Raw genomic sequence first — 57671 nt, 5'->3', positions numbered from 1 at the left:
CTCATCTGGTCTCTCCCGGTGGATCGCTGCTGTGTGTGGTGCGTTGTGTCGAGGGGTAGACCGGGGGACTGCGAGGAACTCATCGGCGCGGGGGAATATTTTTTCGTGCCGGTGCGGGGGTGCGGGAGGCTTCAGCGCATCAGCGGCAGGGCCGCCAGCTCGGCCACGATCAGGGTGAGCGGGGCGAAGAGCGCCAGCAGGGCGCCGGTGCGCAGGGCGGCGGCGCTGCGCAGCGTCCTGGCCGGGGCGCCGAGGCGCAGGAGGGCGGCCGTGGTGTCGGCGCGGGACTGCCTGGCCTCCACGGCAGCGGTCAGCAGCGTGGCGACGGCGCAGCCGGCGACGACCAGGGCGCCGAGGACGGTGAGCGGGCCGAAGGAGGGGTCGGCCGGGTCGTACAGCCGAACCATCGTGAAGGCGCCGGAGGCCACCGCGCAGACCACGCCCAGCGGACGGCCGACGCGGGAGGCCTCCTGCATGAGACCGCGGCCCGCCAGGAGACGCAGGGCGCCGGGGCGGACCGCCTGCAGCAGGCGGCCGCACAGGTGGGTGAGGCCGGGACCCGCGAGCGCCAGGCCCACGGCGGTGAGCGTCCAGCCCAGCAGGGCGGCCGCGGGGCCGGTCGGCAGGCCGCCGGGGAGGGGGAGACCGCCGACGTCGGGGCCGCGGTCGGCGTACGCCTCCACGGCCAGACCGGCGGCCAGCAGGGCCGTGCCCCAGGGGAGGGCGGTGGGCTCGGGGGCCGGGACGTCCCGCGCCTGCGGGACGTCCAGGTGCGCGGAACCGTTCACGGAACCCGGGACGGTCTCCCCGGGAGCGCCGTCCGCCGGGGCGGGGAGCGCGCCCTCCGGGCGCGGGGGTGCGCTCCCCGGGGCGGCGGCGGCCGGGGCGGTCCCGGCGAGGGGGCGGACGGCCCGGCTGCCGAATCTGCCGTACGCGCCGAACGTCTCTCCCGGTCCGGTCGTCGCGTACGCCCCGAACCGGCCGGATCTGCGCGGCGCCGTCCGGGCCGCCACCCGCGCGTCCCGCGGGCGCAGCATCTGCATCACCGCGATCGACGAGGACACCGGGACGAAGGCCAGCAGGGTCAGCGCGGCGGGCAGCGGCAGCGGGCGGCCGGCCGCCAGGAAGTCGCGGGCCGCTCCGTCGAAGGGCATGCCCGTGAGGTCGCCGCGCAGATGGAGGAAGACGAGCAGGGCCAGCATGGAGCCGAGCAGCGTGGACAGGGCCGTCGTCATCGCCGAGACGGCCATCAGGCGGGCCGGTCCCAGGCCGGCCGCGGCAAGCCCGGGGCGGGGCCGGGTGCCGGGGTCGGTGCGGGCCACCGCCAGCGCGAGGTGGACGGTCGCGGCCAGCGGGACCAGGCACCAGGCCAGCCGGAGCGCGGAGGCCGCCGAGTCCTCGGGGTGGGCCAGGGCGTGGCCGAGGGTGCTCAGCAGGAGGAAGCCGGTGCCCGCCGACGCCGTCGCCACGAGGAGGCGGCGCAGCTGGACGGCGGGACGAGCGCTGCGGGTCAGACGGAGAGCGAGCACGCCGCCCCCCGGCCTTGCGACTCCGCGACCGGGGGCAGGTGGACCGTCTTGACCCGCCGCCCGTCCAGCAGCGGCACCGTGCGGTCGGCGAGGGCGGCGGTCTCCGCGTCGTGGGTGGCCAGGATCACCGTGATGCCGTGCGCGCGGGCGGCCGTCGTCAGGGTGCGCAGGACGTGGGCCCGGTCCGCCCGGTGCAGCGGGGCCGTCGGCTCGTCCGCGAACAGGACCGAGGGGGCCGGGGCCAGGGCGCGGGTGATGCAGACCCGCTGGCGCTCGGCGTGGGTGAGCTCGTGCGGGCGGCAGCGCGACCGGTCGCCGACGTCCAGGCGCTCCAGCCACTCCAGCGCGGCGGCCTTGGCCCGCCGGCGGCCGGTGCCGCGCAGCATCAGGGGGAGGGCCGCGTTCTCCCAGACGTTGAGCTCGGGGACGAGGAGCGGCGCGGGGTCGATCCAGCCGAAGCGGTCGCGGCGCAGCCGTTCGCGGGCCGTCGGACCCATCGTGTGGACGGGCACGCTGTTGAACCAGACTTCGCCGCTCCGGGCGCGCGCGAGGCCCGACAGGCAGCGCAGCAGGGTCGTCTTGCCGCTGCCGCGCGGTCCGCTGACGGCCAGGATCTCGCCCTCCCGCACACCCAGCGAGACCCCGCTCAGCCCGGGGGAGCCGTCGGGGTGCGAGAAGTGCAGGGAGCGTGCCCAGAGCACGTCGTTGTCCGGCCGGGCCTCCATGGGCGTACACCTCGGTTCAGATCTGTGGTTCCCGTGCCCTGTCCCCCGTGCGGGGGAACGAAGGCAGGGCCGATCGGTCACTGGCACGCTAAGGAGGCGGGAGCGGGCATCCGGACAGCACACGGCCCCGGGCCGCCGTTTCTCACTCGAACGGTCGACGCCGGGGCCGGTGTTGATCAGCTGATCAGGCTGATGTCACAGCTTGGTCCACGCCTCCGTCAGCGTGGCGCGCAGGATCTGCTCGATCTCGTCGAACGTCCCCTGGTCGGAGATCAGCGGCGGGGCGAGCTGGACGACCGGGTCGCCACGGTCGTCGGCACGGCAGTAGAGGCCGTTGTCGTACAGCGCCTTGGACAGGAAGCCGTACAGGACGCGCTCGGTCTCCTCGTCGTTGAACGACTCCTTCGTGGCCTTGTCCTTGACCAGTTCGATGCCGTAGAAGAAGCCGTTGCCGCGGACGTCGCCGACGATGGGCAGGTCGTGCAGCTTCTCCAGCGTGGAGCGGAACGCGCCCTCGTTGTCCAGCACGTGCTGGTTGAGGTTCTCGCGCTCGAAGAGGTCGAGGTTGGCGAGGCCCACGGCCGCGGACACCGGGTGGCCGCCGAAGGTGTAGCCGTGCAGGAAGGTGTTGTCGCCCTTGTAGAACGGCTCGGCGAGCTTGTCGGAGATGATGCACGCGCCGATCGGGGAGTAGCCCGAGGTCATGCCCTTGGCGCAGGTGATCATGTCCGGGACGTAGCCGAACTTGTCGCAGGCGAACGTCGTGCCGAGGCGGCCGAAGGCGCAGATGACCTCGTCGGAGACGAGCAGCACGTCGTACTGGTCGCAGATCTCGCGCACCCGCTGGAAGTAGCCGGGCGGCGGCGGGAAGCAGCCGCCGGCGTTCTGGACCGGCTCGAGGAAGACCGCGGCGACCGTCTCCGGGCCCTCGAACAGGATCTGCTGCTCGATCTGGTCGGCGGCCCAGCGGCCGAAGGCCTCCGGGTCGTCGCCGAAGAGGGGGGCGCGGTAGATGTTGGTGTTCGGCACCTTGTGCGCGCCCGGGACGAGTGGCTCGAACGGGGCCTTCAGGGCCGGGAGACCGGTGATCGACAGGGCGCCCTGCGGGGTGCCGTGGTAGGCGACCGCGCGGGAGATGACCTTGTACTTGTTGGGCTTGCCCGTCAGCTTGAAGTACTGCTTGGCGAGCTTCCAGGCGGTCTCGACGGCCTCGCCGCCGCCGGTGGTGAAGAAGACCTTGTTCAGGTCCCCGGGCGCCTGGTCGGCCAGGCGCTCCGCCAGTTCCACGGCCTTGGGGTGGGCGTAGGACCACACCGGGAAGAACGCGAGCTCCTGCGCCTGCTTGAAGGCCGCCTCGGCGAGCTCGACACGCCCGTGGCCCGCCTGGACCACGAACAGGCCCGCGAGACCGTCGAGGTAGCGCTTGCCCTTGTCGTCGTATATGTACGTGCCCTCGCCCCGGACGATGGTCGGGACCGGCGAGTTCTCGTACGAGGACATGCGGGTGAAGTGCATCCACAGGTGGTCGTACGCGGTGCGGCTGAGGTCCTTGGTGCTCACGGTTATCGGGTCCTCACGGTTATCGGGTTCCCCACATGTAGGTCTGCTTCTTCAGCTTCAGGTAGACGAAGCTCTCGGTGGAGCGCACGCCGGGCACGGCGCGCATGCGTTTGTTGATGACGTCGAGCAGGTGGTCGTCGTCCTCGCAGACGATCTCGGCGAGGACGTCGAACGAGCCCGCCGTCATCACCACGTACTCGACCTCCGGCATGGCGCTCAGCGCGTCGGCGACGGACTCGACGTCCCCCTCGACGTTGATCCCGACCATCGCCTGCCGGCGGAAGCCCACGGTGAGCGGGTCCGTGACGGCGACGATCTGCATCACGCCCTGGTCGAGCAGCTTCTGGACGCGCTGGCGCACGGCCGCCTCGGACAGGCCCACGGCCTTGCCGATCGCGGCGTACGGCCGGCGGCCGTCCTCCTGCAGCTGCTCGATGATGGCGAGACTCACGGCATCCAGGTGAGGGGTGCTGCCGTTCCTGGACTCGCGGGAGTCCCTGTGCTCTGCGCTTCGACTGGCCACGGGGTCACTGTGCACGACGTCTCGACAGTTCCGCAAGGTCGAGGCGATGAAATTCGTTGTCTGGGTGTGTGAGATCTGCGGAATCCGCAGACTTCACGCGTTCGGGGGTGTTGAAAACGCGGGTCCGCGGATTAGGGTGATGTCTCAGTCCATGGGCACCCCTCAGCAGTGAGAACCGATCAGGAGGCGGGCAGTGAGCACCGAGCTGCGTCCGATGCGCAAACTACGGAATTACATCGCCGGTGAGTTCCGGGACGCCGCCGACGGGCGGACCACGGAGGTGGTCAACCCCGCGACCGGCGAGGCGTACGCGACCGCGCCGCTGTCCGGCCAGGCGGACGTCGACGCCGCCATGGCGGCCGCCGCCGAGGCCTTCCCGGGCTGGCGGGACGCCACTCCGGCCGAGCGCCAGAGGGCCCTCCTCAAGATCGCGGACGCGTTCGAGGAGCGCGCCGAGGACCTCATCGCGGCGGAGGTGGAGAACACGGGCAAGCCGATCGGGCTGACCCGCTCCGAGGAGATCCCGCCGATGGTGGACCAGATCCGCTTCTTCGCGGGCGCGGCCCGGATGCTCGAGGGCCGCTCGGCCGGCGAGTACATGGACGGGATGACCTCGATCGTCCGGCGTGAGCCGGTCGGCGTCTGCGCGCAGGTCGCGCCGTGGAACTACCCGATGATGATGGCCGTGTGGAAGTTCGCCCCGGCCATCGCGGCCGGCAACACGGTGGTGCTCAAGCCGTCGGACACCACCCCGGCGTCCACCGTCCTGATGGCCGAGATCATCGGTTCGATCCTGCCCAAGGGCGTCTTCAACGTCGTCACCGGCGACCGGGACACCGGCCGGCTGATGGTCGAGCACCCCACCCCGGCGATGGCGTCCATCACCGGCTCGGTGCGCGCCGGCATGTCCGTGGCCGAGTCCGCGGCCCGTGACCTCAAGCGCGTCCACCTGGAGCTGGGCGGCAAGGCGCCGGTCGTCGTGTTCGACGACCTCGACAGCGCGGCCATCGCCAAGGCCGTCGAGGACATCGCGGTGGCGGGCTACTTCAACGCCGGGCAGGACTGTACGGCCGCCACCCGCGTCCTCGTCCAGGAGTCCGTCCACGACGAGTTCGTGGCCGCGCTCGCGAAGGCCGCGTCGGAGACGAAGACCGGGCAGCCGGACGACGAGGACGTGCTGTACGGACCGCTGAACAACCCCAACCAGCTCAAGCAGGTGGCCGGCTTCATCGAGCGGCTGCCCGCCCACGCCAAGGTCGAGGCCGGCGGTGAGCGGGTCGGCGACAAGGGCTACTTCTACGCCGCGACCGTCGTCTCCGGGCTGAAGCAGGACGACGAGATCATCCAGAACGAGGTCTTCGGGCCGGTCATCACCGTCCAGTCCTTCCGGGACGAGGACCAGGCCGTGGAGTGGGCCAACGGCGTCGACTACGCCCTCGCCTCCTCGGTGTGGACCAAGGACCACGGCCGCGCCATGCGGATGTCCAAGAAGCTCGACTTCGGCTGCGTGTGGATCAACACCCACATCCCGCTGGTGGCCGAGATGCCCCACGGCGGCTTCAAGAAGTCCGGTTACGGCAAGGACCTCTCGGGCTACGGCTTCGACGACTACACCCGCATCAAGCACGTGATGACGTCCCTCGACGCTTAGGGCTCGGCGGGTACGTCCGCGGACGGGCACGGCGGTCCTTCGCCGTGCCCGTCGCGCTTCGCCCGGCGCCGGCGGCGGTGTCGCGCGTCGGCGTCGGCGTCGATCAGGGCTTCACCGTGTGCGTCGGCGGCTCCGGCGCGGTCGCCTGCGAGCGGCTGCGGGGGCGCGTCCCGCGGCGATCGGGCGCGGCCTTCGCGACTTTGCCATCTCTTTACAACCTGTTCCCGGGCTGCCTCGTCTCTTCGCTCGATCCGTCAACGGACCGATGAAAGAGAGCGATTCATGCGACTCATGCCCCGAACGGGCCTTGCCGCCCTGGCAGTTGCGAGCACGGCCCTGCTGATCGGCGCTGCGCCCGCGCTCGCCGACGGGCGGACGCCGACCCCCGTTCCCAGCACCCGCGGTGAGAGCCCCGCCACGGACGGGTCCGACCGCGGCGCGACCAAGGCGTCCGAGGGGACCATGGCTCCGGCCACCGACCGCGGCCAGGTCGGCGTCGTGCCGAGGGGAGCGGCCGACACCGGCGTCGCCGAGTCGCCCTCCGAAGGCAACGGCACGCTGATCGGCGGCGGCGCGGCGGCGGCGTTCGCCGCGGCCGGCTCCGTCTTCTACGTCGTGCGGCGCCGGAGGGCGACCGGCGCATGAGCCCGCTCTCCAGGCGCGCCCCGGCACTCGCGGCCCTGGCGGTGCTGCTGTTCACAGGCTGCGCCGCCCAGGGGGCCGAGCCGGCCGCGGAGCCCGGCACGACCGGTACGACCGCCGCGGGCGGACACTCCTCGGCCGATTCCGCTCCGGCCGCCCGAGCCGCGCGGCCTCTCGCGCGCTCGGTGCCGGTCACGCTGCGGATCCCGGCCATCGGGGTCGACACCCCGGTCATGCGGCTGGGACTGGCCGCCGATCGCACGGTGCAGGTGCCTCCGGTCGAGCGGCACGACCGCGCGGGGTGGTACGAGCACTCGCCGACGCCGGGGCAGACCGGACCGTCGGTGATCCTCGCCCACGTCACGGTCGGCCAGTACGGCGACGGCGTGTTCCGGCACCTCGACCGGCTGCACCAGGGCGACCGGATCACGGTGCGCCTGGAGAACGGCACGACGGCCGGATTCGTCGTCACCCGGGTGCGGACCGTCGAGAAGGCGCGGTTCCCCACCCAGGAGGTCTACGGGAACGTGGGCCGGCCCGAACTGCGTCTCATCACGTGCGGCGGCCCGCGCACCGGCGACGGGTACCGCGACAACGTGATCGTCTTCGCCGTGCTCAGCACCGGGACGTCATCGGGATCCGGATCCGGGCCCGGATCCGGATCCGGTGACGCGTCGAGTACTGCGGGAGAACGTTGAAACGCTCACGCTCACGCTCACGCTCGCGCGAGAGGGCGGCGTCCGAACTGTTCGCCGCCCTCTACCCCCGCCTCGCCGGCTGGTGCCGCCGTCTCGTCGACGACGACGAGACGGCGCACGAGATCGCCTCGGAGGCGTTCACCCGGCTCTGGGCGCGCTGGACGACGGTGAGCGAGCCCCAGGGCTTCCTCTTCGTCACCGCCGCCAACCTGGTCCGCGACCACTGGCGCAAGCTGGAACGGGAGCGCCGGGCCGTGCGCCGGGTCACCGTCGAGGTCGCCGTCGCCCCGCCGGCCGAACAGGCCGACCCCTCGGTGCGGATGCTCGTGCAGTCCCTGCCCGACCGGCTGAGGGTGCCGATTCTGCTGCACTACTACGCTGACATGCCGATCCGGGAGGTGTCCGTGCTGACCGGACGCAAGGAAGGAACCGTCAAGGCCGATCTGCACGCGGCCCGCGAACTGCTCCGCGTCCACCTGAGGAGAAGCCTTGATCACACCGGCTGACGACTTCGACGACGGCCCGGACCTCGACCCCGACGACCCCCTGACCGTCATCCTGCGACCCCCCGCCGGCCACCTCGGTCCGCCGCCCGGCCGTTACGAGGAGATCCGTCGCGGTGCGGTGCGCCGCCGGACGCTGCGCACCGCGGCCGGGGTCGGAGCGGCGTGCGCGGTCACGGTCTTCGCCGTCCTGCTGCCGCTGCGTCTGACGGCGTCCGACGCGCCCGTGCGCCCGTCGGTGCCGCTCGCCCCGCCCGCGGTGACCGGCGGGCCGTCGACCGGACCCCTGCCCGGGCCGGCCACGACCCCGTCGGACAGCGCCCAGCGCCCTACCCGGGGGGCGGCCGACACACGCGCCCCCGACACCCCGGCTGCGCGCGTCGGCACCGATGTCCCGGGCACGGACCGCACCCTCGGCACGGGTCCGACGCCGAGCGCGCGGGACACGCGGTCGACCCTGCCCGGCACGCGGTCCAGTACGCCGTCGCCGTCGAAAGCGCGCCGTTGAGGCCGATTCACGCACCGTAGCCGTCCGGGGCCGACTGCTCCTACCATGGAGTCCGCCGTCGGGGGAGGGTGGTCGTGTCGCGCAGTGCACCGCAGCCGTCGGGACGTCGTCTCGAGGAGTCGATCGCCTGGGCGGTCCGCAACGCGGACGGCCTCGTGGCGATCGCCGTGGCCCTCACCGTGGGGCTGCTGGACATCACGGACAAGGACTTCGACGACGACATCGTCACCGGCTCCATCCTCCTGGTGCTGGCCGCGCTGGTCTACGGCTCGCTGACCGAGCGCCGGCGCCGGATGGCCGACATCCGGGCCGCCACCGCCGGGACCGGCCGGGCGATCGAGGACCTGGCCATGGTCCGCACGCTGACCGGTCCGGAGGTGGGGCAGGCGCACGAGCGGGCCCGGCGCAGCACCAGCCGCTGGGTGTTCAAGGGCGGCACCGGGACCTATCTGCGCGCGGTCACCCTGCCCGAGTGCGTGCTGGAGGCGCAGCGGCAGCGCCGCTCGCTCAGCATGAAGATCGACATCGTCGACCCGGCCGACGACAAGGTGTGCGAGGCCTACGCGCGCTTCCGGCGCACCTTCGGACACGGGGACGGCGACGGCTGGACGCCGGAACGCACCCGCAAGGAGTCCTACGCAACCGTCGTGGCCGCCAGTTGGCACCGGCAACGGCTGGACACCCTGGAGATCGACGTCCATCTCAGTTCCGTGGCTCCGGCGTTGCGCTTCGACCTGTCCGACACCTGCCTGATCATCACCCAGGACGACCCGCGCCGCGTCAGCCTGTTCGTGGAGCGGGGACGGCCGCTGTACGACTACTACGTCACCGAGTTGCACCAGAGCCGCGAGCAGGCGGTCAAGCTCGATCTGCGGGAGGCGACCCCGCTGAGCGAGGAGCCGACCGTCGACGAGGTCAGACGTCTGCTCGACCGGCTCGGACTGGCGTTGCCGGCCGGTTTCACCGACCGCGACGTCGCCGACGTCATCGACAAGGCGCTGCGTGCGGAGGACCCCTACCGCCGGTGAGCGCGTCCTCCGCCGGATCCTGACGAGAGGCCTTCGGGAGAGTGATGGACTACCCGGCCCTGGAACGGGCCGCGCGGCGGGGTGCGACCGTCGAGCTGGTGCGGCACGCCGCAGCGCAACTCGAGGGCGTCGTCTCCGGCGGCCGGGCGCTGCGCGCGGTGCGTCATCCGCTGGGGTTCGTCTGCCTGCCCGTCCTGCGCGACGGGGCGCAGGGCGTGTGCGTGCATGTCTTCGGACCGGCCGACCCCATCCTGACCGGCCACCAAGTGCACTCGCACAGCTGGGAGTTGACGAGCACGGTGCTGTACGGGGAGCTGAACAACCGGCGGATGGAGGTGACCGAGGAGGCGGCGCGGCCCACCCACCGTGTGTTCGAGGTGCACAGCGCACCGTCCGGGGTGGACGAACTGCGGCCCACCCGACGGCTGGTGCGCTGTCTGCCGGGCGCCGAACAGTCGAGCTCACGGGGGCAGACCTACGCCCTTCCGGCGGGCGAGTTCCACACCACCGTGGTGCCGGACGGCCGTCCGACCGCCACCCTGGTGCTGGGGCGGACGCTGCCCGGCCGGGCGGACCTCTCCCTGGGCCCGATACGGGCTCCGGGCCACCGGGTGGTCCGCAGGATGTGCGACGCGGCCCAGACCGTCCGGATCGCCCAGGCCGCGCTCAGGAGGATCCATGAGGCACACCCCCCGTCCGTCTGACTTCACCGCCGAGTGCCGGACGGCGGTGGCGGCCGCCGAGGCGGCCGGGGCGCTGCTGCGGTCGCGGTTCCCCGACGGGTTCGCGGCCCGTCCCAAGGGCGCCCTCGGGGACGTCGTCACCGACCTCGACCTGCTGGCCGAGAGCATGGTCGTCGACCGGATCCGCGCCGACTTCCCGCACGACCGCGTCCTCGCCGAGGAGGCCGGCGACCTGGGCGGTGGCGACGGCGGGGGCGGCGGCCGCACCTGGCTGGTGGACCCGCTCGACGGCAGCAACAACGTGGTGATCGGCCTGCCCGTCTACGTGGTCGGCGTCGCCCTGTGCGTGGAGGGGGCGCCGGTGGTCGGCGTGGTGCACGACCCGGTGACCGGACGGACCTGGACGGCCCGGCACGGGGCGGGCGCGCACGGCCCGGCCGGCCCGCTCGCCCCGGCGCGTCGGCCGCAGTCCCCCGCGGGGCCGCTGCTGGCCTGGACCCAGGGACACGCGGTCCGCCGTGACGATCCGGCCGTCCGCGTCCTGCGGCACGGCCTGGAGCTGCGCGCCCGCCGGCTGCTCCAGCTCTGGGCGCCGCTGGTCGCCTGGGCCATGCTGGCCAGGGGCGACATCGACGGCTTCGTCGGCTACCGCGCCGAGGCCATCGACCTGCCGGCCGGCGCCCTGCTGGCCCGGGAGGCCGGGGTGGTCCTGCGCCGGCTGGACGGCGGCGAGTTCACGGCCGGCTTCACCGGCCCCGACACGGACCGCTCCTTCGTCGCCGGCCGTCCCGAGATCCTGCCGTCCCTGCTGGACATGGTGGCGGCCGTGACCCCCCTCCTCGGCAGCGCGCCGCAGGGGCGGGCCGGGACGACGGCCGCCGGGTGAGGACGCGACGGCCGTCGTGCGACGGCGCCTCGGCTGCCGGGTGAGGACGCCGCGGACACCGGGCGGGCGCGCCGTGACCACGGGGTGGCGGCACCACGGCTACCGGGTGAGGGCCAGGGCCGCCACCGACGCCGTCACCGCCGTGACGGCCAGTACCGCCCCCGTGCCGACCAGCCGGGCCAGCGGCACCCGCACGCCGTGCGCGACGCAGCGCTCGTACCACAGAAGGGTCGCCAGGGAGGCCCACGGAGTGACCACCGGGCCGGCGTTGGTGCCGATCAGGAGCGCGAGGAGCTGCTCGTGGTTGCCGACCGGCACCGCCCCCTCGCCGGCCAGATAGACGGGCAGATTGTTCAGGACGTTCGAGAGCCCCGCGCCGACGGCCGCCGCGCGGAACCGGCCCAGGACGCCGTCGTCGTCGCCGACCGCGGCGGCCAGCAGGCCGTGCAGGCCGTGCGCGGTGACGGTCTCCACCACGAGGAACATCCCCGGCACCATCACCAGCAGCCGCCACGGCACCAGGGACCACCGCAGCGCCGTGCGCTCCCGCAGCGCGAACGCCGTGACGGCCACCGCCGCCGCCGTCGCGGACGCCGTCCACAACGGCACGTCGGCGACCAGGATGGCCAGCAGGAAGCCGCCGCAGGCGAGAGCGCAGGCGCGGAAGAGCACCGGGTCGGCCGGGCGGTGCGCCGCGGGCGGCACATACCGCCCGGCTTTCGCCGGCCCTTCCTCCTGCCCGACGCGGACCGCGCCCGGCCCGCCCCGCTCCCGCCGCCGTGCCTCCGCGTCCGTGCGGCGCGCGGGGCGCCAGAAGAAGACCCACAGCCAGGCCGTGGTCACGGCGATCGCCGCCAGCTGCGGAGCCCACATCCGGCCCGCCAGCCCCAGCGAGGACAGCGCCACCCGGTCCGCGGCCAGCAGGTTGGTCAGGTTCGAGACGGGGAGCAGCAGGCTCGCGGTGTTGGCGAGCCAGACCGTCGTCATCGCCAGCGGGAGGGCCGCGATCCCGACCCGGGAGGCCAGCGCCAGCATCACGGGCGTCAGGAGCACAGCCGTGGTGTCCAGGTTCAGGGAGATCGTCGTGACCGACGCGAAGGCCACGCACAGCAGGAACAGCAGCGGGCGGCTGCCCCGGCCCGCCCGCGCGATCCGCGCCGCCACCACGTCGAACACCTCGGCCCTGCTGGTGAGTTCGGCGAGCACGATCACCGTGCCCAGGAACGCCAGCAGCGGCGCGATCCGGGTCATCGCACCGGACGCGGAACCGGTGGGCAGCAACCCCGTGGCCACGCAGGCCAGCCCGGTCGCCAGGAGGGCGATCGCCACCCGGTCCAGGACATGCAGACGCCGTAAGACACGCACGAGGGGAAGGGTCGCACAGTTGTGCGTCCGTGTGACCAGGGGCTGCTTCGGGACAGATTCGCCGCGGGGGCCCACCGGCCGCCCCCGCGGCTGCGAAAACAGTTCATGCCGACGCTCGTTCACTGCATCATGAAGACATGGGGGAACGTCAGATGAGCGGTGACACGGAGCCGTTGGACTTCTTCGTCAGCTACTCGCCGGCGGACGAGCGCTGGGCGTCCTGGATCGCCTGGACACTGGAGGAGGCCGGATACCGGACCGTCGTGCAGGCCTGGGACTTCGTGCCGGGCACCAACTTCGTCGACTTCATGGACCGCGGGGTGAGCGAGTCCGCGGCCGTCATCGCCGTCCTCTCGCGCAACTACGAGCGCTCCCGGTACGGCCGCATGGAGTGGCAGGCCGCCCTGCGCGCCGACCCGGACGTGCCCGAGCGCCGGCTGATCACCGTCCGGGTCGAGGACATCCCGGTGGAGGGGCTCCTGGCGACCCTCACCTATGTGGACCTGGTGCCGGTGACCGACCCGTCCGCCGCCCGCGACCTGCTGCTCACCCGGGTGCGCCAGGCCCTCGACGGCCGGGCCCGGCCCAGCCTGCGGCCCGGCTACCCCGGCGACGGACAGCCCGGGCCGCCCGCCGCGCCGGCCCCGGTCGCGCCGCGGACCGGCCGGCCGCTCGGGCGGACCGGCTGGGCCGGACGGCGCAGGCCCGCCGCGCCGCCCGGCTACCCGCGCGTCGCCGGAGCCCCGGCGACCCGTGACGCGGTCACCGTGCTGCAGCTGGCCGGGCCCGCCTTCGGACGCGGTCAGGACCCGGCCGAACTGCAGGCGGCGATCTGGGGCGACCTCGTCGAGCTCACCGACGCGGGCGCGCCCGGCCCCGATCTGCTCGTCGTCACCGGCGACCTCACCGCCTCCGGCAGCCCCCGCGAGTTCGACCAGGCGCTCTCCTTCCTCACCGGACTGCGGGCGCTGCTCGGCCTCGAGCCGCACCGGGTGGCCCTCGTCCCCGGGGGCCACGACGTCAACCAGGCCGCGTGCCGGGCCTACTTCAGCACCTGCGAGGCGGACGAGATGCCGCCCCGGCCGCCGTACTGGCCCAAGTGGCGGCACTTCGCCCGGCTCTTCCAGGAGCTCTACCAGGGGCTCGACGCCGTCTTCGACAGCGATCAGCCGTGGACCCTCTTCCCCGTGCCCGAACTGCACACCGTCGTCGCCGGGCTCAACTCCTCGATGGCGTACAGCCACCGGCTCGACGACCAGTACGGCTTCGTGGGCCCCGAGCAGGCCGCCTGGTTCGCGCAGGCGCTGCGGCCCTACGAGGAGGAGGGCTGGCTGCGGATCGGCGCGCTGCGGCACGCCCCCGGCACCGCCCGCGCCGGCGTGCTGCGCGGCGCAGGCGCCCCGGACGGCTCGGGGCCGCTGCGCGACACCGACGTGCTGGCCCGGCTCACCGCCCCCCGGCTGCATCTGCTGCTGCACGGCCCGACCGGCCCCGGCGCGCACTCCGTGCTGCCCACCGCCGTCGGCGAGCTGCCGCTGCTGGCCGCCGCCGGCCCCGCCCGGCACCAGCTGCTGCGCATCGGCCGCGACCAACTGGCCGTCTGGCCGGGCCCCGGCGAGCCGCGCCGCACCCGGGCCGACTGGCGACGGGCCCACCGCGCCCTCGCCCCCGACGAGGCAGCCGGCGCCCCCGGCGACGCTCCCGGCGGCACACCGGACGCGGGCGCCGACCCCGACCCTGAGCCGCGCGCCGTGCCGTCCCCCGCCGAGATACTGCTGGCCCGGGTCGCGGAGGTGTGCCGGACCCGGCACGAGGGCGCGCAGATCCGACCGGTGGCCGGACCGGTGCCCCAACTCCTCGTCACCTGGACCCAGTCGGGCTTCGTGCGGCAGCAGCGCGTCGCCGTCCACACCGGCACCCCCACCGACCAGGACGTCGAGCGCGTGGTCGCCCTCGTCCACGCGGCGGACTCCGAGACCGAGGCCGAACTCGTCCACGACGGCCCGCCGCCCGCCCGGGAACTGCGCGACCAGGCCCGCCGCCGAGGCGTCCGGGTGCGCAGCTTCACCGAGTTCCAGGGCCTGCTCGACCTGCGGGCGTACGTCGGAGCCCAGAGCGAGCGGCTGCGCACCGATCCGCGTTACCCGCCGGGCATGTACCTGCCCCAGCGCTACCGCGAGATCGAGCGCCTCGACGCCGAGGACCGCGACGGCCTGGTCGACGACATGCTGCGCCTGCTCGACTCCGACCAGGGCCGCTTCCTGCTCCTGCTGGGCGACTTCGGCCACGGCAAGACGTTCGCCCTGCGCGAGCTGGCCCGCCGCATCCCCGTCGAACTCCCGCACCTGGTACCGCTGCTGGTGGAGCTGAACGCACTGGACCGGGCCTACTCCTTCGAGGGCCTGGTCGCCGCCCACCTCGCCGCCCACGGGGTCGACAACATCGACCTGCGCGCCTTCCGGTACATGCTCCAGCAGGGCCGGATCGTGCTCCTCTTCGACGGCTTCGACGAACTCGTCACCCGGGTGACGTACGACCGCGCCGCCGAACGCCTCCAGGTGCTGCTCGACTCCGCCGTCGACAGCGCCAAGATCGTCGTCAGCAGCCGCACCCAGCACTTCCGCTCCCAGGGACAGGTGCTGACCGCGCTCGGCGAACGCGTCGGCCTGCTCCCGCACCGCCGGGTGCTGTCCGTCCAGGAGTTCACCCCGCAGCAGATCCGCGCCTACCTGGTCAACCGCTACGACGGCGACGACCGCGCCGCCGACCGCCGGGTCCATCTGCTCGACGCCATCCCCGACCTGCTCGCCCTGTGCCGCAACCCCCGTCTCCTCGGCTTCGTCGCCGACCTCGACGACGACCAGCTGCGCGCCGTCGCAGGGGCGGGCCGCGCCCTCAGCCCCGCCGGCCTCTACCAGGAGGTGCTCACCGCCTGGCTGCGCTTCGAGCAGCAACGGGCCGGCGGCGGCGCCGGACGGGCCCCCGGACTCAGCCTGGACCAGCTGTGGCGGGCGGTCACCGCGCTCGCCCTGCGACTGTGGCAGAGCGGCCAGGACTCACTGCGTCTCGACGAGCTGACGGACGTGGCCGAGACCCTCACCGGACTCGCCGACAGCCGTCTGTCCGTCCCGCAGGCCGCGCACGCGGTCGGCTCCGGCAGCCTGCTGGTGCGCGGCGACGACGGCGTGTTCCGGTTCATCCACGGGTCGGTGGTGGAGTGGCTCATCGCCCGCGAGTGCGCGCTGCGTCTGGCCGCGGGGGACAGCACGCTGCTGGGCCGGCGCGGGCTCAGCCGGCTCGCCGTGGAGTTCCTGTGCGACCTGGCCGACCACCGGGCCTGCCAGGAGTGGGCGGAAGGCGTGCTGGACGAGCAGGACTCCGGCGGTGCGGAGGTGTCGCGCGCCAACGCCGTGAAGATCCTCTCCCGGCTGAGGGTGCCCGCCCACACCGATCTGCGGGGCGCCGCCCTCGGCGGTGAGGACCTCTCCTACCGCGACTTCTCCGGCGTCGACCTCACCCGCGCCGATCTCACAGACGCCCGCCTGGTCGGTGCGAACCTCTCCGGCGCCGTCCTGCGCGACGCCCGGCTGACCGGCGCGCGGCTCGACGGGGCCGACCTCAGCGGCGCCGACCTGCGCGGCGCCGACCTGCGGCGGGCCCGGCTGATCCGCACCGACCTCACCGGCGCACGCGTCGAGGGCGGCAACTGGCGGCGCGCCGCGCTCATCGGCGCGACCACCGGGGCCGGGCTGCCGGACACCCCCGAACTGGCCGCCGCCGCGTTCGCCCCCGGCATGAGCGTCGACTCCGGGTTCCGGCCCTGCGCGGTCGGCGTGCCCTACGGCTTCGACATGCGCACCAGCCGGCTGCCCGAACCGATCTCGTACAGCCCGGACGGCGAACTGCTCGCCGTGGGCAGCGAGGACGGCGGGGTCCTGGTCTGCGACGCCGTCACCGGCACCGCGCTGCGCACCCTGCAGGGCCACACCGACCGCGTCTACGCCGTCAAGTTCCGCGCACGGGTCCTGGCCACGGGCGGCGCCGACGGCACCGTGCGACTGTGGGACCCGGTGTCCGGCGCGTGCCGGCACGTCCTGCGCATCCATGACGCCGGCGTCTGGCCGGTCGTCCTCGACGCCGCCGGCGCCCTGCTGGCCACCGGCGACGCCGACGGTGTGGTCACCCTGTGGGACACGGCCACGGGCCGGCCCCTGCACCGGCTCCCGGGTCACTCCGCGCCCGTCTACACCGTCGCCTTCGCGGCGGACGGCCGCACCCTGGTCACCGGGGACGCCTCGGCCGCCGTACGGCTGTGGGATCTCGCCGACGGCCGCCTGCTGGGCGCGCTGCCCGGCCACCGGGGCGCGGTGTTCCGGGCCCGGTTCAGTCCCGACGGGACGCTCCTGGCCACCGGCGACATGGGCGACGGGCGGGCCGGGACCGTGCGGGTGTGGGACGTGGCCGGGCGGCGCGTGCTGCACACCTTCGACGGACACGCGGGCCGCGTCTACACGCTGGACTTCCACCCCGGGGGCCGGTTCCTGGTGAGCGGGGACACCGAGGGGGAGGTGCGGCTGTGGGACCTGGCCGCCGGGGCCGGCGCCGGGGTCCTCGGCGGCTGCCGCGGAGCCGTGTACCAGGTGCTGTTCGACCCCGAGGGAACCCTGCTCGCCGCCGGGGACAGCCAGGGCGTCGTGCGGCTGTGGCGCGTCGACCCGCAGGGCGACCCGGTCGCCGTGCCGCTCACCCGCAGGCCGCCCGAGCACCGCGGCTCGGTGTGGGTGTGCAAGTTCCGTCCCGCCGGGGAGGGGACCGCGGGGCCCGCCGGGGCCGGGCTCGCCCCGGACAGCGGCTCGCTGCTGGTCACCGGCGGCAACGACGGTGTCGTCCGGCTCTGGGACCCGGCCACCGGCCAGGGGCGGCGGATCCTGCGCGGACACGGGCGGCGCATCGCCACCCTGTCCTTCAGCGCCGACGGCTCGATGCTGGCGGCCGGCGGCAACGACGGCGTAGTCCGGCTGTGGCACACCTCCTCCGGGCGGCGGCTGCGGGAGCTGGCCGGACACAGCGACCGGCTGGTCTCGGCCGTGTTCAGCCCCGGCGGCCCCCTGCTGGCCACCGCGAGCAGCGACGGCGACATGTACCTGTGGAACGCGGAGACGGGCGAGTACCAGCGCGAGATGGACGTGGAGACCGACCACGTCTGGGCGGAGGCGTTCAGCCCGGACGGCGAACTGCTGGCCACCGCCAACGACGACGACACGGTGTGCCTGTGGTACCGGGCGACCGGCGCGCACGTCGTCACCATCGGCGAGCACTTCGGACGGGTCCGCTCCATCGGCTTCCGGCCCGACGGCGCGGTCCTGGCGACCGGCTGCGACGACCGCAAGGTGCGCCTCTGGGACGTCGCCGAACGCCGGGTCACCGCCGTGCTCGACGGACACGCCGACCGGGTGTACGCCGTCACGTTCGCGGCCGACGGCTCCTGGCTGGCCAGCGCCTCCTGGGACGGCCGGGCGGTGATCTGGCGCGACGGCGCCGCCGTGCACCGGCTGACCGGCCACACCGGCAAACTGTGGACGGCCGCGGCCCATCCGCGCCGCCCGCTGCTCGCGACCGCCGGCGACGACCGGACGGTCCGCCTCTGGGACGCCCGCACCGGCCGCGAGGCCGCCGTCCTGACCGGCCACACCGGCCGGGTGCTGGCGGTCTCCTTCAGCCCCGACGGCTCGCTGCTGGCGAGCGGCGGCGAGGACGGCACCGTCCGGCTCTGGGAGGTCCCCGCCGACGGCCCGGTCGCGCTGCGCGCCGTGCTGGTCGGCCTGCCGGGCGGCTGGGCCGCGCTCGCGCCGTCCGGCGGCTACAAGTACGAGGGAGACGTCACCGGCGAGTTCTGGCACGCGGTGGGCATGTGCCGGTTCGAGCCGGGCGAGCTGGACGGCCACCTCCCGGGCGTGCGCGAGGTGCCGTTGGAGGAGCCGCTGCGGTGAGGACCGCCCGCTGCGGAAGCGGGGCCGTGCTGCGGCTCCGCGCGGGTCAGCGCCGCTCGCGCAGCGCGGTCAGGACGTCGATGCGGTTGGTGGTGACGGAGTCGACGCCCAGCGCGATGAGGCGGCGCAGGGCGCGGCGGGTGTCGGGGGTCCAGACGGAGAGCAGGAAGCCGTCGTGGTGGACGCGCGCGGCGAGGTCCCGGTCCACCAGGGAGAAGCGGTAGTTGAGCCAGCGCGGCTTCACCACCGCGAGCAGCGCGGGCCGCGGGGGCGCCAGGCTCGTGCAGGTCAGCGCGATCTCGGCGGACGGGTCCGCGGCGCGCACGGCGAGCATCGCCACGGCGTCGGCGCAGTAGTGGACCCGGTCGGCCGCCCCGGCCTCGCGCACGACGTCGACGATCCGCCGCGCCGTGCGCTCCTCCCGGGTGCCCGGCAGGTCGAGCATCAGCCGGCTGTCGTCCGTCGCCGCGAGCGCCTCGGCAAGGGTGGGCACCGCGCCGGCCGTGAGTCCGCTCACCTCGGCGGCGGACAGCGACCGCAGCGGCCGGTCAAGCCCCCAGAGCCGCTTCAGCGTCTCGTCGTGCAGCAGGACGGGCACGCCGTCCCTGGTGAGCCGGACATCGCACTCGACGGCGTCCGCGCCCCGGTCGAGCGCGGACCGCAGGGAGTCGATCGTGTTCTCACGGAAGCGGTAGGGGTCGCCGCGGTGGCCCACGGCGGTCACGTTCTGCATGGGCCCATTGTGGCGGGCCGTGGCGGACCGCGGTCAGGGGGCGAGCCACCCGGCGGTGTAGGCGTCGATCTCGTCGCTGACGCGTCGCTTGCCGGCCTCGTCCAGGAAGGAGGCCTCGACCGCGTTCTTCGCGAGGGCGGCGACGCCGCGCTCGTCCAGGTCGAGGAGCCGGGCGGCCACCGCGTACTCGTTGTTGAGGTCGGTGCCGAACATGGGCGGGTCGTCGGAGTTGATCGTCACCAGGACGCCGGCCTCGACGAACTCCCTGAGGGGGTGCTCGTCGAGGGCGCGGACCGCGCGCGTGGCGATGTTCGAGGTGGGACACACCTCCAGGGCGATGCGCTGCTCGGCGAGGTGGGCGAGCAGTTTCCCGTCCTGTGCGGAGCTGGTGCCGTGGCCGATGCGCTCGGCGCGCAGATGGGTCAGCGCGTCCCACACCGTCTCGGGGCCGGTGGTCTCGCCGGCGTGCGGCACCGACCGCAGTCCGGCGGCGATCGCCCGGTCGAAGTGCGGCTTGAACTGGGGGCGCGGCACGCCGATCTCGGGCCCGCCGAGCCCGAAGGAGACCAGCCCCTCGGGGCGGATCCGGTCGTCGGTGGCGAGCCGGGTCGTCTCCTCGGCGGCCTCCAGCCCGGCCTCGCCGGGGATGTCGAAGCACCAGCGCAGCACGGTCCCGAACTCCGCCTCGGCGGCCTTGCGGGCGTCTTCGACGGCGTCCATGAAGGCGAGTTCGTCGATGCCGCGCCGGGTCGAGGAGAACGGGGTGATGGTCAGCTCGGCGTAGCGCACCTGCTGGCGGGCCAGGTCCCGGGCGACCTCGTAGGTCAGCAGCCGGACGTCCTCCGGGGTGCGGATGAGGTCGACGACGGACAGGTACACGTCGATGAAGTGGGCGAAGTCGGTGAACGTGAAGAAGTCGGCCAGGGCCTCGGGGTCGGTGGGCACCTTGGAATCGGGGTGCCGGGCGGCCAGCTCGGAGACGATGCGGGGGGAGGCGGAGCCGACGTGGTGGACGTGCAGTTCGGCCTTCGGCAGCCCGGCGACGAAGGCACGCAGATCGCGGCCGCCGGCCGCGGCCGCGGCGGTGGGGCCGGCGGGCGTGCCGGACGCGGGGGAGCCGGACTCGGCGGCTGCTGAGGATGCGTCGAGGCGGTCGGTCATGGGGTCCTCCCCGGGACGGCGCCCCGGGTCCGGCGGGCCGGACGGGACGCGGGTGATCGGCTGATCGGTGGGCCGGGGTCATCGTAGGCGGAGGGGGGCGAGGGGCAGCCGCGGGCCCTCGCCCCGGACGCACCCCGCCGGCCACGGGCCGTAGCATGACGGAACGTGCGCGGGGCACAACGGCGTACGGGTGACGGAACGGCAGGACGCAGGCCCGGAAGCGGGCGACAGGGGGAATCACGCATGTCCGACGAGGCGCCGAAACCGGGCGACGACGCCACCCGGCCGCCATGGCCCGCCCCCGCCTCCGCCCCCGCCCCCGTCTCCGGCGAGACGGACGGTCCGCGGGACGCGGTCGGACGGGTTTCGTTGGGCAAGGACGCGGAGGGCGCCGCTCCGTCGGGCGGCGATGCCGGGGCGGCGGTCCCGGACGTCGTGGGCGAGGGCGAAGCCGACACCGGGCGTTCCCCGTGGTCCGCGCCTGACTCCGGCGGGGCGGACGCGGCGCCGGCGGCCGGGGGCGCGGCGGGTGCGACGGGCGGGGCGGGTGCCGCGGGCGGGGCTGATCCGTGGGCCGCTCCGGGTGACGGCGAGCCGAGCGGGCGCGGGCACACCGCCGCCCCGGCTCCCCTCCCTCCCGGCCAGGCGTCCCCGTCCGTCCACGACCAGCGGACGGTCCCCTCGCTGCCGGCAGCCGCCGATTCTCCGCAGCCCTGGACCGGCCCCTTCGCGCCTCCTGCGCAGGGTGGGTGGTCGTCGGGGTCTTTTCCGCCTCCGAACCCGGCTGCGGCTGTCGGCGGCCCGCCGCCCGGCCCCTTCGCGCCTCCCGCGCAGGCCGTCCCGCCGCCGCCCATCGCTCCCGACGGGCCGGGACAGATCCCCTACGGTTACCCGGGCGGCCACGGCCACGGCTACCCGACCCCGCCGCCGCCCTACGGGGGCGGGTACGGCCCGTACGGCTGGCCCGGTACCGGGGCGGGGGACAGCAACGGCATGGGGGTCGCCGGGCTCGCGCTCGGGATCCTCGCCTCCGTCGTCTTCTGCCTGTGGCCGGTCGCCGTCGTCCTCGGCGTCCTCGGCATCGTCTTCGGCGCGATCGGGCGCCGTAAAGCCGCCCGGGGCGAGGCCTCCAACCCCGGTCAGGCGCTGGCGGGCATCATCTGCGGAGCCGTGGGCCTGGTGCTCGCCCTCGGGTTGGGCGTCCTGACGATCGTGGTGTCCTGAGACGCAGCCGACGGACGGCGCCGGCGGTTCAGCCGCCGGCCCGCAGCCGCTCTCTCGCCTCCATCAGCGCGAACCCCAGCAGGTTCGGCCCCCGCCACCGCTGCGGATCCGTCGCCGCCTCGTCGTCCGCCGCCAGACCTATGCCCCACACGCGGTCCAGAGGGCTCGCCTCGACCAGCACCCGGGCGCCGGTGCCCAGCAGGAACGCGCGCAGCCCGTCGTCCGAGGCGAACTTGCGGACGCTGCCCTCGACCACGATCCGGAACCGCTCCCGCGCCCAGACGTCCTCGTCGAAGCCGCGCACCAGCCGTCCCACCTTCTTCGCCTGCGCGGGGGACCCGGCGGCGAGCGCCCGCCGCTCCGCCTCGGCGTCGCCGAACAGCCGCGCCTTCTCGGCCATCATCCAGTGCTCGGCCGTCGCATAACCGACTCCGTCGACCACGAACGGTGACGGCCACCACTGGCTGAGGCAGCTCGAACCGATCCGCCCGTCCGGTCGCTGCCGGTGCCCCCAGAAGTGCAGGCACTTGATTCTCGCCCCCGCCCGGACGGCGCTGACCAGCGCCTCCCGGTCCTCGATCCTCTCCATGCAGCCGAGGATGGCACGCGCCACTGACAGAGCGTCCCTCCTTTTCGGCTCCGACTCGACACCTGGTCGCCCCTCGCCGAGTGATTCCGTCGCGTAACCAAAAGGCAACAACGGAATCACTTGTTGGAGTGCCCTTGCTCTGCCAGGATCGGCAATCAAATCGAGCTGGAGCTACGCCACCCGTCGCCGAACGCATCGGGGCGAAGGCGGAGGAGAGCGACATGCAGGACCGGTTTCCCGCACAAGAACGTTTCTCGGACGGCGCGCAGTACATCGCCGGCCGCCTGACGAAGGGCACGTCCGGCGTCACCCACACCGTGGTCGACCCCGCCACCGGCGAGGATGTCCTCACCTACGAGCTGGCGGGCGCGGACGACGTCGACGCCGCCGTCGCCGCCGCGCGCGCGGCCTTCGCCGGCTGGTCCGCGGCCACTCCGGGCGAGCGCTCCGACGCCCTGCACCGTTTCGCCGCGGTCCTCGCCGGCCACGCCGAGGACCTGGCCCGCGCCGAGTCCCTGCAGTGCGGCAAGCCGCTGAAGCTGACCCGTGAGTTCGACGTCCCGGGGACGATCGACAACACCTCCTTCTTCGCCGGCGCGGCCCGTCATCTCGCGGGTCAGTCCGCCGGCGAGTACTCCGGCGACCACACCTCCTACGTCCGCCGTGAGCCCATCGGCGTCGTCGGCTCCATCGCGCCCTGGAACTACCCCCTCCAGATGGCCGCCTGGAAGATCCTCCCGGCGATCGCCGCGGGCAACACCATCGTGCTCAAGCCCGCCGAACTCACCCCGTTGACCTCGCTCCTCTTCGCCCAGGCGGCGACGGAGGCCGGGATCCCCGACGGCGTCGTCAACATCGTCACGGGGACCGGGCGGGCGGCGGGCGAGCGCCTGGTCGGCCACCCCGACGTCGCGATGACGTCCTTCACGGGCTCCACCGCCGTCGGCAAGCGCGTCGCCGAGGTCGCCACCGCGACCGTCAAACGCCTGCACCTGGAGCTCGGCGGAAAGGCGCCCCTCCTGGTCTTCGACGACGCCGACCTCGAGGCCGCCGCCAACGGCGCGGTAGCGGGCGCGCTCATCAACACCGGGCAGGACTGCACGGCCGCCACGCGCGCGTACGTGCAGCGGCCGCTCTACGAGGCCTTCGTCGCGCGGACGGCCGCGCTGATGGAGACGGTACGGGTCGGGGACCCCTTCGCCCCCGGCACCGACCTCGGCCCGCTGGTCTCGCATGTCCAGCGCGACCGGGTCGCCTCCTTCGTCGACCGGGCGCGCGGCTACGCGCGTGTGGTGACCGGCGGCGAGGCGCCCCGGGGGGAACTGGAGAAGGGCGCCTACTACCTCCCCACGCTGATCGCGGACGCGGCCCAGGACAGCGAGGTCGTCCAGTCCGAGATCTTCGGGCCGGTCCTGGTGGTCCTGCCCTTCGACGGCGACGACGAGGGCGTCGCCCTCGCCAACGACACCCCCTACGGGCTGGCCGCCTCCGCGTGGACGCGGGACGTGTTCCGGGCGAACCGGGCCACGCGCGAGATCAAGGCCGGATGCGTGTGGATCAACGACCACATCCCGATCATCAGCGAGATGCCGCACGGCGGTTACAAGGCCTCCGGGTTCGGCAAGGACATGTCGGTGTATTCGTTCGATGAGTACACCCAGGTGAAGCACGTTATGTTCGATAATACGGCGGTGGCTCGCAAGCCCTGGCACCGCACGGTCTTCGGGGACTCGTAAGCACCGACGACCCGGCCGCCGACCACAGCCGTACCTCCCGAAAGGGCACCACGCGCATGGAGCAGTACGAGCCAGACCGCCTCAGCCCGGCCCACCTGGCCGCCCTACGGCGCAGCTTCCGCAACGGCAGGGCGGCCATGACCCGCCGGTCGGTGCTGCGCGCCTCCGCCGGCGGCGCGCTCACCCTGGGCGGCCTCGGCGCGCTGAGCGGCTGCGGGATCCCCGCCGCCGGCAAGTCCCAGGGCGGCGTCTCCGCCGACGACCACTCCGCGAAGGAGAAGGTCGTCAACTTCTCCAACTGGCCGGAGTACATCGACGTCGACGACAGCGGCAAGCACCGCCCGACGCTGGACGCGTTCCGCAAGCAGACCGGCATCGCGGTCACGTACACCGAGGACATCAACGACAACGACGAGTTCTTCGGCAAGATCCAGCCGCAGCTCGCCGCCGGCCAGGACACCGGACGCGACCTCATCGTCTGCACCGACTGGCTGGCCGCCCGCATGATCCGGCTCGGCTACGTCCAGAAGCTGGACGCGTCCAACCTGCCGCACGCCTTCGCCAACCTGTCGGACCAGTTCCGCAGCCCCGACTGGGACCCGGGCCGCGCCTACTCGTACGTGTGGCAGGGCATCTCGACGGTCGTCGCCTACAACAAGAAGGCGCTCGACGGCGTCGAGGTGAAGTCGGTCTCCGACCTGCTCGACAACCCCAAGCTCAAGGGCCGGGTGGGTCTGCTGACCGAGATGCGCGACACCGTCGGCATGACCATGCTCGACATGGGCAAGGACCCGGCGAAGTTCACCGACGACGACTACGACGCGGTCATCGCCCGCCTCCAGAAGGCCGTCGACAGGGGCCAGATCCGCCGCTTCACCGGCAACGACTACACGTCCGACCTCAGCAAGGGCGACCTGGCGGCCTGCGTGGCCTGGGGCGGCGACATCGTCCAGCTCCAGGCGGACAACCCGGACGTCGCCTACGTGATCCCGGACAGCGGCTACATGACGTCGACCGACAACCTGCTGATTCCCAACAAGGCGCGCCACAAGACGAACGCCGAGCGGCTGATCGACTACTACTACCAGCCCGAGCCGGCCGCCGAACTCGCCGCGTACGTCAACTACGTGAGTCCGGTCGCCGACGTGAAACCGTACCTGACCAAGATCGACAAAACGGCCGCGGACAACCCGCTGATCCTTCCCGACAAGGCCATGGCCGCCAAGTCCCACGCCTTCCGCTCCCTGAGCCCGAAGGAAGAGACCGCCTACCAAGCGAAGTTCGCGAAGCTGACCGGGGCGTGACCACGATGAAGACGAACGACAGCGGCAGCGGCGACGTCCGCCTGACCGGCATCAGCAAGACCTACGGCGCCTTCACCGCCGTCCATCCGCTGGACCTGACCGTCCCGCAGGGCTCCTTCTTCGCCCTGCTCGGCGCCTCCGGCTGCGGCAAGACCACCACCCTGCGCATGATCGCCGGCCTGGAGGAACCCTCCTCCGGGACCGTGCACCTCGGCGACCAGGACGTCACGGCCCTGCCGCCGTACAAGCGTCCGGTGAACACCGTCTTCCAGTCCTACGCCCTCTTCCCGCACCTCGACATCTTCGAGAACGTCGCCTTCGGTCTGCGCCGGCGCGGCATCAAGAGCGTGAAGAAGCAGGTAGAGGACATGCTGGAGCTCGTGCAGCTCGGCGAGCAGGCCCGCAAGAAACCGCACCAGCTCTCCGGCGGCCAGCAGCAGCGCGTCGCGGTGGCCCGCGCCCTGATCAACCACCCCAAGGTGCTCCTCCTCGACGAGCCCCTCGGCGCCCTCGACCTCAAACTGCGGCGCCAGATGCAGCTGGAGCTCAAGCGCATCCAGACCGAGGTCGGCATCACCTTCGTGCACGTCACGCACGACCAGGAGGAGGCCATGACCATGGCCGACACGGTCGCGGTGATGAACGGGGGCCGTGTCGAGCAGCTCGGCTCGCCGGCCGACCTCTACGAGAACCCGCACACCACGTTCGTCGCCAACTTCCTCGGCACCTCCAACCTGATCGAGGCCGAGGTCGACTCCAGGAGCGGCGACGACATCGTCCTCAAGGCGGGCGGCGGCAAGCTCGTGCTGCCCGAGGCGCGCTGCTCCGCGCCCACGACGACCGGCGGCAAGGTGCTGGTCGGCGTCCGCCCGGAGAAGATCACCCTCACGCACGCCGACGACGCCGGCGAGATACCCGAGGGCCGCAACCGCATCACCGGGAAGATCGCCGACTCCTCGTTCATCGGGGTCTCCACCCAGTACGTCATCGACAGCTCGGTCTGCCCCGACTTCGAGGTGTACGCCCAGAACATCGACCGTGACGCCAGGCTGGTCCCCGGCGCCGACGTCGTCCTGCACTGGAGCCCCGGGCACACCTTCGGACTCGACGCGGCACAGGACATCGACGCCGGCATCCAGGAAGAGGCGGCGGTCTGAGATGGCGACGCTCACCGAGGCGCCCCCGCCTCTCTCCCCGACGGCGCCCGCCACGAAGCCGCCCCGCAAGCGCGGCCGCCTGACACCGTACTGGCTGCTGCTGCCCGGTCTGCTCTGGCTGGTCGTCTTCTTCGCGCTGCCGATGATCTACCAGGCCTCGACGTCCGTGCAGACGGGGTCCCTCGAGCAGGGCTACAAGGTCACCTGGCACCTCGCGACCTACTGGGACGCGCTGACCGAGTACTGGCCCCAGTTCCTGCGCTCGGTCCTCTACGCGGGCGCCGCCACGGTCCTGTGTCTGGTCCTCGGCTACCCGCTGGCGTACCTGATCGCCTTCCGCGCCGGACGCTGGCGCAACCTGATCATGATCCTGGTGATCGCGCCGTTCTTCACCAGCTTCCTGATCCGCACCCTCGCCTGGAAGACGATCCTCGCGGACGGCGGCCCCGTCGTCGGCGCCCTCAACACCCTGCACGTCCTCGACGTCACGAGCTGGCTCGGCTGGACCGCCGGCGACCGCGTCCTCGCCACCCCGCTCGCGGTGGTCTGCGGTCTGACGTACAACTTCCTGCCCTTCATGGTGCTGCCGCTGTACACCTCGCTCGAGCGCATCGACGGACGCCTGCACGAAGCGGCGGGCGACCTGTACGCCAAGCCCTCCACCACCTTCCGCAGGGTCACCTTCCCGCTGTCGATGCCGGGCGTGGTCTCCGGAACGCTGCTGACCTTCATCCCGGCGGCCGGCGACTACGTCAACGCGGAACTCCTCGGCTCGACCGACACCCGCATGATCGGAAACGTCATCCAGACGCAGTTCCTGCGCGTCCTGGACTATCCGACGGCGGCGGCCCTCTCGTTCATTCTCATGGCCGCGATCCTGCTCATGGTCACCTTCTACATCCGCAGGTCCGGGACGGAGGATCTGGTCTAAATGCCCTTCGTCAACTGGCTCAAGCGCCATTTCGTGGTCATAGCGGGACTTCTCACGCTCGCCTATCTCCTGCTGCCGAACATCGTCGTCACGGTGTTCTCCTTCAACAAACCCAAGGGCCGTTTCAACTACGAGTGGCAGCAGTTCTCCACGGACGCCTGGAAAGACCCGTGCGGGGTGGCGGGCCTGTGCGGCTCGCTCTCGCTCAGCCTGCAGATCGCGGTCTGGGCGACCCTCGGCGCCACCCTCCTCGGCACGATGATCGCCTTCGCCCTGGTGCGCTACCGCTTCCGCGCGCGGGGCGCCGTCAACTCGCTGATCTTCCTGCCGATGGCCATGCCCGAGGTCGTCATGGCGGCCTCGCTGCTCACCCTGTTCCTCAACCTGGGCGCCCAGCTGGGATTCTGGACGATCCTCATCGCCCACATCATGTTCTGCCTGAGCTTCGTCGTGACGGCCGTCAAGGCGCGCGTCATGTCGATGGACCCACGGCTGGAGCAGGCCGCCCAGGACCTCTACGCCGGACCCGCGCAGACGTTCCTGCGCGTCACCCTGCCGATCGCCGCCCCCGGGATCGCCGCGGGCGCGCTGCTCGCCTTCGCGCTCTCCTTCGACGATTTCATCATCACCAATTTCAACGCGGGCTCCACCGTCACCTTCCCCATGTTCGTCTGGGGTTCGGCACAGCGCGGCACGCCCGTCCAGATCAACGTCATCGGCACGACCATGTTCCTCGTCGCGGTGCTGCTCGTCCTGACGTCGATGATCATCAGCAGTCGCCGCACCAGGCAGAAGGCATGAGCCTGCGAAGACCCCTGTAGGGAGTTGACATCATGGCCCCGAGCGCCATGAACCGATGGACCACTTCTCTTTCCGACGCCCGGCCGGTCCCGTACTGGCTGGAGGACCCGGGCAGGCCCCGCCCCGAGGCCGCGCTCACCGGCTCCGAGACCTGCGACCTGCTGGTCGTCGGCGGCGGCTACAGCGGACTGTGGACCGCGCTCGTCGCCAAAGAGCGCGAGCCGCAGCGGGACGTGGTGCTGCTGGAGGGCCGTGAGGTGGGCTGGGCCGCCTCCGGCCGCAACGGGGGCTTCTGCGCGGCCTCCCTCACCCACGGGCTGTCCAACGGGCTCACCCGCTGGCCGGACGAGATCCACCGGCTCCAGGAGCTGGGGATGCGCAACCTCGACGAGATCGAGGCCGCGACCGTCCGGCACGGCATCGACTGCGACTTCGAGCGCACCGGCGAGATCGACGTCGCCACCGAGGAGTACCAGGCGCGGGAACTGCGCGAATGGTTCGAGGAACTCGACCGCCGCGGCCTCTCCGACGGCATCGAGTTCCTCGACGCCGACGCGGTGCGCGAGCAGGTCGCCTCGCCCACCTTCCTGGCCGGCCTGCACGACCGCCGGGGCGTCGCCATGCTCCACCCGGCCAAACTGGTCTGGGGCCTGAAGGCGGCGTGCCTGCGGCTCGGGGTGCGCGTGTACGAGCACACGCCCGCCCTGGACCTCAAGCCGTACGGCGCCGCGATGGCCGTCCGCACCCCGTACGGGCAGGTCCGCGCCCGGCAGGTCGCCCTGGGCACCAACATCTTCCCCAGCCTGGTCAGGCGGGTACGGGCGTACACCGTGCCGGTCTACGACTACGCGCTGATGACCGAGCCGCTGACCGCCGGACAGCTCGACTCGATCGGCTGGAAGAACCGGCAGGGGCTCGGGGACTCGGCCAACCAGTTCCACTACTTCCGCCTGTCGGCCGACAACCGGATCCTGTGGGGCGGCTACGACGCCGTCTACCCCTACGGGGGCCGGGTGCGCGCCGAGTACGACGACCGGCCGCAGACGTACGCCAAGCTCGCCGAGCACTTCTTCGGCTGCTTCCCGCAACTGGAGGACGTCCGCTTCACCCACGCGTGGGGCGGCGCGATCGACACCTGCTCGCGTTTCTCGGCGTTCTTCGGCACGGCCCACGGGGGCAGGGTGGCGTACGCGGCCGGCTACACCGGTCTGGGCGTCGGGGCCACCCGGTTCGGGGCCGAGGTGATGCTCGACCTGCTGTCGGGGGAGCGCACCGAGCGGACGTCGCTGGAGATGGTCCGCAGGAAGCCGCTGCCCTTCCCGCCCGAGCCGTTCGCCTGGACGGGCATCGCCCTCACCAAGTGGTCGCTGGCCCGTGCCGACGCGCACGGCGGACGGCGCAACCTGTGGCTGAGGACGATGGACAGACTGGGCCTGGGCTTCGACAGCTGACCGACGGGCGCGGCCTGCTCCGGTTCACTCCGACGGGTGGCCCGAACCCGCGTAATGCCCGCCGGGAACCTCCCTCTCCCCCGTGTGACGCGAACCGCGTCCACGAGTGAAGGGGAGGTCCGCTCATGGCTGGGGAGAAGACGGCCGTCGCATGGCTGGCATCGGTCGCACCGGATCCCGCGGCGTGCCGCCGGGAATGGGAACGCGACCCGCTGGGACTGGCGGCGCTGCCCGCGGGCAGGGCCTGGGACGTGCTCATCCTGCCCGGCGGGCTCGGCTGTCGCACCCTCGACGTGCTCACCCGGATCCTCGACCGGCCGGGCCCGGTGCTCGTCGACGCCGACGACGACCGCGTGGGCTTCTTCGTGACGCCCGGGACGGCCGGGCGCTGGCTCGGCACCGGCATCCGCACGGCCGGGGCCGGCGCCTGGATCGTCGTGCCCCGTCCGGGCCGCTCGACCGGGACCTTGCGCTGGCTGGTCCCGCCGGACGGCACCGGCACCCTGACCGACCCGATGCTCCTCGAACTCGCGATGCACGAGGCGGCGGCCGGCCTGGCGGACGGATCGGCGGACTGACCCCCGGACGGCTCCGGCCGCCGAACCGACGGCAGCCGTCCGCGCGCGCCTCACGATGCTCACGGCCGTCGGTTCGAGGGCGCCGACGGCCCGTGCCGCCGCCCCGCCCCGCGCTCCCGCCCCGGGACGGCTCCCGGGGCCGACGGCCGGTCTCGCGCCGCCGGCGAGGGCGTGGGGGCGTCGCGCCGGGCCGGGGTCAGTCCGTCGACGTCGTCTTCAGGGCCAGCCACAGCTCCATCCGGACGTCCGGGTCGTCCAGGGAGCGTCCGAGGATCTCCTCCACCCGGCGCATGCGGTAGCGCAGGGTGTGGCGGTGGACGCCCAGGTCGGCCGCCGCCGCGTCCCACTGGCCGTGCCGGGACAGCCAGGCCCGCAGGGAGGCCACCAGGTCGCCGCGACCCGTCGCGTCGTGTTCGTGCAGAGCCCGCAGCAGACCGTCCGCGAACGCCTTCACCGCGTCGTCCGCGAGCAACGGCAGCACGGAGCCCGCCGCGAGCTGCTCGTGCTCCACGAAGAACCGGCCCCGTCGCCGTGCCACGGACAGTGCCTGTTGCGCCTGTCTGTACGCCGCGGCCGCCGCGATCGGGCCCGCGGGCGCCGACAGCCCCACGACCGGCTCGCCCTCGTCGCCGGTCCCGGGCCCGGCGACGTCCTCCGCCCGCGCCCCCTCCCGCGCCGTCGCGTACCGCGCGCACGCCGCCGCGGCCGCGCCCCCGTCCTTGACCAGCGCCATCAGCCGGTCGCCCTCGGGCACCGCCAGCACGGCCTCCCCGGCCCGGGCGGCCGCCGACTCGATCGCCTCGACCAGACCGCCGAACGGGTCGGCGGCCTCCACGCGCGCGTGCGGCCCGTCCGCGGCGCCCGCCGCCCCTCGCGCCGAAGCGTCCGCGTGGGGCCGCGAGGCCGACGCCGCCTCGGCGACGATCACCCGGAAGGGGGCGTCGAGCAGATCGCCGTACAGGTCCCCGGCAACGGCCCGCGCGTGGTCGGGCTCGCCCGCCAGCAGCATGCGCAGCACCGCCGCGCCGATCCGCTGCTGCGCCGCGTACAGCGGGCGGGAGCGTTCCGTGGTGAGCGTCAGCAGGGCGATGGCCGAGTGGACGGCGTACCGCTCGGCGGTGCCCGGCGCCGACGCGGTGCCGACGGCGAGCGCCGCGCGCGGATGCCGGCCCGTGCCCAGGGAGTGCAGTTCGATCCGGTCGTCGTGCCGGTCGTCGGAGAGGGGGCGGTCCGCCGCCCCGCTCCCGACGACCGCCGAGGCGGGGGCCGGCCGCTCCCGCAGCCGCTCCACCTCCGCCGTGAGCCGCGCCGCCCGGCGGCCCGCCCACTCGGGTGCGGCCGCCACCACGGCGCCCGAGGCGTCGTACAGGGCCGCCCACCCGTTCACCTGGGCGGCGAGCGCGCCGAGCAGTCCCTCGGGGCCCTCGGTCAGCGCCTGCCGGGTCAGCTCCCGCTGGGCCGCGAACCCGGCCGTCACCGCCCGGTACTGGTCGGCCGCGATCGCCGCCGACACCGCCTTGCTGATGGCGAGGAAGGGAGTGCGGCGCGGCACCTCCAGCAGCGGCAGGCCTTCCTCCTCGGCCGCGTCCACCAGCGCTCCCGGGATCTCCTCGTAGTTGACGCCCACGGCGAAGCCGAGCCCGACCACCCCCGCCTTCGCCAGCCGCCGGACGTATTGCCGCATGGCCTCCGGATCCTCGGCGTCCAGCTTGAGCGCGGTGATCAGCAGCAGCTCCCCGCCCTCCATGTAGGGCACCGGGTCCGCGAGTTCGCTGACGTGCGCCCACCGCACCGGCACGTCCAGGCGGCCCCCGCCGGCCCGTACGGTCAGCTTGAGCGCGGAGTGGTGGACGAGCGAGGCGAGCGTGGGAGGCATGGGGCCTTCAGGTCGAGGAGGCGATCGATCGGCGAGATGATCTTTTGGCCGCATCGTATGAAGGGCCTGTACCGATTCTGCCTCACCGTAAGGGCCCGTGGGGCGCCGCTCAGCCGCGCAGATCCACCAGCAGCGGCGGCGTGTGCTCGCCTCCCACGCTGGTCAGGGACAGCACCGCGTGTCCGGGCGGGACCTCGTGCGCCAGCCGTGACGCCGACCACCGCTCCCGCTCGACCTGGCGCACGGTCACCGCGTCCGTGGTCACCGCGTTCCCGGTCACCAGCTTGCGCAGCGCGTGGATGGCGCGGGTCATCGGCTGGTCGGCGAACACGGTGTGCTTGGCGACCTCCGTGGTCTCCACCCACTCGGTGCCCCAGGTCTGCGCGAACCTGCCGCCGTCCCAGGTGGTGATCCCGGAGAACGCCATCCGGCAGCCGACGGCCCCGTACAGCGGCCCGTGCAGGGCCTCCGGGACGTCGCCGATCGTGCGCAGCGCGAGCACCACGCCCGCGTTCTGCGAGCGCAGCCGCTGCAGCCGGCGCACCGACCCGTCGGTGACGGCCCCCGTCGCGTCGTCCAGGACGAGACAGGCGAAGTGGTCGTGCCGCTCCCGGACGACGGCGTGGAACTGCGCGAGGACCAGCCGGGTGATCAGCCGGGCGGCCTCCTCGTGGCCGCGCTCGGGCAGGTCGATCCGCACCCGGAGCGGGTGGTGGGCGACGGCGCGCAGCGAGAACGTCCGGTGCGCGTCGCCGTCCGCGCCGAAGAACCCCGCGAACACGGGCCGGCTCAGCAGCGCCAGCCGGTCGGCCAGGGCACGGCCGGGGTCGCCCGGCGCACCCGTCTGCCGGATACGCGCCTGCAGCTCGCGCCGCATCACCTCGTCCCCGGCCACCGCCTCGCGCAGCGCCGACAGCGCGCCGGGCTCGCCCTCCAGCAGCTCGCGCAGCTCGGCGAGGGCGGGGAAGCGCCCGTGCGCGGCGCGGTAGGGGCCGAGCAGCTGGGCGAGCGCCGTGGCCGCGCTCTGAGCGCTCACCGAGTCGAGGTCGCCGGCCAGCCCCTCGGCGAGGAGGGCGGCGGCCTCGTCCGGATCGTCGCAGCCCGCGTACGGGTCCAGATCGTGCACCGACGCCGGGTCGCCGATCCGGACGATCACGTCGAAGGAGGAGTCGGAGCCGAGCGGGCCGCTGCCGGGCGAGGACACCGCGACCACGGCGCACGTCCCGGTCAGCGCCTGCAGGGCCAGCGCCTCGGTCAGCGGCTCGGTCAGGGTGCGCGTCTTGCCCGAGCCGGACGGCCCGACGGCCAGCAGCGACGTGCCCAGCAGATCCGGGCCGAGCGCGGCGCCCGCGTCGTGATAGACGGGCGGAGTGCGCTCGGCGGCCACCCAGCGGCCGATCCGCACCTGTCCGGCGAGCAGGTCGTGGCGGGCGCCGCGCCGGGGCAGGTCGCGGTCGCCGGAGGGGTGCGTCCAGGCCGCGCCGCCCTGGCGCAGCACGGTCTCCCGGAAGTCCCCGAGCCCCGCGCTCCACGCCTGGCGCACCCGCACGCAGTCCACGTCGTTCATCCGGCCGGCGGCGACCTCGCCGGTGAGGAGGTCGGCCGCCTCGTACTGCCCGGCGTCACGCAGCTCGGGCCACTGCGAGCGGGGCCGCTCGGCCGGGCGCGCGCCCTGTCCGGGGCCGGCCCGCCGGGCCGCGAGCCGCTCCTTCGCGTACGGCAGCCAGCCCCCGACCCGCGCGAAGGGCCAGACCACCAGCAGCGTGATCACGGCGTACAGCGCGTTCGTGAACAGGGGGGAGGCGAAGAGCTCGTACCCGCCGGAGATCAGCACGATGAGCGAGAACAGCGGGTCGACGACGGGCAGCGCGTCCCAGCCGACGCCGAAGGCCTCGGGGAAGACGAAGCTCAGCGCGGCCAGGGCGCCCAGCAGGGCGATCAGGGCCCGCGCGGGCTGCGGCCGGCGCCCGACGAAGTGCCGCACGACATGCGGCCAGCTGCCCAGCCGGCCCATGGCGTACAGCAGGACGGCGAAGAAGACTCCGTCGTAGACCACCCGCGCCTCGGCGCCGTCCATGGTCTTGGGGGAGGCGATCGTGCCGCCCCACCACCAGTCGCCCGGAGTGAACAGCCGCAGCAGGGTGAACTGGTAGGGCAGGGCGCCCCGCCGCCACAGCGACCACAGCACCAGCGCGACCACCAGCGGGACCAGCATCCCCACGACCGTCACCGGCGCGAGCCGCTCCGACTCCCGCGGCGGCTTCGACGGCCGGTGCCCGAACCGCCAGATCCCCGGCCTGGCCGCCGGCCGGGCCTCGTCGAGCCAGGCAGCGACTGCGGACGCGGCCCGCGGCGCGTGCTCGGCGGCCGGCGGCACGCCCGGGGGGCGGGCCGGCCGCGGCGGCGCCGACGGCGGGTGCGTGGGCGGGTGCGCGGGCCCCGCCGGGCGCGGCACGGGATTCGCATGAGTGCCCCGCGCGTCCTGCGTCCCGTCGCTGTCCATCGACCCTGCCCCCCGACCAGCTGTTCCCTCTGTCATCAGCGAGTCAATCTAACGCGCCCGCAACGGGAGTTCACCGCTTACGCGGCCGGGCCCGCGGGGACGGCCTCCCGCCGGCACTGTCCATGACGGACAACCCGTCCGCGCGACACCGCCCACATGGAGCATGCCCACCCTCAGCCCGTCGTCCTAGCCTGCGGGAAGAGAAGGAAAGCGTCCGCAAAGCACCGTTCGCAGAACCACAGGAGCCGTCATGACCGCCCTTCCGCAGGAGCGCCGCGTCGTCACCGCCATCCCCGGCCCGAAGTCGCAGGAGCTGCAGGCCCGCCGTACCGCCGCGGTGGCGGCCGGCGTGGGCTCGGTGCTCCCCGTCTTCACCACGCGCGCGGGCGGCGGCATCATCGAGGACGTCGACGGCAACCGTCTGATCGACTTCGGCTCCGGCATCGCGGTGACCTCCGTCGGCGCGTCCGCCGAGGCCGTGGTGCGCCGGGCCACCGCCCAGCTCGCCGACTTCACCCACACCTGTTTCATGGTCACCCCCTACGAGGGCTACGTGGCGGTCGCCGAGGCCCTCGCCGAACTCACCCCGGGCGACCACGCCAAGAAGTCCGCGCTGTTCAACTCCGGCGCCGAGGCCGTCGAGAACGCCGTCAAGATCGCGCGTGCGTACACCAAGCGCCAGGCCGTCGTCGTCTTCGACCACGGCTACCACGGCCGGACCAACCTCACCATGGCGCTGACGGCGAAGAACATGCCGTACAAGCACGGCTTCGGTCCGTTCGCCCCCGAGGTCTACCGCGTCCCGGTCGCCTACGGCTACCGCTGGCCCACGGGCGCCGAGAACGCGGGCCACGAGGCCGCGGCGCAGGCCATCGACGAGATCACCAAGCAGGTCGGCGCGGACAACGTGGCCGCGATCATCATCGAGCCGGTGCTCGGCGAGGGCGGCTTCATCGAGCCCGCCAAGGGCTTCCTTCCGGCCATCAGCGAGTTCGCGTCCGCCAACGGCATCGTCTTCGTCGCCGACGAGATCCAGTCCGGCTTCTGCCGCACCGGCCAGTGGTTCGCCTGCGAGGACGAGGGCATCGTCCCGGACCTGATCACCACGGCCAAGGGCATCGCGGGCGGGCTGCCGCTCGCCGCCGTGACCGGCCGCGCCGAGATCATGGACGCCGCGCACGCGGGCGGCCTGGGCGGCACCTACGGCGGCAACCCCGTCGCCTGCGCGGGCGCGCTCGGCGCGATCGAGACGATGAAGGAGCTCGACCTCAACGCCCGGGCCAAGCACATCGAGGCCGTCATGAAGGGCCGTCTGACGGCCATGGCCGAGAAGTTCGACGTCATCGGCGACGTCCGCGGGCGCGGCGCGATGATCGCGGTCGAGCTGGTCAAGGACCGCACGACGAAGGAGCCGAACCCCGAGGCCACCGCCGCCCTCGCCAAGGCCTGCCACCAGGAGGGCCTGCTTGTCCTGACCTGCGGCACCTACGGCAACGTGCTGCGCTTCCTGCCGCCGCTGGTCATCGGCGACGACCTGCTGAACGAGGGGCTCGACATCATCGAGCAGGCTTTCGCGCGCATCTGAGCCGGGGTGCCGCACAGCTGAGTTCCGCGGCGCCGCACAGCGTGTGAAGAACGTGTGCGGGGAGGATGGCGGGACGGGACATGGCCTGTCCTGCCGGCCGTCGCTGCCGTAGGTTCTCCCCAGATGAGAGATACACCCCGTCCACAGGGGACTGTGGACGGACACCGGGCCGGGGCCTCCCCAGCTTCGACCTGGTCGTGCCCTCGCGCACACAACCGGAGCTTCCGGCTTCGGAGTCTCCACACCGATCGGACGGTCGTCCGCCCCAAACCCCCCGGGGCGGCCGACGATCCGGTCCGGACGGCCACCCCGGAACCACCCCCCCTGTTCCGGGGTGGCCGACCTCCTTCTCTGGTGCGGACCACGAAAGACGGACCCCGGACGCGATCCGGGGTCCTTTTCGTTTCCTGTTCCTCTTCCTGTTCGTGTTTTGGTCCGGTCCGGTCCGGGTCTGTTCCGGGCGGCTTCGATCCGGCGGTTCTCCGTCGGGTTCTCCGCCGGTTCTCCGTCGTGCGGCCGCCGCTGAGAAGCTGGGACCCATGCCGTCCCGCCCGAGCCGCGCCCTCCTCGGCCTCCTGCCGCCCGCCGTCCTCTTCGCGCTGGTCACCTGGCAGGTGGCCGTCGACGGGCCGCTCCTGGGTCCGGACGAGCGTCTCAGTCACGCCCTGGTCCGGCCCGGCCGGGCCGGCGAGCTGCTGGCCGACCTGGGGAACGTGCAGGTCGCGTTGCCCGTCCTGGTGCTGGTCGCGGGCTGGGCTGCGTGGCGGGGCAGATGCGCGGGCGGTGCGCGGTGGTGGGTGCCGCCCGTCGCCGCCCTGTGCCTGATGGCGCTGGTGCCGCTGATCGTCGTCCCCCTGAAGGAGTGGACCGGCCGGCCCGGTACGCCCGCTGTGCCGCCTGCCACCGGCTACTACCCCTCCGGGCACACCGCGACGGCGGTCGTCGCCTACGGTTCCGCGGTACTGGTCCTGCTGCCGTGGCTGCGTACCGCGCCCGCCCGCCGGGCCGCCGTCGCCACGGGCGCGCTCCTCGTTCTGGCCGTCTCCGCGGGACTGGTCCGGCGGGGCTACCACTGGCCGCTGGACGTCGTGGCGAGCTGGTGCCTGGGCGCGGTGCTGCTCGGTGCGCTGCGGCTCTTCCTGGAGCGGGAGTGGGATCCGGAGCGGGATCCGGAACCGGGTCAGGAACCGGATCCGGGAGCAGGCCCGGGAGCAGGCCCGGGAGCAGGCCCGGAGCGGCGACAGGACAGGCTCGGTGGGGGGCGGGGCGGCGACCACGCCAAACCGGCGCACACCCGTCGTCCACCCGTACGACTCGGACAAGCGACCCGTCGGCGTCCCACCCCTACGGTGGAGCACACACACCACAGGACACCCCCTAAGCGGAAGGGCCGGGACTCCCATATGACTTCCCTCCACGCCTTCTGGCTCGCCGGCCGCCAGGTCACCGGCGAGGACGGCTTCGACGTCACCTCGCCCTGGGACGGCCGCCTCGTCGCCCGGGTCGGCGTGCCGACGGACGCCCAGGTCGAGGAGGCCGTGGCCGCCGCCCACGCCGTCCGGGACGAGTTCGCCGCGACCCCGGCCCATGTGCGCGCCGCCGCTCTCGACCATGTCAGCAAGCGGCTCGCCGAGCGCACCGAGGAGATCGCCCAGCTGATCTCCGCGGAGAACGGCAAGCCGATCAAGTGGGCGCGGGGCGAGGTCGGCCGCGCCGTGTCGGTCTTCCGCTTCGCCGCCGAGGAGGCCCGGCGTTTCAACGGCGGCGAGGCCCAGCGCCTGGACACCGACCTCGGCGGTCAGGGGCGGCTCGCCCTCACCCGGCGCTTCCCCAAGGGTGTCGTGCTCGGCATCGCGCCGTTCAACTTCCCGCTGAACCTGTGCGCCCACAAGGTCGCCCCGGCGATCGCGGCCGGTGCGCCGATCATTCTCAAGCCCGCCCCCGCGACCCCGCTGTCCGGCCTGATCATCGGCGATCTGCTCGCCGAGACGGACCTGCCGGCCGGCTCCTGGTCGATCCTGCCGGTCGCCAACGACCGCATGCCCGCCCTCGTCCAGGACGAGCGGCTGCCGGTCATCTCGTTCACGGGCTCCGAGCAGGTCGGCTACGCGATCATGGACTCGGTGCCGCGCAAGCACTGCACCCTGGAGCTGGGCGGCAACGGCGCGGCCGTGGTCCTCGCGGACTACGCCTCCGACGCCGACCTCGACTGGGCGGCCACCCGCATCGCGACGTTCTCCAACTACCAGGGCGGCCAGTCCTGCATCTCGGTGCAGCGGGTCGTCGCGGACGCCTCCGTCTACGACCGGCTGCTGCCGCGCATCGTCGCCGCCGTCGAGGCCCAGGTCACCGGCGACCCCGCCGACGACGCCACGGACGTCGGTCCGCTGGTGAGCGAGGCCGCGGCCGAGCGTGTCGAGGCCTGGGTCGACGAGGCCGTCGCCGCGGGCGCGAAGCTCCTGGCCGGCGGCAAGCGCGACGGCGCCTCCTACGCGCCGACCGTCCTGGCCGAGGTGCCGTCGGACACCACGATCGCCCGTGAGGAGGTCTTCGGGCCGGTGCTCACGGTGCAGCGGGTGAACGGCGAGGCCGAGGCCTTCGCGGCCGTCAACTCCTCCAAGTACGGCCTCCAGGCGGGCGTGTTCACCCACGACCTCCAGGTCGCCTTCCGTGCCCACCGTGCGCTGGAGGTCGGCGGCGTCGTCGTCGGCGACGTGCCCTCCTACCGCGCCGACCAGATGCCGTACGGCGGCGTCAAGCAGTCCGGGGTGGGCCGCGAGGGCGTGAAGTTCGCGATGGACGACTACACCTACGAGCGGGTGCTGGTCCTGACGGGCATCGCGCTCTGATTCATGGGAACCGTTTTCGTATAGCTTGCCCGAAGCGGCCCGGCACCGATGCCTTCCGGTGCCGGGCCGCTTCGCGTCGGCTCCCGCGGACCCTCAGCCGGAGAAGCCGACGTGCGCGAGCCGCAGTGGGCCGCGCAGTCCGATGCGCAGGTCGCGCACGCCGTCGGCGGTGAAGGCGGCCTCGACGCGGACGTAGTCGTAGGGGCCCGCCGTGGGTGTGCCCAGGGTGAGCACGACCGGCGCGCCGCCGTCCGGCGTGACCTCGACGGTGCCCTGCCCGGCCACCGTGACCGTGACGCCGGTCGTGCCGGACCGGAAGTCGCAGGCGCGGTAGAGAAGTTCGCCCGTCCCGCCCGCGCCCGGCGTCACCGCGTCGCCGGACGTCTTCGTGCGGTCGACGATCTCGCAGCCGCTCTGCTCGTCGAAGGCGACGGCCGCCAGACCGCCGTCCAGGACCTCGCGCGGGCCGGACGGCTCGCCGTCGAGGGTGACGGTCCCGCGCAGCCGGACGTCCGCGCTGGACGCGCCGACCAGGAGGTCGTAGGGGCCGGACTCCAGCCGCCACCGGTCGTGGGCCACGTCCCAGAACGCGAACGCGGACAGCGGGACCTCGAAGGACAGCTCGGTCCTCTCGCCGGGCGCGAGCCGCACCCGGCGGTGACCGAGCAGCTCGCGGCGCGGCCGGACCACCGAGGGCTCCACGGCGCGGGCGTAGAGCTGGGCGACCTCGTCGGCTGTCGTCGCACCGGTGTTGGCGACCGTGAACGTCACGTGCACCGAGCCGCCCTCGACGCGCAGCGCCAGGCCGTCGTAGGAGAACGACGTGTACGACAGGCCGTGTCCGAACGGGAAGAGCGGGTCGCCCTCGAAGTAGAGGTACGTCTGCCGGGCCCCGATCACGTCGTAGTCGAGCAGGTCGGGCAGGTCGGCGTCGTCGGCGTACCAGGTCTGGGGCAGGCGGCCGGCGGGGGAGACGTCGCCGGCCAGGACCCGCGCCAGGGCGGCGCCCGCGGCCTGGCCGCCGTGCGCGGTCCACAGCGCCGCGGACAGCGGCCCCGGCTCGAAGGCGTAGGGGTACGCCGACACCAGGGCCAGCACCGTGCGGGGGTTCGCCGCCCGGGCGGCCGCCAGCAGCCGCTCCTGGTGGGCCGGCAGCCGCAGCGTCGTGCGGTCCTCGGTCTCGCGGCCGTTGATGTGCGGGTCGTTGCCCGCCACCACCACGACCACGTCGGCCCCGGCGGCCGCCCGGCTCACCGCGTCCTCGCCCCGCTCGACGACGACCAGCTCGAAGACCTCGGGATCCGCCTCGGCAACCTGCACGCCGTCGGCGGCGACACAGACGTGGCGACCCGTGCCCACGTGCAGCAGGAGGTGACCTTTTCCATGTGGTTCGAGGCGGAACGTCTCCTGCACGATCCAGCCGCCGGGCTGGTCGGCGGAGGCGCGCAGCCGCCCGTCCTCGGCCACCGACAGATAGCAGCCGTCGGGGGCGCGCAGCGTGAGCACCCCCTCGCCCCAGTCGGCGAGCGCGAACTCCGTGCCGACGGGGTCCGTGGTCAGCGGCGGCAGGTCCGTGCGGCCGGTGAGGAGCGCCGGGTCGAGGGCGCCCTCGGCGCCGCGCGCCCCGGCCGCCGCCCCGGGAGCGTCGGGGACCTTCAGGAACGTTCCGGCGGAGGTCCGCAGCCGCACCCGGTCCACGCCCTCGGCGAACCCGACCCGCTCGGCGCCGAACCGCTCGTACAGCCCCTCCAGCGGAGTGGAGCGATGCATCAGCGTGCCGCTGTACCAGTCGAGCTTGCACTCGTCGGCGAGCAGGCCGACCACCGCGATCCGGGTACCGTCGGCCAGCGGCAGCACGCCGTCGTTGCGCAGCAGGACGACCGCCCGCTCGGCGGCCTCCCGGGCGAGCGCCCGGTGGGCCGGGGTGTCGAACGCGCCGGTGCCCGCGTGCGGGTCGAGGTGCGGGTCGAACTCGCCCAGGCGGAACCGGACCGACAGCTGGCGGCGGACCGCCGTGTCCACGTCCGCCTCCGTCAGCAGGCCTTGCTCCAGGGCGCCGGTGACCCGGGCCGTGATCGTCCCGCCGTCGCTGCCGTGGTCGGTGAAGCTGTCCACGCCGGCTGTCAGCGCCGCCGCCGTCGCCTCCTCGTGGGTGTCGAAGTAGTGCTCGGAGTCCACCAGGTTGGAGGGCGCGCCCGCGTCCGAGCAGACCAGCAGCTCGTCGCCGGTCCAGGTGCGCAGGTGCTCGCGCAGATACGGCGAGACATGGTTGGGGCGGCCGTTGACCAGGTTGTACGCGGGCATCACCCCGGCCACCCCGCCCGCCTGCACGGTCTCGCGGAAGGCACGCAGGTCGTACTCGTGCAGCACGCGCGGGCGGACCGACGACGACGTGACGTCCCGGCCGGTCTCGTTGTTGTGGGCCAGCCAGTGCTTGAGGACCGGGGCCGTGCGCCAGTACGTGGGGTGATCGCCGCGCAGCCCGAGCGTGTAGGCGGTGGCGACGGCCGAGGTGAGCTTCGGGTCCTCGGAGTAGCCCTCCTCGTTGCGGCCCCACAGGGGGTGGCGCAGCAGGTTGACGGTGGGCGACCAGACGTTGAGGCCGACGCGGTCGTCCCGGGCGCGCATCGCCCGGACCTCCTTGGACACCGCCTCGCCGACACGGCGCACCAGGTCGGTGTCCCAGGTCGCGGCGAGACCCACGGCCTGCGGGAACACCGTCGCCGGGCCCATCCACGCGACACCGTGCAGCGCTTCCTGCCCGGTGCGGAACGCGGCGATGCCGAGCCGCTCGACGGCGGGTACGAACTGGTGCAGGAAGGAGACCTTCTCCTGTGGGGTCAGACGTGACAGCAGGTCGTCGATGCGCTTCGCGAACGGCAGCTGCGGATCGCGGAAGGGCGGCGTGGGCGGCGGGTGTGCGGTCACGGTGAGGATCCCTTTGCGGTGGACCGGGAAGACTCTTTCGAAGCGCTTCGATGCTCATTCGGCGAGAGGACGGATGTCAAGAGAACCTCACGCTGATTTCAAGCGGGCCCTACCCGCATGTCACCCCGCGCGCCTCGGAGGAATCTTGGGAGCGACCCTTGTGCACCCCCGGACGTTCACTTAACCTCGCAGCAACATCGAAGCGCTTCGACTGAGTTCGACGCCGTTGGGCGCTGTTGGGCGTCGTCGGACGTCGCCGGTCGAACCTGTCGCTTCAGCTCAGCCAGTTCCACTCGAGACACCGCAGCCGACGGCCACCGCCGGGTGTCCTGGTGCGCCACGAAGGGTTGACGCAATGACGCCGAACGCCGCTTCCCCCACCTCAGGTCCTTCCGGGCCCAGCCGGAGAAGCTTCCTCGCCTCCACGGCGGTCGCCACCGCAGCGGCGGCGGGAGGGATGCCGTTGCTGGCCGCATGCGGCGGCTCGGACAGCGGCTCGCGCGAAGGCACCACGTCGGGCAAGGACGCGAAGAAGATCCTCCCGGCGTACATGGCGAGCAACGTGGTGGCGCCGGACATCCCGGCCAAGAACGGCTCGGCGATGGGCTTCACCGGCAAGCTCGATCTCGCCGCGCTCAAGACCTCGGTGCCCAAGGCGCTCGGCAAGGGCGGCAAGGTCACCGTCATGTCGCCGTTCTGGGGGTCGCCGCCCAAGGCCGACAACGCCTACTACCGGGGGATGAACTCCCTCATCGGCGTCGACGTCGTCTGGCAGAACCAGGACGGCAACACCTACGACCAGAAGCTCGGCGCGGTCCTCGCCTCCAGCGACGTCCCGGACGTGGTGGTCGTCCCCGGCTGGAACATGACCGGCCGGATACCCAGCGCGATCATCAGCAAGTTCGCCGACCTCGGCCCCTACCTCTCCGGCGACGCCGTGAAGGAGTACCCGAACCTCGCCGCGATCCCCACCGACGCCTGGCAGCGCTCGATCTTCGGTGGCAGGCTGCTCGGCCTGCCGCAGCCCTCCCCGTACGTCACCGGCATCGTGCCCCTGTACCGCAAGGACATCTTCGACAAGCAGGGGTACACGGTCCCGCGCTCCGCCGACGAGTTCATGGCGCTGGCCAAGGAGATCACCGACGCCAAGGCCAAGCGGTGGGCCTGCCTGGACATGAAGTGGACCGCCTGGCAGATGTTCGGGGTCTTCTCGGGCAGCGAGAAGCCCCTCGGCTGGAACCTCGTCGACGGCAAGCTCGTCAACCGCGTCGAGACCGACGAGTACCTGGAAGCGCTGGAGTGGACCCGCAAGCTCTTCGCCGCCGGCGTCGTGCACCCCGACGCCAAGCTGGGCAAGACGGCCCCCGACCCCGGCCCCAAGTTCGCCGCCGGCGAGTTCCTGATCTACGCCAACAACATCAGCCAGTGGTGGGGCCGCACCGCCGAACAGGCCACCCAGAACCCCGAGTTCAAGGTCTGGGGCATGGACGTCTTTGCGCACGACGGCGGCGACCCGCATCTGTGGGCCGAACAGCCCGCCGGCATCTTCGCCTTCGTCAACAAGAAGGCGTCCGAGTCGGTCATCCGTGACGTGCTGGCCGTCGCCAACGTCACCGCCGCTCCGTACGGCACCAAGGAGTACATGATGACCAACTACGGTGTGGAGGGCACCCACTACACGGTCAAGGACGGCGTCCCGGTCAAGACCGACAAGGGCAACAACGAGGTGTCGAACGCGTACGTCATGGTCGCGAGCCCGGCCGCCACCATCGCGCACCCCGACTTCCCCGCCGTCGCCAAGGCACAGGTGGAGTGGCAGCAGCGCGCGGGCTCCTTCACCAGGAAGTCCTCCTTCTACGGCATGCAGATCACCGAGCCGGCCCGGTACACCAACCTCTCCGACGGCTTCGAGCAGCTCGAGGACGACATCACCCGGGGCCGCAAGAAGATCAGCGACATGCAGCAGGCGGTCTCCGACTGGAAGAGCAAGGGCGGCGACAAGCTGCGCGACTGGTACCGCAAGCTGCTCGACGACAACGGCACGGCGGCGAGCTGACCGGCGGCGAGGCAAGGAGAACGCCGTGGCCCACAGCACGGTGCCTCGGAGCGACGCCGAGGCGGACGAGACGGCGAACACACCGGCGGCGCCCGGCGGCGCGGAGGGCGCCCGGCGAAAACCGCCCTCGGGAAGACTGAGCCTGCGCCTGCGCTTCAGACGCGACCGGGTCCTGCTCCTGATGACCCTGCCGGCCGTCCTCCTCGTCCTGGTCTTCAGCTACGTGCCGATCCTCGGCAACGTCGTCGCCTTCCAGGACTACGACCCCTACGTCAGCGACAACGGGATCGTCTCGATCCTGCACAGCCCCTGGGTCGGCTTCGACAACTTCCAGCGGATCTTCGCGGACTCGGCGTTCTGGGACGCGGTCCGCAACACCCTGGTGCTGTTCAGCCTTCAGCTGGTGCTGTACTTCCCCATCCCGATCGTGCTCGCGCTGCTCATCAACAGCGTGGTCAGGCCGAAGGTGCGGGCGCTGTCGCAGGCGATCCTCTATCTGCCGCACTTCTTCTCCTGGGTCCTGGTCATCGCCGTCTTCCAGCAGCTGTTCGGCGGCGCGGGCCTGCTCTCCCAGCTGCTGCGGCAGCACGGCTACGACGGTCTCGACATCATGACCGACCCCGGCACCTTCAAGTTCCTGATCACTGCGGAGAGCGTGTGGAAGGACGCGGGGTGGGGGATCATCGTCTTCCTCGCGGCCCTGGCCTCCGTCCCGACCGACCTGTACGAGGCCGCGGCGATGGACGGCGCCGGCCGCTGGCGCCGCATGTGGCACGTGACGCTCCCGGCCCTGCGCCCGGTGATCGCCCTGCTGCTGGTGCTGCGGGTCGGCGACGCGCTGACGGTCGGGTTCGAACAGATCCTGCTGCAGCGCGACGCGGTGGGGCCGGGCGCGTCCGAGGTCCTCGACACGTTCGTCTGGTGGAACGGTGTGCGCAACCAGGACTTCGGCTACGCGGCCGCCGCCGGCCTGGTCAAGGGCGTCGTCAGCCTCGGGCTGGTCCTCGCCGCGAACAAGGTGGCCCATCTCATGGGCGAGCAGGGGGTGTACAAGAAGTGAGCACGACACTGGAGAAGCCCGCGCGGAGACCGGCGGGCACGAGCGGCCCGTGGTCCGCCCCGCCCCGGCCGGCCTGGGAGGAGGAGCCCGGCAGGGCGGGCCTCGCGGGCAAGAGCCTCGTCCTGGCGCTGGCCTGCCTGGGGATCCTCTTCCCCATCTGGATCGTGGTCGTCACCAGCCTCTCCTCCCGCCGGACGATCGACGAGGCGGGCGGCCTGGTGATGATCCCCAAGGGCATCACCTTCGTCGCCTACGAGGAGCTGCTGAGCGGCGGGCAGGTGACCCGGGCGGCGGTGATCAGCGTCCTGATCACCCTGGTCGGCACGCTGTTCTCGATGGCGGTGTCGGTGCTGTGCGCCTACGGACTGTCCCGCACGGGGTCGCTGGGCCACCGCTGGCTGCTGCTGGCCCTGCTCGCGACGATGTTCTTCAGTGCCGGTCTCATCCCGACGTACCTGCTCGTGCAGTCGCTCGGCCTGACGGACAGTTATCTCGCGCTGATCCTGCCGAGCGCGATCAGCGTCTTCAACATCCTCGTCCTGCGCGGCTTCTTCATGGGCATCTCGCAGGAACTCACCGACAGCGCCCGCATCGACGGGGCCGGTGACTTCCGGATCCTGTGGCAGATCGTCATGCCCCTGTCGCGCGCGGTCCTCGCGGTGATCACCCTGTTCTACGCCGTCGGGTACTGGAGCGCGTGGTTCAACGCCTCGCTCTACCTGAACGACCAGGACATGATGCCGCTGCAGAACGTGATGATCCAGCTGGTGCAGAAGCAGGAGGCGCCGGTCGGCCTGGGCCAGGCCATCAAGACCGGTCAGCTGTCCGGGCTGGCCGTTCAGATGGCGGTGATGGTGATGGCCCTGCTGCCGGTCGCCGTGCTCTCGCCGTTCGTCCAGAAGCACTTCAAGAAGGGGATGCTGACGGGAGCCGTGAAGGGGTGACGTCCGGGCCCGGCGGCGCCGTCGGGCGCCGGACCGGCCGCGGGCCGTTCCCGGCCCGAGGTGGCCGCCCCGCCGCGGAACCGAGCCGACACGGCCTGGCCTTCCGCGGGGAGTCGCCCCCTCTGCGCGCCGCATCGGCCGCCCGCGCCTCCGCGGCGGCGCCCCGACGGTGCGGACGAGTGTCCCGCGGGCGCGGGCGAGTGTCCCGCCCTCTCAGCAGCTCATGTCCCCGACTCACCCCCGAGGTACCCCCATGCACGCGTCCCGCCGTACCGTCCTCGCCGGCACCGCGGCCGCCGACCGCCCCCGCCTCGCCGACGTCACCCGCGGCCGCATCCTCTTCGGCGGCGACTACAACCCCGAGCAGTGGCCCGAGGAGACCTGGCACGAGGACGTCCGGCTCATGCGGGAGGCCGGCGTCAACTCCGTCACCCTCGGCGTCTTCTCCTGGGCCCGCCTCGAACCCGAGCCCGGAGCAAGGGAGTTCGGCTGGCTCGACACGCTGATGGACCTGATGCACGCGGGCGGCATCGGGGTCGTGCTCGCCACCCCGACCTCCGCCCCGCCCCCCTGGCTGGGCCGGATCCACCCCGACACCCTCCCCCGGGACGAGAACGGAGACGTCGAGTGGTGGGGCGGCCGCCAGCACTTCTCGCACTCCAGCGCCACCTACCGGCGCCTCGCCGCGGCCATCACCGAGGACCTGGCCGCCCGCTACGCCGGCCACCCCGCCCTCACGATGTGGCACATCAACAACGAGTACTGCACCGCCGACCACGGCGACGAGGCGGCCGTCGCCTTCCGCCGCTGGCTGCGCGACAGGTACGGCACGCTCGACGCCCTCAACACCGCCTGGGGCACGGCCTTCTGGAGCCAGGGCTACGACAGCTGGGAAGGCATCCTCCCCGCCCGCCGCACCCACTACCTGAAGAACCCCGCCCAGGTGCTGGACTTCCGGCGCTTCACCTCCGACATGCTCCTGGAGTGCTTCCTCGCCGAGCGGGACATCGTCGCCCGGCACACGCCGCACATCCCGGTCACCACCAACTTCATGCCGATGTTCGCCGGCCAGGACGCCTGGCGCTGGGCCGAGGAGGAGGACGTCGTCTCCGTCGACCTCTACCCGGACCCGCGCGACCCGCTGGGACCCCAGCACGCCGCGCTGGTCCAGGACCTGACCCGCTCCCAGGCCCGCGGCCCCTGGATGCTGATGGAGCAGGCGGCGGGGCCCGTCAACTGGCGCGGGGTGAACCATCCCAAACCGCGCGGACTCAACCGGCTGTGGTCCCTGCAGGCCGTGGCCCGAGGCGCGGACGCCGTCTGCTACTTCCAGTGGCGGCAGTCCCGGCAGGGCGCCGAGAAGTTCCACTCCGGGATGGTCGGCCACGCGGGGGAGCACGGCCGCACCTTCCAGGAGGTGAAACAGCTCGGAAACGAACTGGCGCGCATCGGAGCAGAAGTGACGGGCAGTCACATCAACGCGGACGTCGCGATCCTGCACGACTGGCATGCCTGGTGGGCCGCCGCCCAGGACGGCCGCCCCTCCGCCCACGTCGACCACGCGGACATCCTGCACGCCTGGCACCGGGCCCTGTGGGAGGCCGGTCTCGCCACCGACTTCGCTCACCCCGAACACGACCTCACCCGCTACCGGCTGATCGTCGTCCCGCAGCTCTACGCGATGACGGACGCGGCGATCGACAACCTGGTCGCCCATGTCCGCGGCGGCGGAGCCCTGGTGGCCGGCTTCCTGACCGGCGTGGCCGACGAGGACGACCGCATCCGGCCGGGCGGCATGGACGCCCGGCTGCGCGAGCTGTTCGGCATCCGCACCCTGCACGAGTGGTGGCCGCTGGAGCCGGGGGAGACGGCCGCGACCGACGGGTTCGACGCGACCCTGTGGTCGGAGGAGCTCGAAGCCGACGAGGACGCGGTGGACAGCGCCTACAAGGGCGGGGAGCTCGACCGGCTGCCCGCCGTCCTGCACAAGGACCGCGCCTGGTACGTCTCCACCCTCCCCGAGCCGGACGCTCTGCGGGACCTGCTCGCGCGCGTCGCCGCCGGCGCGGGCGTGCGGCCCGTCCTCGAGGGCCTCCCGCCCGGTGTGGAGGCCGTGCGCCGGGGAGACCTGCTGTTCCTGCTCCACCACGGCCGCGAACCGGTGACCGTCGAGCTGCCCGGCGCCCACCACGACCTGCTCACCGGGACGACCGTCACCGACGAGATCACGCTGGGCCGCTACGGGGCGGCGGTGCTGCGCCCATGACCGACGCCTCCGCGCACCCGCACCCCGCCCCCGCGCGTCCGCGCCTCACCTCCGCGCATCCCGCGCCTGCGGATCCCGGCCCAGCGCACCCCGCGCGTCCGGGCGTCCGGGCCGTCCTCAGGCCGCACCGCGGCCTCCGCAGAGAAGTCCGGACTTCCTCCGGTGACGCCCGGCCGCTCGGCCTGGCCTCCGGAGGAGACCACGTCCTCACCCCGGGGACGTGGTGAAGCCCAGGAAAAACCGCGTATCCCGCATCTCCCCCCACCCATGGAAGGGACACCATGGCAACGCGCACGCTCCGCAGGATCATCATGGCGACGCTGGCCCCGGCCCTCGCGCTCGGCGCCACCGTCGGCCTCGCCTCCGCCCCCGCCTCGGCCGCCGTCTGGAACTCCTGCGACCAGTGGGGCAACACCACCCTCAACGGCTACACGCTCTACAACAACATCTGGGGCTCCGGCGCCGGCAGCCAGTGCGTCTGGGCCAACTCCGGCACCAACTGGGGCGTCTGGGCCAACCACCCGAACACCGGCGGCATCAAGTCGTACCCCGACTCCAAGAAGGTGATCAACAAGTCGATCACCTCCCTCGGCTCGCTCTCCAGCAGCTACAACGTCACCGTCCCGTCGTCCGGCGCGTACAACACCTCGTACGACATCTGGGACACGGCGCACCGCTACGAGATCATGCTCTGGGTCAACAAGACCGGACCCGTCGGCCCCCTCGGCTCCGCGCAGGGCAACGTCACGCTCGGCGGTCACTCCTGGACCGTCTACAAGGGCAACAACGGCGCCAACGAGGTGTTCTCCTTCATCCGCACCTCCAACTCGTCCTCCGGCACGGTGAACATCCTGCCGATCCTCAAGTGGATCAAGGACACCAAGGGATGGTTCGGCAACGAGACCATCGGAGACCTCCAGTTCGGCTACGAGATCACCTCGTCGTCCGGTGGCCTGAACTTCACCACCAACAACCTCACCGTCAGCAGCAGTTGACCTGATCAGAGGGTGGCGTCGGGCGGGACGACCGCATGCGTACGATCGCCCCGCCCGCGCCGCCCTCGCCCCGCGCCGGGCGAAGGCTACTCCGCCACCGGCAGCCGCGCCCCGTCGCGCAGGAACAGCGGGAGCCGGTCCAGCGGCGCGTCGACCGTCACGGCCGCACCCCCCTCGTACACCTCGCCCGTCCACGCGTCGGTCCAGCGCGCCCCCGCCGGCAGGTACGCCGTGCGGGCCGTGGCGCCCGCCGTCAGCACCGGGGCGACGAGCAGGTCCCGGCCGAAGAGGTAGGAGTCGTCCACCGACCAGGCCGCCCGGTCGTCGGGAAACTCCAGGAACAGCGGCCGCATGGGCGGCAGGCCCTCCTCGTGCGCCTCCCGCATCACCCGCAGGACGTACGGCTTGAGCCGCTCGCGCAGCCGCAGGTACTTCTCCAGGACCGCCCCGGCCTCCTCGCCGTACGACCACACCTCGTTCGGGCCGCCCGTCATGTCCGGGCCCAGCGGCATCCCGGGGTCGCGGAAGCCGTGCAGACGCATCAGCGGGGACAGCGCGCCGAACTGGAACCAGCGGACCATCACCTCCCGGTACCGCGGGTCGTCCGGGTCGCCGCCGTGGAAGCCGCCGATGTCGGTGTTCCACCACGGGATGCCCGACAGCGCGGTGTTCAGGCCGGCCGCGATCTGCCGGCGCAGGGTGGGGAAGTCGGTGCCGATGTCACCGGACCACAGGGCGGCGCCGTAACGCTGGCTGCCCGCCCACGCCGAACGGTTCAGGCTGACGATCTCCTCCTCGCCGGCCGCGCGCAGACCCTCGTGGAAGGTGCGGGCGTTCTCGGCCGGGTAGATGTTGCCGACCTCCAGCCCCGGACCCGCCCAGTACCGCAGGTTCTCCTGGAACCCGGGCTTCAGCTCGGGCTCGCAGGCGTCCAGCCAGAACGCCGTGATGCCGTACGGGGTCAGGTAGTTGTCGCGGATCCTCGACCACAGGAATTCCCGGGCCTCGGGGTTCGTCGCGTCGTAGAACGCCACCTGGACCGTCGAGGCGACCCCCTTGTCCGGCCAGTCGGCGTGGGCCGTCGGGCCGTACTCGGTGCCGATGAAGTATCCGCGCTGCTCCATCACCGGATGGTTCTCCGACAGCGGGGACACCGACGGCCAGACCGACACCACCAGCTTCACGCCCAGCTCGTCGAGTTCGCGGACCATCGCCGCCGGGTCGGGCCACTCGCTCGGGTCGAACTTCCACTCGCCGAGGTGCGTCCAGTGGAAGAAGTCGCAGACGATCGCGTCCAGCGGCAGGCCCCGGCGCTTGTACTCCCGTGCCACGTCGAGGAGTTCGTCCTGGGTGCGGTAGCGCAGCTTGCACTGCCAGAACCCGGCCGCCCACTCCGGCAGCATCGGGGTGCGGCCGGTGACCGCGCTGTAGCGGCGCTGGGCGTCGGCCGGGGAGCCGGCCGTGATCCAGTAGTCGATCTGACGGGCCGAGTCCGCGACCCAGCGGGTGCCGTTGCCGGCCAGCTCCACCCGGCCGATCGCGGGGTTGTTCCACAGCAGGGTGTAGCCGCGGCTGGAGGTGAGCACCGGGATGCCCACCTCGGCGTTGCGCTGGACCAGGTCGAGGACCAGGCCCTTCTGGTCGAGCCGCCCGTGCTGGTGCTGGCCCAGCCCGTACAGCTTCTCGTCCTCGTACGCGGCGAACCGCTGCTCCAGGCGGTGATGGCCGTGGCCGACCGCCGTGTACAGACGCGAGCCCGGCCACCAGAAGTGGGCGCGCTCCTCGGCCAGGATCTCCGTGCGGTCGTCCGTGCGCAGAAAGCGGATCAGGCCCTCGGCGTTCACCTCCACGGTGAGCGCGCCGACCGTCAGCCGCGCCTCGTCGACGCCGGTCTTGACGGTGGCCTCGGCGGCCGGCGGCTCGTCGAGCAGCGCGCCCGGCAGGCCCGGCAGGATCGGCCCGCCGAGCCGGGCGCGCACCCGGACGGCGTCCGGGCCCCAGGGTTCGATGCGCAGGGTCTCCTGGCGGCCGCTCCACTCCAGCGCCCCGCCCTGCTCACGGAAGGTGCCGGCGGTGGGGGAGGACTGCGCGAGGCTGACCTGAGGCCGGCTTCCGGCGGGCTGGTTCATCGGGATTCCTCCGTGAAGGTCAAGTGGAGTGCTCCTTGGGAGTGCAGACACGGCGGTGCCCCGGCAAGGACACGGCAGCGGTCCGGCGGGGGTCTTTCAGGAGGCGACGGGAGCCGGTCCGGTGCTCGCCCGGACCGTCAGCTCGGGCGCGATCAGCACGACCTCGTCGCCGCCGTGCCCCTCCAGCTTGGCGACCAGGCGTTCCACCGCGTGCCGGCCCATCTCCTGCGCCGGGATGGCGACGGAGGTCAGCCGCACCGAGGCCTGGACGGCGACCTGGTCGGGGCAGATCGCGACCACCGAGACGTCCTCCGGCACGGCCCGGCCCTGCTGGCGCAGCAGCGCGAGCAGCGGCTCCACCGCCGACTCGTTCTGCACGACGAAGCCGGTGGTGCCCGGACGTTCGTCGAGGATCCGGGCCAGGGTCGCGGCCATCGCGTCGTACCCGCCCTCGCACGGCCGGTGCAGCAGCCGCAGGCCCAGCTCCTTCGCCCGGCGGCGCAGCCCGTCGAGCGTGCGCTCGGCGAAGCCGGTGTGCCGTTCGTAGACCGCGGGGGCCTCGCCGATGACGGCGACGTCCCGGTGGCCGAGCGTGGCCAGATGCTCCACGCACAGCGCGCCGGTCGCCCCGAAATCCAGATCGACGCAGGTCAGCCCAGCGGTGTCGGCCGGCAGGCCGATCAGGACGGAGGGCTGGTCGGTGGAGCGCAGCAGCGGCAGCCGCTCGTCGTCGAGTTCGACGTCCATCAGGATCATCGCGTCGGCGAGCCCGCTGCCGGTGACGCGGCGGACCGCGTCGGGCCCCTCCTCGCCGGTGAGCAGCAGGACGTCGTACCCGTGCGTCCGTGCCGTGGTGGCCACCGCGATGGCGATCTCCATCATCACCGGCACGTAGATGTCGGTGCGCAGCGGGATCATCAGCGCGATGATGTTCGACCTGCTGCTGGCCAGAGCGCGCGCGCCCGCGTTCGGGTGGTAGCCGAGCTCGCGGATGCTCTGTTCGACGCGCTGCCTGGTCGTCGTGGAGATGGACCGCTTGCCACTGAGGACATAGCTCACCGTGCTCGCCGAGACTCCGGCGTGCTGGGCGACCTCGGCGAGGGTGACCATCCAGCTCTCCAAGTTTTGTGAAGCGCTTCGACAGTGCGCATTGCGAACAGGGGCGGGTGAGGGTGGTTCGACAGTAGCTCTAGCGCGAGTGGGTGTCCATAGGTTGTCGAAGCGCTTCGACTGCGACTTGTGGGGGATTGGTGGAGAAGAGTACGGGAAGCGGCCGGCGGAGTCGCCCCACTCGTTCGGCGCAGGCCGCGCGGCCGCGGCCGGCGCCCGCGCGGCCGGCGCCAGGACGCCGTGGAGGGCCGGGGCGCCACCGCTCCCGGGACGCGGCCGCCCGCCTCGCGCCCGCTCGAAGGCACGCGCGTGGGGTGGCCGGCTCGGCCCGGATCGGGTACCAACGATCGGGTAGCACCCATCGGTAACCAATGTGGTCCGAGATCCCGATTCGCGGCGAGGTGAGCCTCATGTCCGCACCACCCCTCAAGAAACCCACCGTCACCGAGCAGGAGGCCCGTCAGGTCGCCGAGGCCGCCCGGGAGCAGGACTGGCGTAAGCCCAGCTTCGCCAAGGAACTGTTCCTGGGCCGCTTCCGCCTGGACCTCGTCCACCCGCACCCGGTCCCCTCCGACGAGGCCGTCCGGCGCGGCGAGGCATTCCTGGCCAAGCTCCGCGACTTCTGCGAGACCCAGGTGGACGCGGCCCGCATCGAACGCGAGGCCCGCATCCCCGACGAGGTCGTGCGCGGGCTCAAGGAGCTCGGCGCCCTCGGCATGAAGATCGACCCCAAGTACGGCGGCCTCGGCCTCACCCAGGTCTACTACAACAAGGCCCTGGCCCTGGTGGGTTCGGCCAGCCCCGCCGTCGGGGTGCTGCTCTCGGCGCACCAGTCGATCGGCGTGCCGCAGCCGCTGAAGATGTTCGGCACCCCCGAGCAGAAGCAGAAGTTCCTGCCCCGCTGCGCCACCACCGACATCAGCGCCTTCCTGCTCACCGAGCCGGACGTCGGCTCCGACCCGGCGCGGCTGGCGACGAGCGCGGTGCCGGACGGGGACGACTACGTCCTCGACGGGGTGAAGCTGTGGACGACCAACGGCGTGGTCGCCGACCTGCTGGTGGTGATGGCGCGGGTCCCGAAGAGCGAGGGGCACAAGGGCGGCATCACCGCCTTCGTCGTCGAGGCGGACTCGCCCGGGATCACCGTCGAGAACCGCAACGCCTTCATGGGCCTGCGCGGCATCGAGAACGGCGTCACCCGCTTCCACCGGGTCCGGGTCCCGGCCGCGCACCGCGTCGGCCCCGAGGGCGCCGGGCTGAAGATCGCCCTGACCACGCTCAACACGGGCCGGCTCTCCCTGCCCGCGTCCTGCGTGGCCGCCGGCAAGTGGTCTCTGAAGATCGCCCGTGAGTGGTCGGCGGCCCGTGAGCAGTGGGGCAAGCCGATCGCCCACCACGAGGCGGTCGGCGCGAAGATCTCCTTCATCGCGGCGACCACCTTCGCCCTGGAGGCGGTCCTCGACCTGTCCTCGCAGATGGCCGACGAGGACCGCAACGACATCCGCATCGAGGGCGCGCTGGCCAAGCTCTTCGCCTCCGAGATGGGCTGGCGGATGGCCGACGAGCTGGTCCAGATCCGCGGCGGACGCGGCTTCGAGACCGCGGACTCCCTCGCCGCGCGCGGCGAGAAGGCCGTCCCCGCCGAACAGGTCCTGCGCGACCTGCGGATCAACCGGATCTTCGAGGGCTCGACGGAGATCATGCACCTCCTCATCGCGCGTGAGGCCGTCGACGCCCACCTCACGGTCGCCGGCGACCTCATCGACCCCGACAAGTCCCTCCAGGACAAGGCGAAGGCGGGCGCGAACGCCGGTGTCTTCTACGCCAAGTGGCTGCCGAAGCTGGTCGCGGGGCCGGGACAGCTGCCGTCTTCGTACGGGGAGTTCAAGCACGCAGGCGTCGACCTGTCGCCGCATCTGCGGCATGTCGAGCGGCACGCGCGCAAGCTCGCCCGCTCCACCTTCTACGCCATGTCCCGCTGGCAGGGCCGGATGGAGACCAAGCAGGGCTTCCTCGGCCGGATCGTCGACATCGGCGCGGAGCTGTTCGCGATGAGCGCGGCCTGTGTGCGCGCCGAACTGCTGCGCTCGCGCGGCGAGAACGGGCGCGAGGCCTACCAGCTCGCCGACGTGTTCTGCCGGCAGTCCCGCATCCGCGTCGACGAACTCTTCACGCGACTGTGGCACAACACCGACGACCTGGACCGCAAGGTGGTCCAGGGCGTCATGGCGGGCGTCTACGAGTGGCTGGAGCAGGGCGTCGTCGACCTGTCCGGAGACGCTCCGTGGATCGCCGACGCGACCCCGGGCCCCAGCGAGCGGGAAAACGTCCACCGCCCGATCAGGTGATCCTTCGAACACGGTTGCCAGGCGGCCAGGTCACAGGGCGTCCCTCCGGGGGACGCCCTGTCCTGCCGCCTCCCCGTTGCGGCAACAATGGGGGGATGAGCGACAGTCCAGCCCCCCTCGCCGATCCGCATCTCGTCTACGACCCCGTCGTGGACGACGGCCCCAAGGACGTGGTGATCCTCGGTTCCACCGGTTCGATCGGGACCCAGGCCATCGACCTCGTGCTGCGCAACCCGGACCGGTTCCGGGTGACCGGCCTGTCCGCCAACGGCGGCCGGGTCGCCCTCCTCGCCGAGCAGGCCCGCCGGCTGCGGGCACGGACCGTCGCGGTCGCCCGCGAGGACGTCGTGCCCGCCCTGCGCGAGGCCCTGGCGGCCGAGTACGGCACGGGAGAGCCGCTGCCCGAGATCCTCGCCGGCCCCGGCGCGGCCACCGAGCTGGCCGCCTCCGACTGTCACACCGTGCTGAACGGCATCACCGGCTCCATCGGTCTCGCGCCCACCCTCGCCGCCCTGGAGGCGGGCCGCACGCTCGCGCTCGCCAACAAGGAGTCGCTCATCGTCGGCGGCCCGCTGGTCAAGGCGCTCGCCGAGCCGGGGCAGATCATCCCGGTGGACTCCGAGCACGCGGCCCTCTTCCAGTGCCTCGCCGCCGGCACCCGGGCCGACGTCCGCAAGCTGGTCGTCACCGCCTCCGGAGGCCCCTTCCGCGGCCGCACGAAGGCGGAACTGGCCGGCGTGACGGTCGAGGAGGCGCTGGCCCACCCCACCTGGTCCATGGGCCCGGTGATCACGATCAACTCCGCGACCCTCGTCAACAAGGGCCTGGAGGTCATCGAGGCGCACCTGCTCTACGACATTCCCTTCTCGCGCATTGAGGTGGTCGTCCACCCTCAGTCGTATGTCCACTCGATGGTTGAGTTCACGGACGGATCGACACTGGCGCAGGCGACGCCCCCCGACATGCGCGGGCCCATCGCCGTCGGCCTCGGCTGGCCCGGGCGCGTCCCGGACGCCGCCCCCGCCTTCGACTGGAGCACCGCGTCGACCTGGGAGTTCCACCCCCTCGACGACGAGGCCTTCCCCTCGGTGGGCCTCGCCCGGCACGTGGGCGAGCTCGCGGGCACGGCCCCCGCGGTGTTCAATGCCGCGAACGAGGAGTGCGTGGAGGCGTTCCGCAGGGGCGCGCTGTCGTTCAACGGCATCATGGAGACCGTCACCCGGGTCGTGCACGAGCACGGCACGCCGGTGACGGGAACTTCACTGACCGTGTCGGACGTCCTCGAAGCGGAGACCTGGGCACGGGCCCGGGCCCAAGAACTGACGGCTACCGCGGAGGCGCGTGCATGACAGCCCTGATGATGATCCTCGGCATAGTCGTCTTCGCGGCGGGGCTGCTGTTCTCGATCGCCTGGCACGAGCTGGGGCACCTGTCCACGGCCAAGCTCTTCGGCATCCGGGTCCCGCAGTACATGGTCGGCTTCGGCCCGACCGTCTTCTCGCGCAAGAAGGGCGACACCGAGTACGGGGTCAAAGCGATCCCGCTGGGCGGCTACATCCGCATGATCGGCATGTTCCCGCCGGGCGACGACGGCCGGATCACGGCCCGCTCCACCTCGCCCTGGCGCGGCATGATCGAGGACGCCCGCTCGGCGGCCTACGAGGAACTGCAGCCGGGCGACGAGACGCGCATGTTCTACACGCGCAAGCCATGGAAGCGCGTCATCGTGATGTTCGCCGGACCGTTCATGAACCTGGTGCTCGCGATCGGGCTGTTCCTCACCGTCCTGATGGGCTTCGGCATCTCCCAGCAGACCACCAGCGTCAGCTCCGTCTCCCCGTGCGTCATCGCGCAGAGCCAGAACCGTGACGCGTGCAAACCGTCCGACCCGGCCTCCCCGGCCGCGGCCGCCGGCATGAAGCCGGGCGACCGGATCGTCTCCTTCGCCGGAGAGAGGACCGACGACTGGGACACCCTCTCCGACCTGATCCGGGTCAGCGCCGGCAAGGACGTCGCCATCGTCGTCGACCGCAAGGGCCAGGAACTGACCCTGCACGCCAAGATCGCCACCAATATGGTCGCCAAGAAGGACTCCAGCGGGGCGTACGTCCAGGGCCAGTACGTCAAGGCCGGATTCCTGGGCTTCAGCGCGGCCACCGGCGTCGTCAAGCAGGACTTCGGCGACTCCGTGTCCTGGATGACCGACCGGGTGGGCGAGGCCGTCGACTCCCTCACCGCCCTGCCCGGCAAGATCCCGGCCCTGTGGAACGCGGCCTTCGACGGCGCGCCCCGCGAGCCCGACTCGCCCATGGGCGTGGTCGGCGCGGCCCGCGTCGGCGGCGAGATCTTCACCCTGGACATCCCGGCCTCGCAGCAGCTCGCCCTGGCCGTGATGCTCGTGGCCGGCTTCAACCTCTCCCTGTTCCTGTTCAACATGCTCCCGCTGCTGCCGCTCGACGGCGGGCACATCGCGGGCGCCCTGTGGGAGGCGCTGCGCCGCAACACGGCCAAGGTCCTGCGCAGGCCGGACCCGGGCCCGTTCGACGTGGCGAAGCTGATGCCGGTCGCGTACGTGGTGGCGGGCATCTTCATCTGCTTCACCGTGCTGGTCCTGATCGCCGACGTGGTCAACCCGGTGAAGATCTCGTAGCGACTGCTCCTCGTCGCCCCCTGCGGCCCGCGGCCCGCGGTCCGGGACGGCCCGGCACTCTCCTCGTGCCGGGCCGTCCCGCGTCACGGGGGTTCGACGACCGAGGGGCGCCCCGCCCGGGTGGTTCCCGGGTGCGGACGTGCTCCCGCCCCGCCCGGTGCCGTAATCTCGAAGCCTGGAACCCGCCTGAAGACGGGACCTGGACCTTGATCCACGACTTGGGGTTGCACAGCAGATGACTGCGATTTCTCTCGGCATGCCGTCCGTTCCGACCAAGCTCGCCGAGCGCCGCAAGAGCCGGCAGATCCAGGTCGGCTCCGTGGCGGTCGGCGGGGACGCGCCGGTGTCGGTGCAGTCGATGACGACGACGCGTACGTCGGACATCGGTGCGACGTTGCAGCAGATCGCCGAGTTGA

General features: G+C 72.7%; 43 protein-coding genes and 2 pseudogenes (1 of these 45 running past the window's edge). 31 read left to right on the top strand and 14 right to left on the bottom strand.

What is annotated here, in order from left to right; translation table 11 throughout:
- The 5 genes from IE239_RS22280 to IE239_RS22260 all read right to left on the bottom strand — a co-directional run.
- Window positions 1-5, bottom strand: the 5' portion of a protein-coding gene (locus IE239_RS22280; RefSeq protein WP_190151135.1) for a VOC family protein. 415 nt of this gene lie to the left of the window's left edge; the window shows 5 of its 420 coding nt (coding positions 1-5); it begins with the start codon at window positions 3-5; its stop codon lies off the left edge, out of view.
- Between the two features lie 126 nt (window positions 6-131).
- On the bottom strand, window positions 132-1529 hold the full coding sequence (locus IE239_RS22275; protein ID WP_190151134.1) for a hypothetical protein: 1398 nt from the start codon (window positions 1527-1529) through the stop codon (window positions 132-134).
- Complete coding sequence (locus tag IE239_RS22270) at window positions 1511-2254, bottom strand: ABC transporter ATP-binding protein (protein ID WP_190151133.1); 744 nt, start codon at window positions 2252-2254, stop codon at window positions 1511-1513. Before IE239_RS22270 ends, IE239_RS22275 begins: the two co-directional genes overlap by 19 nt.
- 195 nt (window positions 2255-2449) lie before the next feature.
- Complete coding sequence (locus IE239_RS22265; protein ID WP_190151132.1) at window positions 2450-3814, bottom strand: aspartate aminotransferase family protein; 1365 nt, start codon at window positions 3812-3814, stop codon at window positions 2450-2452.
- A 19-nt stretch (window positions 3815-3833) separates the two neighbouring features.
- Window positions 3834-4352, bottom strand: coding sequence for an Lrp/AsnC family transcriptional regulator (locus IE239_RS22260; protein WP_190151131.1), 519 nt, complete (start codon window positions 4350-4352; stop codon window positions 3834-3836).
- A 178-nt stretch (window positions 4353-4530) separates the two neighbouring features.
- On the opposite strand from IE239_RS22260, the gene IE239_RS22255 reads away from it, so the two are divergent.
- The 9 genes from IE239_RS22255 (at window position 4531) to IE239_RS22215 (ending at window position 10936) form a co-directional block, all read left to right on the top strand.
- The gene (locus IE239_RS22255) at window positions 4531-5988 is read left to right on the top strand and encodes a gamma-aminobutyraldehyde dehydrogenase (protein ID WP_190151130.1); all 1458 of its coding nucleotides are present in this window, start codon (window positions 4531-4533) and stop codon (window positions 5986-5988) included.
- Window positions 5989-6032: 44 nt separating this feature from the next.
- The gene (locus tag IE239_RS22250) at window positions 6033-6257 is read left to right on the top strand and encodes a hypothetical protein (RefSeq protein WP_190151129.1); all 225 of its coding nucleotides are present in this window, start codon (window positions 6033-6035) and stop codon (window positions 6255-6257) included.
- Between the two features lie 22 nt (window positions 6258-6279).
- Window positions 6280-6633 carry a Tat pathway signal sequence domain protein gene (locus IE239_RS22245; RefSeq protein WP_190151251.1) on the top strand — a complete coding sequence of 118 codons (354 nt, stop codon included), beginning with the start codon at window positions 6280-6282 and terminating at the stop codon, window positions 6631-6633.
- Window positions 6630-7328, top strand: coding sequence for a class F sortase (locus IE239_RS22240; RefSeq protein WP_190151128.1), 699 nt, complete (start codon window positions 6630-6632; stop codon window positions 7326-7328). The genes IE239_RS22245 and IE239_RS22240 overlap by 4 nt, the downstream gene beginning before the upstream one ends.
- Window positions 7325-7834 carry an RNA polymerase sigma factor gene (locus IE239_RS22235; RefSeq protein WP_190151127.1) on the top strand — a complete coding sequence of 170 codons (510 nt, stop codon included), beginning with the start codon at window positions 7325-7327 and terminating at the stop codon, window positions 7832-7834. The genes IE239_RS22240 and IE239_RS22235 overlap by 4 nt, the downstream gene beginning before the upstream one ends.
- A complete protein-coding gene (locus IE239_RS22230) occupies window positions 7818-8339 on the top strand; it encodes a hypothetical protein (protein ID WP_190151126.1) in 522 nt (173 codons plus the stop codon). Before IE239_RS22235 ends, IE239_RS22230 begins: the two co-directional genes overlap by 17 nt.
- Before the next feature lie 74 nt (window positions 8340-8413).
- Window positions 8414-9367 (top strand): hypothetical protein, encoded by a 954-nt coding sequence (locus IE239_RS22225; RefSeq protein WP_308435405.1) that lies wholly within the window; start codon window positions 8414-8416, stop codon window positions 9365-9367.
- A 44-nt stretch (window positions 9368-9411) separates the two neighbouring features.
- On the top strand, window positions 9412-10071 hold the full coding sequence (locus tag IE239_RS22220; RefSeq protein ID WP_190151124.1) for a hypothetical protein: 660 nt from the start codon (window positions 9412-9414) through the stop codon (window positions 10069-10071).
- Window positions 10046-10936: an inositol monophosphatase family protein gene (locus tag IE239_RS22215; protein WP_190151123.1), complete on the top strand. Its 891-nt coding sequence runs from the start codon at window positions 10046-10048 to the stop codon at window positions 10934-10936. Before IE239_RS22220 ends, IE239_RS22215 begins: the two co-directional genes overlap by 26 nt.
- Window positions 10937-11035: 99 nt before the next feature.
- Here the strand turns inward: IE239_RS22215 and IE239_RS22210 are convergent, their stop codons facing one another.
- The gene (locus IE239_RS22210; protein ID WP_229878249.1) at window positions 11036-12301 is read right to left on the bottom strand and encodes an ArsB/NhaD family transporter; all 1266 of its coding nucleotides are present in this window, start codon (window positions 12299-12301) and stop codon (window positions 11036-11038) included.
- 137 nt (window positions 12302-12438) lie between these two features.
- Here IE239_RS22210 and IE239_RS22205 point away from each other — a divergent pair, with 137 nt between their 5' ends.
- Window positions 12439-18291, top strand: a complete 5853-nt coding sequence (locus tag IE239_RS22205; protein WP_229878248.1) for a WD40 domain-containing protein — start codon at window positions 12439-12441, stop codon at window positions 18289-18291.
- Window positions 18292-18337: 46 nt separating this feature from the next.
- On the opposite strand, the gene IE239_RS22200 is transcribed toward IE239_RS22205, so the two are convergent.
- Window positions 18338-19024 (bottom strand): glycerophosphodiester phosphodiesterase, encoded by a 687-nt coding sequence (locus tag IE239_RS22200; RefSeq protein WP_190151122.1) that lies wholly within the window; start codon window positions 19022-19024, stop codon window positions 18338-18340.
- 33 nt (window positions 19025-19057) lie between these two features.
- Window positions 19058-20185 (bottom strand): adenosine deaminase, encoded by a 1128-nt coding sequence (locus IE239_RS22195; RefSeq protein WP_229878247.1) that lies wholly within the window; start codon window positions 20183-20185, stop codon window positions 19058-19060.
- Window positions 20186-21178: 993 nt separating this feature from the next.
- Here IE239_RS22195 and IE239_RS42265 point away from each other — a divergent pair.
- Window positions 21179-21409, top strand: a complete 231-nt coding sequence (locus IE239_RS42265; RefSeq protein WP_229878246.1) for a DUF4190 domain-containing protein — start codon at window positions 21179-21181, stop codon at window positions 21407-21409.
- Between the two features lie 28 nt (window positions 21410-21437).
- Here IE239_RS42265 and ybiA read toward each other — a convergent pair whose 3' ends face one another.
- On the bottom strand, window positions 21438-21998 hold the full coding sequence (ybiA, locus tag IE239_RS22185) for a riboflavin biosynthesis intermediates N-glycosidase (RefSeq protein WP_190151121.1): 561 nt from the start codon (window positions 21996-21998) through the stop codon (window positions 21438-21440).
- Between the two features lie 221 nt (window positions 21999-22219).
- Between ybiA and IE239_RS22180 the strand changes: the two genes are divergently transcribed.
- The 7 genes from IE239_RS22180 to IE239_RS22150 all read left to right on the top strand — a co-directional run bounded on the left by IE239_RS22180 (window position 22220) and on the right by IE239_RS22150 (window position 29956).
- Window positions 22220-23734 (top strand): gamma-aminobutyraldehyde dehydrogenase, encoded by a 1515-nt coding sequence (locus IE239_RS22180; RefSeq protein WP_190151120.1) that lies wholly within the window; start codon window positions 22220-22222, stop codon window positions 23732-23734.
- Window positions 23735-23790: 56 nt separating this feature from the next.
- A complete protein-coding gene (locus IE239_RS22175; protein WP_190151119.1) occupies window positions 23791-25038 on the top strand; it encodes an ABC transporter substrate-binding protein in 1248 nt (415 codons plus the stop codon).
- Window positions 25035-26195, top strand: coding sequence for an ABC transporter ATP-binding protein (locus tag IE239_RS22170; RefSeq protein WP_229878245.1), 1161 nt, complete (start codon window positions 25035-25037; stop codon window positions 26193-26195). The genes IE239_RS22175 and IE239_RS22170 overlap by 4 nt, the downstream gene beginning before the upstream one ends.
- 1 nt (window position 26196) lies before the next feature.
- On the top strand, window positions 26197-27126 hold the full coding sequence (locus tag IE239_RS22165; RefSeq protein WP_190151118.1) for an ABC transporter permease: 930 nt from the start codon (window positions 26197-26199) through the stop codon (window positions 27124-27126).
- The gene (locus IE239_RS22160) at window positions 27127-27927 is read left to right on the top strand and encodes an ABC transporter permease (protein WP_190151117.1); all 801 of its coding nucleotides are present in this window, start codon (window positions 27127-27129) and stop codon (window positions 27925-27927) included.
- 32 nt (window positions 27928-27959) lie between these two features.
- On the top strand, window positions 27960-29378 hold the full coding sequence (locus IE239_RS22155; RefSeq protein WP_190151116.1) for an NAD(P)/FAD-dependent oxidoreductase: 1419 nt from the start codon (window positions 27960-27962) through the stop codon (window positions 29376-29378).
- Window positions 29379-29503: 125 nt separating this feature from the next.
- Entirely contained in the window at window positions 29504-29956 is a 453-nt protein-coding gene (locus IE239_RS22150; protein WP_190151115.1) for a hypothetical protein, read from the top strand.
- A 196-nt stretch (window positions 29957-30152) separates the two neighbouring features.
- Here the strand turns inward: IE239_RS22150 and IE239_RS22145 are convergent, their stop codons facing one another.
- Both IE239_RS22145 and IE239_RS22140 read right to left on the bottom strand, forming a co-directional pair.
- The gene (locus IE239_RS22145) at window positions 30153-31832 is read right to left on the bottom strand and encodes a PucR family transcriptional regulator (RefSeq protein ID WP_190151114.1); all 1680 of its coding nucleotides are present in this window, start codon (window positions 31830-31832) and stop codon (window positions 30153-30155) included.
- Window positions 31833-31941: 109 nt separating this feature from the next.
- Window positions 31942-34335, bottom strand: coding sequence for a type IV secretory system conjugative DNA transfer family protein (locus tag IE239_RS22140; RefSeq protein ID WP_190151113.1), 2394 nt, complete (start codon window positions 34333-34335; stop codon window positions 31942-31944).
- 250 nt (window positions 34336-34585) lie between these two features.
- On the opposite strand from IE239_RS22140, the gene gabT reads away from it, so the two are divergent.
- From gabT to IE239_RS22125, 4 genes and pseudogenes are all read left to right on the top strand, one after another.
- Window positions 34586-35920: a 4-aminobutyrate--2-oxoglutarate transaminase gene (gabT, locus tag IE239_RS22135; RefSeq protein ID WP_190151112.1), complete on the top strand. Its 1335-nt coding sequence runs from the start codon at window positions 34586-34588 to the stop codon at window positions 35918-35920.
- A 123-nt stretch (window positions 35921-36043) separates the two neighbouring features.
- Window positions 36044-36261: pseudogene (locus tag IE239_RS43280) on the top strand (phosphatase PAP2 family protein); the annotation flags it as partial.
- A 198-nt stretch (window positions 36262-36459) separates the two neighbouring features.
- Window positions 36460-37053 (top strand): annotated as a pseudogene (locus tag IE239_RS43275) (phosphatase PAP2 family protein); the annotation flags it as partial.
- 270 nt (window positions 37054-37323) lie between these two features.
- The gene (locus IE239_RS22125; RefSeq protein ID WP_190151245.1) at window positions 37324-38769 is read left to right on the top strand and encodes an aldehyde dehydrogenase family protein; all 1446 of its coding nucleotides are present in this window, start codon (window positions 37324-37326) and stop codon (window positions 38767-38769) included.
- Between the two features lie 93 nt (window positions 38770-38862).
- On the opposite strand, the gene IE239_RS22120 is transcribed toward IE239_RS22125, so the two are convergent.
- Complete coding sequence (locus IE239_RS22120; RefSeq protein WP_190151111.1) at window positions 38863-41697, bottom strand: glycoside hydrolase family 3 C-terminal domain-containing protein; 2835 nt, start codon at window positions 41695-41697, stop codon at window positions 38863-38865.
- A 355-nt stretch (window positions 41698-42052) separates the two neighbouring features.
- Between IE239_RS22120 and IE239_RS22115 the strand changes: the two genes are divergently transcribed.
- From IE239_RS22115 to IE239_RS22095, 5 genes are all read left to right on the top strand, one after another.
- Window positions 42053-43753: an extracellular solute-binding protein gene (locus IE239_RS22115; protein WP_190151110.1), complete on the top strand. Its 1701-nt coding sequence runs from the start codon at window positions 42053-42055 to the stop codon at window positions 43751-43753.
- Between the two features lie 25 nt (window positions 43754-43778).
- Entirely contained in the window at window positions 43779-44813 is a 1035-nt protein-coding gene (locus tag IE239_RS22110) for an ABC transporter permease (protein WP_190151109.1), read from the top strand.
- Window positions 44810-45757, top strand: coding sequence for a carbohydrate ABC transporter permease (locus tag IE239_RS22105; RefSeq protein ID WP_190151108.1), 948 nt, complete (start codon window positions 44810-44812; stop codon window positions 45755-45757). The genes IE239_RS22110 and IE239_RS22105 overlap by 4 nt, the downstream gene beginning before the upstream one ends.
- Window positions 45758-46010: 253 nt before the next feature.
- Window positions 46011-48023, top strand: coding sequence for a beta-galactosidase (locus IE239_RS22100; protein ID WP_190151107.1), 2013 nt, complete (start codon window positions 46011-46013; stop codon window positions 48021-48023).
- Window positions 48024-48304: 281 nt separating this feature from the next.
- Window positions 48305-49018 (top strand): glycoside hydrolase family 12 protein, encoded by a 714-nt coding sequence (locus tag IE239_RS22095; protein WP_190151106.1) that lies wholly within the window; start codon window positions 48305-48307, stop codon window positions 49016-49018.
- Window positions 49019-49104: 86 nt separating this feature from the next.
- On the opposite strand, the gene IE239_RS22090 is transcribed toward IE239_RS22095, so the two are convergent.
- Together IE239_RS22090 and IE239_RS22085 are read right to left on the bottom strand one after the other, a co-directional pair.
- Window positions 49105-51147, bottom strand: a complete 2043-nt coding sequence (locus IE239_RS22090) for a glycoside hydrolase family 31 protein (RefSeq protein ID WP_190151105.1) — start codon at window positions 51145-51147, stop codon at window positions 49105-49107.
- Window positions 51148-51243: 96 nt separating this feature from the next.
- Complete coding sequence (locus tag IE239_RS22085; RefSeq protein ID WP_190151104.1) at window positions 51244-52257, bottom strand: LacI family DNA-binding transcriptional regulator; 1014 nt, start codon at window positions 52255-52257, stop codon at window positions 51244-51246.
- A 410-nt stretch (window positions 52258-52667) separates the two neighbouring features.
- Here IE239_RS22085 and IE239_RS22080 point away from each other — a divergent pair, with 410 nt between their 5' ends.
- The 4 genes from IE239_RS22080 to IE239_RS22065 form a co-directional block, all read left to right on the top strand.
- Entirely contained in the window at window positions 52668-54605 is a 1938-nt protein-coding gene (locus IE239_RS22080; protein WP_190151103.1) for an acyl-CoA dehydrogenase family protein, read from the top strand.
- A 95-nt stretch (window positions 54606-54700) separates the two neighbouring features.
- Window positions 54701-55954 carry a 1-deoxy-D-xylulose-5-phosphate reductoisomerase gene (gene dxr / locus IE239_RS22075; RefSeq protein ID WP_190151102.1) on the top strand — a complete coding sequence of 418 codons (1254 nt, stop codon included), beginning with the start codon at window positions 54701-54703 and terminating at the stop codon, window positions 55952-55954.
- On the top strand, window positions 55951-57255 hold the full coding sequence (locus IE239_RS22070; RefSeq protein ID WP_190151101.1) for a M50 family metallopeptidase: 1305 nt from the start codon (window positions 55951-55953) through the stop codon (window positions 57253-57255). Before dxr ends, IE239_RS22070 begins: the two co-directional genes overlap by 4 nt.
- Before the next feature lie 235 nt (window positions 57256-57490).
- A partial coding sequence (locus IE239_RS22065) for a flavodoxin-dependent (E)-4-hydroxy-3-methylbut-2-enyl-diphosphate synthase (RefSeq protein WP_190151100.1) occupies window positions 57491-57671 on the top strand: 181 nt, incomplete at its 3' end.

Source organism: Streptomyces humidus (assembly GCF_014649655.1).
GTDB lineage: Bacteria > Actinomycetota > Actinomycetes > Streptomycetales > Streptomycetaceae > Streptomyces > Streptomyces humidus.
This window is presented reverse-complemented; position numbering and strand designations above follow the sequence as displayed.

Bases quoted from the DNA above. Each gene is read 5' to 3' on its own strand.
- IE239_RS22270 (WP_190151133.1), bottom strand. From the start codon at position 2,254: ATGGAGGCCCGGCCGGACAACGACGTGCTCTGGGCACGCTCCCTGCAC.
- IE239_RS22245 (WP_190151251.1), top strand. From the start codon at position 6,280: ATGCCCCGAACGGGCCTTGCCGCCCTGGCAGTTGCGAGCACGGCCCTG.
- IE239_RS22240 (WP_190151128.1), top strand. From the start codon at position 6,630: ATGAGCCCGCTCTCCAGGCGCGCCCCGGCACTCGCGGCCCTGGCGGTG.
- IE239_RS22220 (WP_190151124.1), top strand. From the start codon at position 9,412: ATGGACTACCCGGCCCTGGAACGGGCCGCGCGGCGGGGTGCGACCGTC.
- IE239_RS22215 (WP_190151123.1), top strand. From the start codon at position 10,046: ATGAGGCACACCCCCCGTCCGTCTGACTTCACCGCCGAGTGCCGGACG.
- IE239_RS22205 (WP_229878248.1), top strand. From the start codon at position 12,439: ATGGGGGAACGTCAGATGAGCGGTGACACGGAGCCGTTGGACTTCTTC.
- IE239_RS22200 (WP_190151122.1), bottom strand. From the start codon at position 19,024: ATGCAGAACGTGACCGCCGTGGGCCACCGCGGCGACCCCTACCGCTTC.
- IE239_RS22195 (WP_229878247.1), bottom strand. From the start codon at position 20,185: ATGACCGACCGCCTCGACGCATCCTCAGCAGCCGCCGAGTCCGGCTCC.
- IE239_RS42265 (WP_229878246.1), top strand. From the start codon at position 21,179: ATGGGGGTCGCCGGGCTCGCGCTCGGGATCCTCGCCTCCGTCGTCTTC.
- ybiA (WP_190151121.1), bottom strand. From the start codon at position 21,998: ATGGAGAGGATCGAGGACCGGGAGGCGCTGGTCAGCGCCGTCCGGGCG.
- IE239_RS22180 (WP_190151120.1), top strand. From the start codon at position 22,220: ATGCAGGACCGGTTTCCCGCACAAGAACGTTTCTCGGACGGCGCGCAG.
- IE239_RS22175 (WP_190151119.1), top strand. From the start codon at position 23,791: ATGGAGCAGTACGAGCCAGACCGCCTCAGCCCGGCCCACCTGGCCGCC.
- IE239_RS22165 (WP_190151118.1), top strand. From the start codon at position 26,197: ATGGCGACGCTCACCGAGGCGCCCCCGCCTCTCTCCCCGACGGCGCCC.
- IE239_RS22160 (WP_190151117.1), top strand. From the start codon at position 27,127: ATGCCCTTCGTCAACTGGCTCAAGCGCCATTTCGTGGTCATAGCGGGA.
- IE239_RS22155 (WP_190151116.1), top strand. From the start codon at position 27,960: ATGGCCCCGAGCGCCATGAACCGATGGACCACTTCTCTTTCCGACGCC.
- IE239_RS22150 (WP_190151115.1), top strand. From the start codon at position 29,504: ATGGCTGGGGAGAAGACGGCCGTCGCATGGCTGGCATCGGTCGCACCG.
- IE239_RS22145 (WP_190151114.1), bottom strand. From the start codon at position 31,832: ATGCCTCCCACGCTCGCCTCGCTCGTCCACCACTCCGCGCTCAAGCTG.
- IE239_RS22140 (WP_190151113.1), bottom strand. From the start codon at position 34,335: ATGGACAGCGACGGGACGCAGGACGCGCGGGGCACTCATGCGAATCCC.
- gabT (WP_190151112.1), top strand. From the start codon at position 34,586: ATGACCGCCCTTCCGCAGGAGCGCCGCGTCGTCACCGCCATCCCCGGC.
- IE239_RS22125 (WP_190151245.1), top strand. From the start codon at position 37,324: ATGACTTCCCTCCACGCCTTCTGGCTCGCCGGCCGCCAGGTCACCGGC.
- IE239_RS22115 (WP_190151110.1), top strand. From the start codon at position 42,053: ATGACGCCGAACGCCGCTTCCCCCACCTCAGGTCCTTCCGGGCCCAGC.
- IE239_RS22100 (WP_190151107.1), top strand. From the start codon at position 46,011: ATGCACGCGTCCCGCCGTACCGTCCTCGCCGGCACCGCGGCCGCCGAC.
- IE239_RS22095 (WP_190151106.1), top strand. From the start codon at position 48,305: ATGGCAACGCGCACGCTCCGCAGGATCATCATGGCGACGCTGGCCCCG.
- IE239_RS22090 (WP_190151105.1), bottom strand. From the start codon at position 51,147: ATGAACCAGCCCGCCGGAAGCCGGCCTCAGGTCAGCCTCGCGCAGTCC.
- IE239_RS22085 (WP_190151104.1), bottom strand. From the start codon at position 52,257: ATGGTCACCCTCGCCGAGGTCGCCCAGCACGCCGGAGTCTCGGCGAGC.
- IE239_RS22080 (WP_190151103.1), top strand. From the start codon at position 52,668: ATGTCCGCACCACCCCTCAAGAAACCCACCGTCACCGAGCAGGAGGCC.
- dxr (WP_190151102.1), top strand. From the start codon at position 54,701: ATGAGCGACAGTCCAGCCCCCCTCGCCGATCCGCATCTCGTCTACGAC.
- IE239_RS22070 (WP_190151101.1), top strand. From the start codon at position 55,951: ATGACAGCCCTGATGATGATCCTCGGCATAGTCGTCTTCGCGGCGGGG.